We start from the raw sequence: 55745 nt of genomic DNA, 5'->3' as shown, positions 1-55745 counted from the left end.
CTCCGGCCTCGCGAACCTGGCTGAACACGTCCTTGTGGCTCAGGCGGAAGACATTGCCGTTACCGGTGCAGCCATGTTCCTGTGGTGTCACCCCGGTGTGGATCGAGGCATAGCAACTGGCCGAGGTTGATGGCAGCACCGAGCGCAGCTTCCACACGCGCGCCTCGCCGCTGTCGACCCAGCCTTCAAGGTTGCCGAACAGACGGCGGAAATTGCGCCAGGGAACACCGTCGAGGATGATGAGAAGAAGTTTGCGGTCCATGGTTCGGCCTTTTCATGGGATCTTTCGGCGACCCTACGAGATTCGCAGGGCAGGGGCAGCTTGTTCACGCCCCAAATAGCAAAATCCCGACACCTGTTTATGACAAGCGTCGGGATTTTTTGATTGTTTTGCGTGGGATCAGTTCCCGGCGCTTTCCATCTTGCGGTGGGCGACCACCTCTTCCAGCCAGCCAAGATGCATTTCGGGCACCGAGCTGAGCAGAAGGTCGGTGTAGTCGTCGAACGGTGGGCTCAGCACTTGTGATTTCGGGCCGTAGCGGACCACGCGACCCTGATACATCACCGCGATACTGTCGCTGATCGCACGGACTGTCGCCAGATCGTGGGTAATGAACAGATAGGCCACGTCCTCGATCTTTTGCAGGTCCAGAAGCAGTTTCAGGATGCCGTCCGCCACCAGCGGGTCCAGTGCCGAGGTGACCTCGTCGCAGATGATCATCTTGGGCTTGGCCGCCAGTGACCGCGCGATGCAGACACGCTGTTTCTGCCCACCAGACAGTTCTGCCGGATAGCGGTCGATGAACTTCTCGCCCAGCTCGATTTCATCAAGCAGTTCCACGATCCGCTTGCGTTTTTCCGCACCGCGCATATTGAAGTAGAACTCCAGCGGCCGGCCGATGATGGTGCCCACGGTTTGACGCGGGTTCATCGCAACGTCGGCCATCTGGTAGATCATCTGCAACTCGCGCAGGTCCTCGCGGGTACGTCCCTTGAGGTCGGGCGACAACTTACGCCCGTTGAACGTGATCTCACCTTCACGAGGAGGCAGCAAGCCAGTAATCACCCGCGCCAACGTGGACTTGCCCGAGCCGGATTCGCCCACAACTGCCAGTGTCTGCCCAGGATGGAGGTCAACATTGACGTTGTGCAGCACGTCGAAATTCAGCCCCTTGTAGCGCGCAGTGATGCCGGCAATGCTCAGCACCGGTTCCGCTGTGGGCTGTTTCTCCTCATGCTCGATGGACCGGACCGAGACAAGCGCCTTGGTATAGTCTTCCTGCGGGTTGTTGATGATCTGGTCGGTATTGCCGTATTCGACCGTGTTGCCCATGCGCAAAACCATGATGTCATCGCTCACCTGCGCAACGACGGCAAGGTCATGGGTGATATAGAGCGCGGCAACGCCGGTATCCGCGATGGCTTCCTTGATGGCCATCAGAACGTCGATCTGCGTGGTCACATCCAGCGCCGTGGTGGGTTCGTCGAACACCACCAGATCAGGCTCGGGGCACAGGGCCAGTGCCGTCATGCAACGCTGCAACTGCCCGCCCGAGACCTGGTGCGGGTAGCGGTTACCAATATTGTCCGGGTCCGGCAGACCCAACTTGGCGAACAGCTCTCGCGCGCGGGCTTCGGCCTCTTTCCGGCTGAACTTTTTCTGCTCAACTGCGGCTTCAACCACCTGATCCATGATCTTCTTGGCTGGGTTGAAGGACGCCGCGGCGGATTGGGACACATATGTGACCTCGCCCCCGCGCAACTTGCGGATATCGCCGTGCGACGACTTGAGGATATCACGCCCGTTAACCCAGACCTCGCCCCCGGTGATCTTCACACCGCCCCGGCCATAGGCCATAGAGGCCAGACCGATGGTAGACTTGCCGGCCCCGGATTCACCGATCAACCCCAGCACCTTGCCGCGTTCGAGGTCAAAATCGACTCCGTGCACGATTTCGATGTCATGGGGCTTTTCGCCTGGCGGATATACCGTCGCGCCAATCTTGAGGCCACGGACTTTGAGAAGCGGTTCACTCATCCCCGGCCTCCTTTCAGTGATGTGGTGCGGTTCAAGATCCAGTCAGCCACAAGGTTGACCGAGATCGCCAACGTAGCGATGGCCACAGCCGGATACAGTGCCGCGCCGATGCCGTAGACGATGCCGTCCTTGTTTTCCTTCACGATCCCGCCCCAGTCGGCCAGCGGCGGCTGAACGCCAAGGCCCAGGAAAGAAAGGGTCGAGATGAACAGAACCATGAAGATGAACCGTAGCCCGAACTCGGCCACCAATGGCGACAGGGCGTTGGGCAGGATCTCGCGGAAGATGACCCAAGAGCGGCCTTCTCCGCGCAGCTTGGCGGCCTCGACATAGTCCATGACGTTGATGTCCACCGCGACCGAGCGCGACAGGCGGTAGGGGCGCGTTGCATCCAGCAGGCCCATCACCAGGATCAGGATCGGAACGGTTACGGGCACGATGGCCAGAATGACCAAGGCCAGGATCAGCGTCGGGATCGACATAATCAGGTCAACCGTCCGGCTGAGAACCTGATCCGCCCAGCCACCAAGAACCGCAGCCAGCAGGCCCAGGGAGGTGCCGGTGAGAAAGCTGAGGATCGTAGCGGCCGCGGCGATAAAGATCGTCGTGCGCCCACCATAGATCATGCGGGTCAGCAGGTCGCGACCGATGTTGTCGGTACCCAGCAGATGCGCGGAGCTTGAAGGCTCCCACACATCGCCGACGACCTCGGCCATGCCATAGGGGGCGATCAGCGGGGCGGCGAAGGCGACGAAGAAATACAGGCCCGTAAAAAACAGACCGATCATCGCCGAAATAGGGATATTCTTCATCATTTCGGGTGCCTCAGTCTTGGGTTGGCAAGGATCGAGACGATGTCAGCCACCATATTCAGCCCGATATAGACGGCGGCAAAGACAACGCCGCAGGCCAGAACAACAGGCACGTCACGTTTTGTCACCGAGTCGACCAGATACTGGCCCATGCCGGGATAAACGAACACCACCTCAACCACGACGACGCCCACGACCAGATAGGCCAGGTTCAGCATCACGACGTTGACGATCGGCGAAATTGCATTGGGAAACGCATGCCGCGCGATGACCTGAAAGTTCGACAGGCCCTTCAACTCGGCCGTTTCGATATAGGCCGATTGCATCAGGTTTAGGATCGCGGCGCGGGTCATGCGCATCATCTGCGCCAGAACCACCAGTGTCAGCACGAAGGCCGGCAGGGCGATGGCGTTCAGTTTTTGACCGAATGACATCGACTCGTTAATCATCGCCAGCGATGAGAACCATCCCAGTTTCACCGAGACAAAGTAGATCACCACGTAGCCGATCAGGAATTCCGGTATCGAAACCGTGGTCAGGGTGATCGCAGAAATCAGTTTATCCGGCCAGCGATTGCGGAACCGGACGGCCAGAAGACCCAAAAAGATCGCAAGCGGAACCGACACGACTGCGGCGGCACAGGCCAAAAACAGGGTATTGCCCAAACGTTTGCCGATGCTTTCAGCGATATCCAGCTTGTTGGTCAGTGATTGTCCCAGATCGCCCTGTAAAATACCCCCCAGCCACTCGAAATAGCGGGTCAGGGCAGGGCGGTTGAGGCCCATTTCCTCGCGCAGGTTTGCCAGAGATTCAGGGGTTGCGGACTGCCCCAGGACGGCTTGCGCGGCGTCTCCGGGAAGGGCTTCGGTCAGGCCAAAAATCAGGGCCGAAGCGCCGAGCAGCAAGAGGAGTCCCAGCGCAATGCGCTGGGAAACCAATTTGACAATAGGATGCATGATCCGTGGTCCCTATCAGGCGAACCACATCTTGCGGGACATGTTGCCATTCATCATCTCTTGGGTGGGATCGCTTTCCCAGCCGGCCAGCTGATTGCTGACACCTTCGATGAAGTCATTGAACATCGGGCAGATCAGGCCGCCTTCGTCGCGGATCATTTGGCCCATCTGGCTGTAGATGTTCTTACGCTTGTCGTTGTCCAGTTCGGCACGTGCCTGGAATAGCATCTCATCAAAGGCCGGAACCTTGAAGCGCGTGTCGTTCCAGTCTGCAGTTGACAGATACGCGGTCGAGTACATCTGATCCTGTACCGGGCGGCCGCCCCAGTAGGACGCGCAGAAGGGCTGCACATTCCAGACCTCGGACCAGTAGCCATCATTGGGTTCACGCTTGATTTCCAGCGGGATACCAGCTTGCGCAGCAGTTTGCTGGAACAGCGCAGCAGCATCCACAGCCCCCGGGAAGGCACCGTCAGCCACACGAAGGATGATGGGCGAACCATCGTGGCCGGATTTCTTGTAGTGTTCAGCTGCCTTTTCAAGGCTGAACTCCCTCTGAGGGATAGAGCCATCGAACAACGGATAAGCTGCGTTGATGGGCATGTCGTTGCCAATGGTGCCATAGCCGCGAAGAACCTTGTCGACCAGCTCCTGACGGTTGATCGCATGCTTAAGTGCCAGACGCAGTTCGTTCTGGTCGAATGGTGCGGTGTCGCAATGCATGATGAACACGTAGTGTCCGCGACCGGCAGTCGAATGCACGGTCAGGTTGGGAGCGCGGCCCAACAGATCTGCAACCTTCGGTTCGACACGGTTGATCGCGTGGACCTGACCTGATTGCAGCGCAGCAGTACGGGCAGTTGCGTCGTTGATTACGATCACCTCGACGCTGTCGAAATTACCGAAATCCGGGTTCCAGTGGTTTTCAAACTTCGTGTAGAGGTGACGTACGCCCGGCTCGTCGACTTCGACTTTGTAGGGCCCGGTACCGATGCCTGCGCCAGGGTTGTCCATGCCTCCGTCCGGCTGAATGATCAGGTGATAATCAGCCATCAGATACGGCAGGTCGGCGTTGCCCTCACTCAGGGTGACCTGGAAATTGTCGCCATCGGCCTTCATCGATTCGATGCCCTTCATGATGCCAAGGGCACCAGATTTCGAATCTTCATTGGAGTGACGTTGCATGGTTTTCAGCACGTCATCGCTGGTCATGGTCTTGCCATTGTGGAACTCAACACCTTGACGCAGCTTGAAGGTCCAGACCTTGGCGTCTGCGCTACCTTCGACGCTTTCGGCCAGGCGAGGTTCGATCGAGCCATCTGGTGCAACTTCGACCAGTTGGTCGCCAAATTGCTTGCCGTTTTGGAACGGAACCGAGCTGGCATAGGTGGCCGGGTCTAGCGAGTTAGTGGATTCGCCGCCTTGCAGGCCAAACTTCAGATCGCCGCCCTTTTTCGGGCCCGCCGCGCGCGCCGCGTCGGCAAAAATGGTGCTGGCCATGGCTGCCGAAACACCCAGAGCCGCCGCTTTCCCCATGAATTCGCGGCGGGTCAGTTTGCCCGAAGTGACCTGTTTGGTCATGTGAGTGAGTTGTTCGTTCATTATGGTCTCCCGGTTGATTGGATTCTGCCCTTGAGGGCTTTTTATTGACGCATGAGTCAAAATAGGCGGAATTCGTCCTGACGGGCAAGGGTTAATCTTGGCCCCGGCAGGTGCCGCGTCACATGTGATTGCGCGGAATTTCATCCTCCAGCTCTTTCGAAAAGATCAGGTCTTGCCCTTCGTAGGCCTTTAGCTCGGCACTGAGGTAGAAGTTTTCCGCGTCCGACCACATCGTACAGGATGTCTCTGTCCGCAGGAGGATGTCATCACGCTGCATTTCTTGCGTCCAAAGGCAATGGCCGCGTGCTGACAGCGGGTCGTCGGGATGGATCGACCACCGTTCTGTGGCCGTGCTACCATGGGTCAGGTCGTGATGGTTGTCGGTGATCAGGCCGAAATCATCTTCGATGATCAGATGGGTTTCGCCGGTGTTCATGTCCACCTCGACCCGTCGCGCATTTTTGTCGGGACGTAAAGTGGTGACATCGCGCGGAGTTTCGGATTCGGGCGGTTGAAACACCCATTCGTCAACGGTTGAGGGGCGGACGGGGATGTCAATCGTACCTTGAGTCAAATGCAACTCGGCGGCTTCGGGCGTGGGCCAAATCAAGGGCCAATAGGCGCTGGAGATCGCAACCCGCAACCGGTGCCCCTTGGGCACGCGGTACGCAATGTGATCCAAATCCAGCTTGACCTCATAGGTTTCACCGGAGGTCAACGGCGACGGCGTTGCGTGGCTATCTCGATGGGACAGGTTCAGCACCCCATAGGTGATGCGCGTCGAGGCACCGTCGGGGTGGATATGGTTCAGTCGCACAGCCAACTGGGCGTGTGGCCGGTCTGCGCTTATCCGTAGCCGCAGGTGGGGGGCACCCACAACATCCATATCGTCGGCCAGCGGGGCACTGTCAAAACAGGCGGACAGCGCGTCGTCCGCGCGTTGATCGCCGGACATGTCGGGGCCCAGCCAGATCGCGCAGTATTCGCCGCTTTCCATCCCGCAAGTTTGTGGAGACCGGATGCGTGCGTCCAGAGGGCCAGGTACGCCAAGACCGTGATCACTCAAGTCCAGCGTTTGAACCGGCAGATGCGTGGTTGCGCCTTTGTCTTCGGTTATCCAGCGGCCGGGGCGCTCGGTGTACCAACGTTGCGGTCGCACCCCATCCATCAGATAGGCGCGATAGTCGGGGTCCTGATCCACGCCGGTATCCGCACCTTTCAGCCAGTGGTCCCACCACCGCAGCGCCTCTTGCAGGAACCCGATCCGGGGTTCGGGCACCGCGAAATGGGGGTATTTATGCACCCAGGGGCCGACGATGCCTTTGACCGGGGCGGCAAGCTGTTCGACCAGCAGAGGTACCGTATTTTTGTAGGCATCCCCCCAGCCACCGACGGCTAAGGTTGCCGCACGGATGGCGCTGAAATCTTCGCAAACCGATCCGTGCTGCCAATAGCTATCCCGCGTCTGATGGCGCAGCCAAACCGAGGGCAAGAAGGGTTCATTCTCAAGCCGTTCAAGCCATAGCTCGCGCCAGTTCGAGCGCAGCGCCGGGTCGGGCGCGCGCGAGGAATAGGACCACATGGTGGCCCCCCAGCCCAAGTTTTCATTCAGCAGGCAACCGCCCTTATAGTGAATGTCATCCGCATATCGGTCGGCAGTCGAGCAGAGGGTTATGATCGCCTTCAGCGCCTCGGGCTGCATGGCGGCCACTTGCAACGAATTGAAACCGCCCCAGCTGATCCCCATCATTCCCACATGGCCGGTGCACCAAGGTTGTTCGGTCAGCCATTGGATGGTCGAAACCGCGTCGTCCAGCTCTTGCTGGGTGTATTCGTCCTCCATCAACCCTTCGCTGTCGCCATTGCCGCGCATGTCCACGCGGATGCAGGCATAGCCGCGCTTGGCAAACCACGGATGGGTCAGCGCATCGCGCGTCGCGGTGCTGTCGCGTTTGCGGTAGGGAAGGAATTCCAGAATGGCCGGGACCGGTGCATCATGGGCATCCACCGGACACCAGACCCGCGCCGAGAGGCGGCAGCCATCAGGCATTTGAATGCCAACATCGGAAAGGTCTTCGATCTCGCGCAGCGTGTTTGAAGGGCTGGTCATGGTCTGAGTGTCAGGGCCTTGGGTTTTGGGTGTGTCATGAAAATCGTCAATTCAATCGCGGATTGCGACAAGCAGGTCCATAACATTCGTCCCGGTCGGACCTGTCACCAACAGCGCGCTGGCCTTTTCCAGAAAGCTGCCGCTGTCGGCATCGCGCAGCGCCTGTTCCGCGTCATCGCCCCATGTGGTTCCGTCGACGATGCCCCCAGCGGCCTGTGTCGGGCCATCGGTGCCATCGGTACCGCCGACGATTACCGTCAGCCCCTTGGCCCCCGCGATCTCCTTGGCCAAAGCCAGCGCAAGCGCCTGATTGCGCCCACCGCGCCCGGGGGTTTCGGGCAGGACGACGGTCGGTTCGCCCCCTAACACCATCACGCCTGTCGGCATATCGCGCAGGCGAGGGCCAAGAGCTGTCGCAACCGCCTGATAGTCGTCATGCAGCGCTTCTTCATTGGCGATGACACGCGCGCCCTCGGCCTCGGCCTGCCTGGCCGCCGCCGCGCGGGCATGGGCGTTGGAGGCCACGATCTGCGCCGTTGCTTCAAAATCGCGGGTCACGGGCAAGACGCCGATCCCCGAGCCGATCACATTCAGATCGTCGCCGGGCACGTCCGAAATCGCCAATACAGTCGCCTTGCGACCCGTGAAATGGGACAACAACTCGCCGCCCTTGATCCGCGAAAGCTTGCGGCGCTGGGCGTTCATCGCGGTGATGTCTAGCCCCTGCGACAGCAGTTGTTTGTTGAGCTGAGCCAGATCGTCCAGCGTTTTGCCCGACACCAGATCCTCAGCCAATGAGGACGCACCGCCCGAGACCAGCAGCAGCAGATGCGCATCAGTCGACAGACCCTCGACCGATTCGCGTAGCGCACGCCCGCCTTCCAGACTGCGCGCGTCGGGCACTGGGTGCGAGGCTTCGATGACCCGCACGTGGTCGGGCAGGTCGCCTGCATGGTCATCCTTGGTTACGACCAGCGTCGGGACTGTGCCAAAATGCTCCAGCGCAGCAAGCGCCATCGACGCCGCAGGTTTGCCCACGGCTAGTATCTGATCAGGCTTTTCGATATCGCCCAGAACCGCCTTCGTCGCGGCATAGCCACCCACGGCCTCCACTCCGGCGTTCCAGATCCGCAGGGCTTTTTCTGTTCGCTCCATCAGTTTTCCATCCAAATCGTGACCGGCCCGTCATTGACCAGCTCAACGGCCATATCCGCGCCGAACTGACCGGATTCAACGGGGATGCCGTGATCGCTCAGTTGTTGCGCGAAGGTTTCATACAGGTGCTTTCCAAGCTCGGGCGGGGCAGCCTCGGAAAAGCCGGGCCGGTTCCCGCGCGACGTATCAGCGGCCAGCGTGAACTGGCTGATCACAAGGGCCGAGCCACCGATATCCAACAACGACCGGTTCATTTTACCCGCGTCATCCTTGAATATCCGCAGTTTCGAGATTTTGGCGGCAAGCTGGCCGGCCCTCGCCTCGTCATCGCCCTGCATGGCGCAAACCAGTATCATCATCCCTTGACCGCACTGCCCGATGACAGTGCCATCGACTGAAACGCTGGCATGGCTGACCCGTTGTAGAACTGCGCGCAAAATTTTTCTCCGTAGGTATTAGTATCGCGATTACCCGACCCAGTTCACAAATGCCTCGGGGGCGGCGCGGGTGGTTCGGAAGCAATTTGCGGGGTGATCGGTGTCGGCATAGCCAAACGAGATCGCACACAGGATCAAGCGGTCGTCGGCAATATCGAAATAACGGTGCAGGAACGGGCTATAGCTGGCCAGTGCCGCCTGTGGAATGGTCGCCACCCCCAAGGCCTGCGCCGCAAGGGTGAATGCGGTAACGAACCCGCCACAATCCAGCGCGCCGTAAGATCCAAGTTCGAGCGGGCTTGAAATGATCGCGCAATGCGGCGCACCAAACAGCGCGAAATTCTGCATCATCTGTTCGGCAGATGCGGCGCGGTCGCCGCGCTGTACCCCGACTGCCTCGTACAGCGCCCAGCCACATTCGCGTCGGCGGTCCCGATAGACGCCGGAATAAGTGGTCGGGAACGGCAGGTCGGGTTCGTGTGAGGCAGTTTGAACCTCGTCTTGCAACGCCTTGCGGAAGGCGTCGGTTTCAGCCCCGCTGGTGACAGTGACCTGCCAGGGTTGCGCATTGCACCAGCTGGGCACGCGGGCTGCGCTGGTCAGGATCTGTTCGATCTGCTCTTTCGGAACGGGATCGGAGCGAAACGCACGGCAGGAATGGCGCTGGTCCAGCAATCTGTTCAGATCGGATAGCGTCACACTGACCTCCCCTTCGGTGTTGACGACGCGCAAGATGACGCCTGCGCTTGGGATGTTCAAGCGATTAAAACACCGACCCGGTTGTTTGCTATTGCTGGCCCGTTGCCACCAGGTAACCGACCCCGGCCGCAACCAGCAGGCCCAGTGTAACAGCAATCGTGACCTTGATCGCAGACCAGGGGCGTTCGCCTTGAACGCGCCCCGTGCGGCCGTTCACGACAAACCGATAGGTCTTGCCCCGGAACTTATACGCGGCCATCCAGACCGGCAGCAGGATATGTTTGAAGGTGACATCGCGCACATCGGTGTCGACCGCATGGATGCGCTGACGGTCGCCGCCGATATCAAACCGCACGTCGCGTTCGATCACGCGGGCCATATGCGCGCGGGCCTGCCCATAGCCTTCACGCAGCTCGACCGTGTAGGCCTCTGCCCGAAATCCAGCCAGATACTCAGGCTGGTAAGGTTCAAGCGCGGGCAGATCCCATGGTTCCAACGCGTCGGTATAAGATTTGGGCAAAGAGTGCGACGCCAGCACCAGCACATCGTCAAAAAACCGCGCCACCCGGCCTGATTTCGGCGACCACCGCACCTTGGCCACCCGCTGCTGCACGCGCTTGCCGTCGCGCATGACCGTTCGGGTTTCATAATAAACCGTGCCCCGCTCGCCGCGATAAGAGGATTTAGTGTCCGCGTCAAAGGTCCAGTAGGGTACATAAATTCCCTGCATCTTACGCCCCTTGCGCGCGTAGTCCTTCAACCCGTTGGGCGCAAACCACAGCCGACCCAACCATTCGGTCATGGCAGCGTGGGCGGCGCGTTCCTCCAGTGCAAAGGGCAGAACGCCGCGCGGCTTGATATGCCGGTTCACGCCGGTATCCGTCACTACCGGCGTCGCACAGAACGGGCATTCCGCCGCGTGGGTGTCGGGATCAAACTCGACCTGAGCGGCGCAGTTCGGGCAGGACAGAACGCGGGTTTCCTCGATCTCGCTGTCAGGCAAGCGGTCGGCGATGGCGGCGTCGAAATCCAGTTCTTTCAGACTGGCCCCGCCCCATGGTCCTGCGCCGATGGCCTCGGAATGGCCGCAATGGTCGCAGGTCAGGGATCCGTCGGTCGGGTTGAAACGGTAATCCGCGCCGCATTGGTCACAGGGGAAACGGTGTTCTTCTGTCATTTAACAGCCCTACGAAAAATTCACGCCCCCGGGGGCGGTGGCGGCAGGATCGTGAACAGCTGCGCCAGCTCCTGCACGTCACCGGCCTTTTTCCAGCCATCCTGACCGGCGGTCCAGACGTAGGTGTCGCGCGTTAGCTCTCCGTCAGCGGCCATGCGACCCATCTTGGCTTTGGAAAACGGTCCGCTGGTTTGACCATCCACGGCGATATGCCAGACATGCTCGACCGGCGGCGGAGGCGGGGGTGTCACATGCGCCGAGGGTTGCGGGGCAGCGGGGGCGGAACTGCCCCACGGGCTGCCCGGCTGACCCGCTGCCATGTTTGACATCTGCTGCGCCATGGCCATTCCCATTCCCATGCCAAGACCCGCGCCCATGCCGCCGCCCTGACTAGGGTTGTTGGCAGCTGCCGTCATCGCTTCGGCTGCGGAATACTGGGTGAACTTGCCCAGATCGCCCGCCAACCCCATTGAGGTTCGCTTGTCCAGCGCCGCCTCGACCGCCGGCGGCAATGAGATGTTCTCGATGTAAAACTCAGGCATCTCCAGCCCATAGCCATCCAGCACGGGCGAGACTTCCGCGGCGATCAGTTTTCCCAGATCGGCGGTGTTGGCGGCCATGTCCAGAACCGGAATGCCCGAGCCCGCAATCACGCGGCTGAATTCCTGCACGATGATGTTGCGGATCTGAAAGCTGATCTCATCCATGGTGAATTCGCCATCAGTGCCGACGATCTCAACCATGAACTTTGCGGGGTCCTTGACCCGAACCGTATAGGTGCCGAAAGCCCGAATGCGCGTGGGTCCGAACTCGGGGTCGCGCAGCATGATCGGGTTCTTGGTGCCCCATTTCAGGTCGTTGAACCGAGTCGTGTTGACGAAATAGACCTCGGACTTGAACGGAGATTGAAAGCCGTGATCCCAATGCTGCAAGGTCGTCAGGATCGGCATGTTGTTGGTCTCAAGCATATAAAGACCCGGGGTGAACACATCTGCCAGCTGCCCCTCATGCACGAAAACGGCGGCCTGACCTTCGCGCACTGTCAGCTTGGCGCCGTATTTGATCTCGTGGCCTTCACGCTCGAACCGCCAGACCATGGTGTCGCGGGTGTCGTCGACCCAGTGAATGACGTCAATGAATTCTCCGGTCAGAAAATCGAAAATGCCCATTGGGGTCTCCTTTTCTTGGGCCTAAAGCGGCTGGCCCATCAATTCACGCGCAATGATCCGCACCACGGGGCGCGCGTCTTCGGCGGACACGCCGGGTTTCAGGCGCGGATCATAAAGCATGGTCAAAAGTTTCTCGTCATGGCTGGTCAACAGCGCGAATTCGTCGTCGTCGTTGAAAATCGACGGTCGCGCCGCCGGGCTGTCATTAGACAGACCCAAACCTTGCGCGATCTCTTCATGAATGCAGCTAAGCCGGGTCAGATCCGGCAGCTCGGCCCGGATCAGCGTGACCGCGCGCACGAATTTGAAAGGCGCACTCGGGGTTTGCGAGGCAAAAACCAGACAGTCGATATTCGAACGCGGATTGGCCACCAGATCCAGCAGCGGCGCGCTGATCCCCGGCACCAGCTCTTTCAGGCGTTTGACCACATAGGCACTGTCATCCTTACCCGCAAAGAAGACATGAAAGTTAGGTTTGCGCGTCACGACCGAAATTGGATGCCCCGTCACCCGCGCCAGCCGTGTGGCAAAGGCATCGACCAGTGCCGCATCGGCCACGCGAGTGTCTGGGGCCACCGAAGGGGCAAATTCAGACTGTATGCGCACCGGGCCTGCCCAACGGCTGAGACGCCCGTCCGTTTGCGGGCTGCGGATCGTCACCGTGTGGTCGGGATATTCGCTGTAAAAGGCAATAGCCTCGAAATTGCGCGCCAGATCGTCCGCGTCATAGGGCGTATCGGGCCCGCCGCCGTCAATGCGCAGCATCCCTCGGGTCAGCAGATCGCCCTCGACCCGCTGATAGAACCGGGCCAGATCCTGACTGGCCGCTGAGGGCGGCACATAGGCATTGGCCGCAGGGAGCGCCGGTGCCGCAGGGGCTTGCGGTGCCACAGTCGTGGTTAGGGCCTCGTCACAATTGGCCAGGGCCAGCAACGCAGCCAGCCCAAGAGCAGGTTTGACCAGGGCGCGTAGGGTCACGCGAATCAGCCCGGTACGGCGGTACCGGCATTGTCGCCGATCCCATCCTTGCGGGCCTTAGCGGCGGCCAGCGTGTCGCGCAACTCGGTCTCCATCTTCTGCAATTCCTGCTCGGCGGCAGCGCGTTTCGCCTTGCCCTCATCCGCGATGGCGAGGCTTTCGTTGATGGTGCCGATGAGATCGGCATTGGCCTGTTTCACAGCTTCGATGTCGAACACGCCGCGTTCCATCTCTTCGCGGATCATCTTGTTTGACTGGCGCAGATTGGCCGCGTTCGAAGTAAGCAATTCATTGGTCAGGTCGTTGGCCTCACGCACGGCCGAGGCCGCCTCGGCGCTGCGTTGGATTGTGACAGCTTGCGCCAACTGCGTTTCCCACAGCGGTACGGTGTTCACCAAGGTCGAATTGATCTTAGTCACCAGGGACTTGTCGTTTTCTTGCACCAACCGGATCGAAGGCAGGGACTGCATCGTTACCTGCCGGGTCAGTTTCAGGTCATGCACGCGGCGTTCCAGATCATCCCGTGCGGCGCGCAGGTCGCGCAGTTCTTGCGCGCGCATGACCTGTTCGTCTTCCGGCGCGTCCTGGACGGCGGCCTCTTTTTCGGGGATGTCATGGCTGTCCAGCTCGGTCAACTTTTCCTCGCCTGCCGCAATGTAAAGCGCCAGCTCGTCGTAAAAGCCCAGTGTCTTTTCATAGAGTAGATCGAGGGATTTGATGTCTTTCAGCAGCGTATGTTCGTGCGCCAAAAGGTCATCGGTGATCCGGTCGATCTGCCCCTGAACCTCTTCATACTGGGCGGTGAACTTGGCGAAAGGCGCTGCCTTGCCCATCAGCTTTTCCCACCAGCTGCGTTCGCGGCGCACGTCCAACTCGCTGACGGAAAAACCTCGGATCGTGGTAACGATGTTGCGCAAACTGTCACCAGCGGGGCCCACATCCTTGTTGCGCACGTCGGCCAGCATCGCCTGGCTGATCTCTTGCAATTCCGCCTGCGCCGACGATCCGAAGGACACGATCGAGTTCGTGTTGTCCATATCGATCTCATCCATGCGGGTGCGGATTTCGGCCTTGACCGGATCGTCCGCTTCTTCCAGCGGGACAACTTCGGACTGGGGTTCGGGCAAGGTCACAGCGGTGACCTCTTGTACCAGTGTTTCGGCTTCAACCGCCTTGTTCTTAATGTCGTCGGACATGGGAAATCCTTTCTCAAAAAATCCGGCTGATCATTTCAACCGGACGCCTTCGCGCTGCAACCGTTCGCGCAGCACGTCAATTTCAACCGTCAGATCGCTGCGGTCATCCAAAAGCATCTTGCGGGTTCGGGCCGCGAAATTCTGCTCCAGATCGTCCAGCAGGGCCGTGAAATCGGCCAGCGCCTGCGCATCCCGCGTGCGGGCATAGACATCGGCAAATTTGACGGTCGCATCCCGTGCGCCTTGTAAATAGACGGTCAGATATTTGCGCGCGCCCGACAGGTCACGCGGGTCATCCTCGACCGTACGAAACAGATCGCGGGCGGTGTCCTGAAATTGCTCGACCCGCGCCTCGATCCGGCGGTCGCCTGCGCGCTTGATGGCGTCGGTCATCTCGGTCAGGTGCTTTTCAGCATCTTCCACAACCCGCGCCACGCGATCTTGCTGGAAGGTATCGACCCCCTCCATCCCCTTGTCTTTCAGCGGGTCAAGTCCAAAGGACACCGCGTGCAGTGCTGTCGCGGCTGCTCCAAAAAGAACGGGGGCGAGTAAGCTCGCCTGAGCCGCTGCATCCACCAGTTCCGAGCGGTAGGCGGCCAGCGCTGTGCCAAGCCCAGTCAGGACGCTGGCAAAGATCTTTCGCGGAATCGCCGGACGCCGCGCTGTGCGGCGCGCGTTATAGGCGGCCTCGGCCCGCAGCCCTTCGCGCAGTAAGAAGGCAGCTCCGGTCAGGGTTGCGGCGGCGATCAACCCGACGGTCATGCCGATGGCACCATCGTTCAGGGACAAAAACACCAATGGGATGGCGGGTAGAAACAACAGATTGGCGCGCGCACCGGCAGGTTCGACCCGTGCGCCGTAGAACTGCCCGCGCGACTCGCTCTCCGACGTGGATGCGTCACCTGACGGGCTGTATTTTCCGCCAAATCTTTTGGCCATGGTCTACAGCCCCCCTAGAAGGCCGGTGCAAACACCAAATAACAGCGCCAAAAGGGCGGCATAGGCCAGTTTCTGTACTCCGGTGCCGGACATGAGAGCCCCCAATGACAATGCTCACGGAAAATTTAGGGCATGAGGGGCCTTGGCGCTAGGGGGAAGGTTGCCTAACCCGCGTCACTTGCGTGATTTCTTGCCGACCGGTGGCCTGTTTCGCTGAGGTCTGGTCGGGCGTTTGACCGGGGCTTCGGGTGCGGGATCCAGTCCAAGCTGGTCACGCATGACGCGGCGGCGAATTTCCTCGACCTCGCCCGGCTTTAGATTGCCCAGCTGAAACGGGCCGTAAGACACACGCAGCAAGCGGTTCACGGCATAGCCGATATCTTCCATCGCGCGGCGGATTTCGCGGTTCTTGCCTTCGCGCAGCCCGATGGTGAGCCAGGCATTGGCGCCCTGCTGGCGGTCCAGCGAGACATCCATGGGCAGGAAGCGCTCACCGTCGATCACCAAGCCCTTGCGCAAAGGGGCAAAATCTTCGTCCTTGGGGCGACCGTTCACCCGCACGCGGTATTTGCGCAGCCAGCCAGTTGAGGGCAGTTCCAGCTTGCGCTTGATGCCGCCATCATTGGTCAGCAGCAGCAAGCCTTCGGAATTCAAGTCCAGCCGCCCGACACTCATGACGCGGGGCATGTCCTCGGGCAAGTTGTCGAAGATCGTCGCGCGACCCTTTTCATCGCGCGTTGTCGTCACCAATCCGGAGGGCTTGTGATACAGCCACAGGCGCGAGGGTTCCGGTTCGGACACCGGCTTGCCATCCACAGTGATCCGGTCCTTGCTGGTGACATTCAAGGCGGGGCTGGTGATGGCCTTGCCATTCACGGTCACACGACCGGCTTCGATCATGCGTTCAGCTTCACGGCGCGAGGCGACGCCCGCACGGGCAAGCACTTTGGCGATCCGGTCGCCGGGAGGAGGGGTTTTGGTCATCCGCAGCCCATAGCGCATCCCGCCGACTTGCGAAAGACAGGTTTCTGATGCAGTCAGAGGCATGACTTTCAAGTCCTTTATGAACATCGCGCTGGAACAGGCCCGCGCAGCTGCCGATCGTGGAGAGGTTCCGGTGGGCGCTGTCATCGTGCAGGGCGACCAAGTGGTGGCTGCGGCGGGCAACCGCACGCGCGAACTAAACGACCCAACGGCGCATGCCGAGATTCTGGTTCTGCGTGCGGCTTGTGCTGAGGTGGGGTCCGAGAGGCTACCCGATCATGACCTCTATGTGACGCTGGAGCCTTGCGCGATGTGCGCTGCCGCTTTGTCTGCGGCGCGTATCCGGCGCATTTACTATGGTGCGGCCGATCCGAAATCGGGCGGGGTGGCGCATGGGGCGCGTGTGTTCACGCATCCTCAGGCGCATCACGCGCCCGAGGTTTACGATGGTATCGCAGGGCAAGAGGCCGCCGACTTGCTGAAGACCTTCTTTGCCACGCGACGTGATCCTAAAGCGTGATAGGTTTCATCACCTCGGGTTCAATTACATCGACACCGGGCAGTCCTTCGATCAGCGTCTGGGCGGATTGTTCCAGGATCGGGAAGGTCTTGTAGTGGCAGGGAATCACGGTTTTGAAGTTGAAATACCGCTGCGCGGCATAAGCAGCGCCTTTCATATCCATAGTGAAATGCCCACCCGCTGACAGGATCCCAATATCGGGTTTGTAATAATCGCCCATCCAGTCCATATCGGCCATGATGTCCGTGTCCCCCGACACATAGAGCATGTGACCATCGCCCGCGATCATGAACCCAACTTCGCTGCCACCGGTACGCAGGCCGTCGGGCGTGGAAAAGGTCGAGCTGTGTGAGGCCGGAACCATCGACACCATCACGCCGTTCAGGTTTACCGTGCCACCTTTGTTGAAGCCAACGGTCTCGATCTCTTCAGCTTCGCTCCAATACCCCATCAGATCGTATTGGCCGACCACCGGAATCTTGAGGCGCTTTGCCAGCGAGACAACATCAACCACATGGTCGAAATGCGTATGCGTCAGCAGGATATGTGTCGCACCATCCAGCGCCGCGTCGTGCTGGTCTTCGGGCAGAACCGGATTTCCGGTCAGCCACGGGTCGAGCAGCAGCACTTGTCCTCCAGTTTCGATGCGGAAACTGCCGTGGCCCAGCCAAATGATATTCATGAATAATTCCTCCCGATCAGACTGTTGGCTTTACCCTAGCATCGGCTATGTAAAATTCTATGGACTGGTTTCAGGAAATTGACGGCTATTGCGAGCGCTTGTCGCCCGCCTATTGGGCCGAGCCCATAAACGCCGTGACCAACGCAGCCTTTCTGATTGCCGCTTTCATCATGTGGCGTCGGGTGCGTAGGCAGGGGATGGCGCTGGCAATGGTGCTGGTGGCGATTTTGGCGGCGATCGGCGTGGGTAGCTATCTGTTTCACACTCATGCGCAGGTCTGGGCCGCCATGGCGGACGTGCTGCCGATCGTGCTGTATATCCTGGTCTATATCTTTGCCATCAACCGTGATGTCTGGCAGATGCGACCTGCTTATGCCGGAGCCGTAACCGCGCTCTTTATTCCCTACGCTGCCGCGACGGTGCCACTGTTTCAACTGGTGCCGGGACTGGGCGCGTCATCAGCCTACGCACCGGTACCTTTACTGATTCTGATCTATGCTTATCTGCTGCGCGATCGCGCACCGGGTGCGGCCCGAGGGTTAGCGATTGGGGCGGTGATCCTGATCGCCTCGATCACGTTCCGCGCGCTGGATGAACCAATCTGCGGCCACCTGCCGTTGGGCACGCATTTCATGTGGCATATCCTGAACGCCACCATGCTGGGCTGGATGATCGAGGTCTACCGCAGGCACATGACCCGCACGGCTTAACCCCGAAAGGCGTCGGCAAGGTCAGCGGGCAGGTCGAATTCGTCCAATACCCGCGCGCGACCTTCAGCCGACATCTTGCGGGCAGTCTTTTCGACGATGCTAAGGATTTTCTCGGTAGAGTGCTTTGCGGCAAATGGTGCGAAATACCACTTGAGGAAGACGAAACAGATCACATCTTCCAGTGCTTGAACCTCGGCATCGCGCTTGATGCCTTGTTTGCGCAGCATCCGCCGGGCCGCGTCGATGTCGTCTGCACCATATTCGCTAAGCTCCATGAGACCGGCCACCACCTCGGCATGATGTTCGGCTTGCGCCTTGCGCCAGGTCAGATAACCCGTGCGCCCTTCGGGGTATTCGCTGCGCGCCAGTTTCCACCGCTCGACATGCTGTCCACGCGCGGCGATCTGCAACGGGTCTGATGCGTCAGGGAACAGCCGGTCCAGCTCGGCGCTCATCCGCTGGCCATAAAGCAATGCGGCCGGCTGACCGTCTTCGAGGGTGGGGTCTTGGGTATTGGCCGCGTCGATTGCGTCCAGAACGGCTTGCTTGCGGGTGGTCATCGGGGGCTCCGTCGGATGAGACATCTTTCGAGCATCGTAACGCGTCATTACGCTAAGCGCAGCACATGATTGTAAAAACCCGGGTCGGGAGGAGGAGTTCCCGACCCGGACGAAGGGGTCATATCACTTACCAACCTTCGTTTTGTCTTGCGAGACAGGCTCTGCGACCGTTTCGGGGAAGTTCAGGTCGCGAGTCAGGCTGTCCATGGTCGGCCCGAATGCCTGTGCTTGGGCGGCCAGAACGGTCGAGGCCAGTACAAGGGCGGTCATGAACGTTTTCATCGTCTTTCTCCGATATTGCGTTTCCGTGTAAATGAAATGAACAGTACAGTTTAGTTTTTCAAGAGTAAAAATGAACTAATTGGTTTACTTTTATGCATGACAGCTATGCGGAATTGATGGCGCAAGGGCGCCGTCTGGGCCGGCACAGGGGAAAACAGGCTTCTGCCGCTCTTGCGACCGGGGCATCAGACGGGTAAATGCCCCCTAACGCACAAGAGGTTTTCCGATGTCGATTGACCAAAGCACCGCCGCCAAGGTGGCCAAACTGGCCCGGATCAAGGTCGAGGATGACGCGCTGCCCGCGCTGGCGTCCGAGTTCAACACCATCCTTGGGTTCATCGAGCAACTGAACGAAGTGGATGTCGAAGGCGTCGAGCCCATGGTCTCGGTCGAGCCGATGCGCCTGAAACGGCGCGAAGATGTGGTCACCGACGGAAACCAGCAGGACAAGGTTCTGGCAAACGCCCCCGACGCGCGCGAGGGCTTTTTCGCAGTCCCCAAAGTGGTGGAGTAAGATATGAGCGATCTGAACAAACTGGGTCTGACCGAGGCCCGCGACGCGCTGCGCAAGGGTGATGTGACCTCGGTCGAGCTGACCGAATCCTGCCTGAAGGCCATTGATGACGCCGACGCGCTGAACGCTTTCGTCCACAAAACGCCCGAGATCGCGCTGGAGCGCGCCAAGGCCGCGGACGCACGCATCAGGGAAGGCGACGCGCCTTCCATGTGTGGTCTGCCGATCGGCATCAAGGATCTGTTCTGCACCAAGGGCGTGCCCTCGCAGGCGGCCTCGAAGATTCTGGAAGGCTTCAAGCCGGAATACGAATCCACTGTGTCTCAGCAACTGGCCGATGCCGGTGCCGTGATGCTGGGCAAGCTGAACATGGACGAATTCGCCATGGGCTCGTCCAACGAAACCTCGGTCTACGGAAACGCGGTCAGCCCGTGGCGGCGCGGCAATGACGACGCGCAACTGACACCTGGCGGCTCGTCAGGAGGTTCGGCGTCTGCTGTGGCTGCCGACCTTTGTCTGGCGGCAACCGGCACCGATACCGGCGGCTCGATCCGTCAGCCCGCCGCTTTTGTTGGCATCACCGGCATCAAACCCACATATGGCCGCTGCTCGCGCTGGGGCATCGTGGCCTTTGCCTCCTCGCTGGATCAGGCCGGTCCGATGACCAAGAACGTGCGCGATGCGGCGATCATGCTGGAAACCATGTGTGGCCATGACCCCAAGGATTCAACCAGCGCCGAGCTGGCCGTACCCAACTTCGAAGAAATGCTGACCGGCGATATCAAAGGTAAAAAGATCGGCATTCCGAAAGAATACCGCATGGACGGAATGCCCGCCGAGATCGAAAAGCTTTGGGCCGATGGCGCCGAGATGCTCAAGGCCGCGGGGGCCGAGATCGTTGACATCTCGCTGCCGCACACGAAATACGCGCTGCCAGCCTATTACGTGATTGCTCCGGCCGAGGCGTCCTCGAACCTCGCCCGTTATGACGGTGTCCGCTATGGCCGCCGCGCGCATCTGGCGCAAGGCGATGGCATCACCGAGATGTACGAGAAAACCCGCGCCGAGGGTTTTGGCCACGAGGTACAGCGCCGCGTGATGATCGGCACTTATGTGCTGTCGGCTGGTTTCTACGACGCCTATTACAACCGCGCACGTCGTGTTCGCACCCTGATCAAGAAAGACTTTGAAGACGTCTTCGCCGCAGGTGTCGATGCGATCTTGACCCCAGCCACCCCTTCGGCCTCGTTTGGTCTTGGCGAGATGACCGAGGCCGATCCGGTCCAGATGTATCTGAACGACGTCTTCACCGTCACCGTGAATCTCGCCGGTCTTCCGGGTGTTTCAGTCCCCGCCGGACTGGATGCGCAAGGGTTGCCGCTGGGTCTGCAACTGATCGGTCGCCCTTGGGAAGAGGGTGATCTGCTTAATACGGCCTACGCGCTGGAAAACGCGGCAGGCTTTGTGGCCAAACCGGGCAAATGGTGGTAGGTCTGGGCCAAGGCAAGACATCGCAACACGGAGCAGCAGGATGCGCATCACGCTTCTGATCCCCGCACTCGGGCTTGTAACCGCCTGCAATACGGTGGCCCCCATTCAGGGCGCCGGGTTCAACACACCCTCCTATCAAGCACAGCGCGAGGCCGCGCTGACGGGGCAGGGATATACGGGCAACCCGCTGACCAGTCCCGTAGATGTGTCTGAACAGGCTCTGGGAGCACCGGGCTCCGCGCTGCCCCCGATAGGTGAAAATGCCGACTTGGCCTCGGCCACGGCGGCAGCCTTGGCCAGTACGTCCAATGCGCAGCCAGTGGGCGGCTTTGATCCGGCCACGACGGCCCCGGTTCAAACCGCGATCCCAAGCAATAACACCATCTCTGACGAACAGGATTTCGCCGCTGTATCCGACCGACGCACGATCGAATCGGACGCGGCCCGGATCGAGCAAAACCGCCAGACCTACGAAGTGGTCGCCCCTACCGCGGTCCCGCAGCGTGGCACCGACGGACAGCCTAATATCGTCCAATATGCGCTGAATACATCCAACCCGGTCGGAACACAGCTCTACAGCCGGGCGGGGTTCAACCTGCAAGCCAAAGCGGAGCGCAACTGCGCCAAGTTCCCCTCGGCGGATCAAGCGCAGATCGAGTTCTTGGCCAACGGCGGCCCGCAACGCGACCGCAAGGGTCTGGACCCGGATGGGGATGGCTATGCATGCAGCTGGGACCCAAGCCCGTTCCGCAGTGCCGTCGCAAACTGAGCTGAGCCCGATCTGGCATCCGTCGCCCAACTTTGGTCCGCGACGGGATAGCCTGAAACCCAGCCTGATCGTCCTGCACTATACAGCGATGAGCAGCGCGCAAGCCGCGCTGACCCGCCTGTCCGATCCGCAATACGAGGTCTCGGCCCACTACCTGATCGGCGCAGACGGAACGCTCTGGCACATGGTGCAGGAAACAGACCGTGCGTGGCATGCGGGCGCGGGGGAGTGGATGGGGCAAAGCGACATAAACTCGCGCTCCATTGGGATCGAATTGGATAATCGCGGCGATCACCCCTTTTCCGATCCGCTGATGACCTCGCTTGAGGCCCTGTTACCTGCCATCATGACCCGCTGGAATATCCCCGAAACCGGCATTATTGGTCATTCCGACATGGCTCCGGGCCGCAAAATCGACCCCGGCCCTCGGTTCGACTGGCTAAGGTTGGAACGCCAGGCGCTTGCCGCCAGCCGCGGCAACAGCGCACCCCCGCAAGACACCTCGCCGGCGTCCTTTCGCGCCTGCGCGCAAGCGGCCGGATACACCGCCGACGCGGATGACAAAACTATCCTGTCAACAATCCGCCTCAGATATCGCCCCTGGGCGACCGGACCCCTGACTGCCGAAGACTTCATTCCGTTGATGCCGCCTGCCGCTAGCGCATGATCCGCCCTTCATCTGGCCAAAAATATCCCGGGGTTGAATTGGCCGCAGGCCAAGAAGGGGCTGGCCCCTTCTACCTACCGATCAACTCTTGACGCCGCTGGGCCCAACGCCTAACCCATCCCATGCGCGGAGGGCCGGATGGCCGCTGGGGCCCAAGGGCCCGAGAGGAAAGTCCGGACTCCACAAGACAGCGGTGCCGGGTAACGCCCGGGCGGGGCAACCCGACGGAAAGCGCCACAGAAATCAGACCGCCACATGCGTGTGGTAAGGGTGAAACGGTGGGGTAAGAGCCCACCGCGCCGCTGGCAACAGGGGCGGCACGGCAAGCCCCACCGGGAGCAATGCCAAATAGGGTCCCCGCGCGGGCCGGTCGGCGTCCGCCGATACCGCCGCTAAGCCTGTCTTGGCCCAGAGGGACCGGGTTGGCAGCTTGAGCCGCGCAGCAATGCACGGCCTAGAGGAATGGTCATCGAAGGGGGCAACCCCGGAACAAGATCCGGCTTACAGGCCCTCCGCGCATATTTCTCTCTAAGCAAGCGGCAAGACCCCACGCCCGATCACCCAGATACCGGCGACGATCAGCGCAACCCCGGTTGCCGGAACCAACCACCGCGCCTGCGGCAGTAGCTTCTCCAAGCCCACATAAAGCGCGATACCGGCGATCCAATAGAGGTTCATCACGCCGCCCACGAACAGCAGCAGCATCAACGCCCAGCAACACCCCAGACAGTAAAGCCCATGCAACACGCCGACCCGAAACGCGCCATAGGGGCCTGGGCGGTTGTGGTCGGCCAGAAACCGCGCCGGACTGCGGCAATGGCGCAGACAGGCCGTCTTGAGGCTGGAAAGCTGATAGAGACCAGCGGCCAGCAAAACAGTACCTGCAAAGACCTCGGACCGGATCGTCATCATCGGCCCGTCCGACAGGCCGATCTGCTCCAACCCCCATTGGCTGCCGGTTGCGAGCATACTGAAGGCGGCCCATGCGACGAGATACCCACTTAGAAACAAAAGGCTCAGCCGGGTTGAGCGCGCCTGCTCAGATCCCATTCGTTTGATCGCCGTATACAGCAGCACCGTTGGTGCCGCGCTGGGTGTCATCATGGCAACCATCATGACCCACCACATCAGGAAGATCAGAATGCCATAGCTTAGGGACCAATGAACCTCGCCGCCCATTTGCATCGGAGTGCCGATCGGTCCGGCCATCGCGGTCATATCAACCGCTGTCATGTTCATGCCGATGCCCGCAACCGTATACCAACAGGCAAACAGCACGATCATCAGAACGCAGAACAGCACGATACTGCCGTCACGACGCAGCACTTGCTCGACCACCCCAGGCGTGGGTGCAGATGGATTGGGTTTCATCTAAGCGCCCAGAACGCCATGGCCCGAGATATTCAGATGCGCCAGATGGGCATGGGTCGCATCAAAGCTCAGGCTGATCTCACCCCCATGGGTGGTGGTCGTGCCCGAGGCTGATTCTGCGTGTCGGTATTCGAACCCGTTGGGCAGCTGGATCGCCGCACGGTGCGGTTGACCTGAAACGATATGGGGGATCGGCCTGACATTCAGGTCGAAAATACCTTTCACCTTAGCATAGCCTGTGCGGTCCTCACGCGACCAGTCCAGTTCGATGGGCAGATACAGCGTCTCATGTTTGGTCGGTGCCATGGCGCTGTAAACATACCAGAAGGTCGCCATTTCGTCCGTGTCTTGACCGGTCATGATGGCTTGTAAAGCCGCACGTTGCGCGTCGCTGGCGCTTTCGTCGATGATCAACTGCATCTGACCGTTTCCTTCGTGAATCGGGCCGGGCCAGTAGTACACGCCAGCGGCGCGGACCCCGGCAAGGTCAGTGTCGCCGTAATGGCCGGACTCAATGTCATAGACGACAACAGCTTCACAGTTGCCATGGGTGGGAAGAACGCTGAACTGGCACGGGCAGCCGAAATTGCAGTTGCAATTGGCCAGCTCTTCAGCCTGAATTGTCCATTCTGTCATGATTGCCCCCAAGTAAATTTGCACAAAAAAGAACTACTCGGTCAGGGGTTGCCGTCAGATCTGTGCCTCAACTGTCGCGTCGATTTCCGACGTCTTGGTTTGACAAACTGGATGCACACTATCACGGAACCGTGATCTCGCCAAACGAGGGCAGGCTTGTTGTCGGAAACTCGATTGGAAAACTGCGCAATTCGGCCCGATTCCGGTTGACTCGGCTGCGCGACCGGGTAAAAGCGCACGCTCATAGGAATTCAACCGAAAGGCCCCTGCCTTTCCGGACGCAGGAGATAACCATGGCGAAGCCGACGACAATCAAGATCCGTCTGAACTCGACCGCGGGCACGGGCCACTTCTACGTGACCAAAAAGAACGCGCGCACCATGACCGAAAAAATGACCATTCGTAAATACGATCCGGTCGCTCGGAAGCATGTCGAGTACAAGGAAGGCAAGATCAAGTAATCTGCCGATCCGCTTGGACAGTTTAAAAGGGTTGCGCCACGGCGCAGCCCTTTTTCATGTTCGATCGGCATCCAGTTGCGCTGAGGTCAGCACCAGTCCGTTGCAGCGGCGCATCAGCCACCTGCGCATTCGAATGAGGTGCGGGTTGCTTTTTGGGACACCTTGCCCATACGCTTCAGCTAACCGTTCCAAAATGTTGGCCGTCATGAAAAAAATCTTGTTATCCACAATCACCGTTCTGGCCCTTGCGGGCTGCGAAGATCTCTATAACCGTCAGGGCGTCGGCTTTGCTGGCCTTAGCGGAGAGCCCCGGACATCCTCGGACGTGCCGGGCACTGTCGCATTTGTTCCCGAGTCGCGGAACATCCCAGCTGATCTGGCGGAATTGACGCCGGTCTCGGTGTCGACAGGCGAGACTGAAGCCCAGAAAGTCGCGCGCGTCGCAATCGACAATGGCGGGCGCGGAGATAGCAACGCGGTTGTTCTGAATGGCTCGGGTACCAACTTGTTCCTAAGCACGGTCAATGTGAATGGCACGCCCTATGGCGTGCTGCGTACAGCTAACAACAGCACTCGCGTGGACAACGAAATCGGTGCCGCCTTTGGCCGGAACGCCGAACAGTTCACCGGATGCCTACCCGCCGGAGACGTATTCCGCAAAGGTTCGTCCTCGCGCAGCTCGGGCTTCGCGGTTGCGTTGAACTGTAGCTGATCCCGGTCTGAGAGAACTCCAAAGCCCTCGCCCATCTGGGTGGGGGCTTTTTCTTTTGCCCGATAGGCCTTGGATCTTCAGGCGCAAATGAAAAAGGGCGGGTCAATAACCCGCCCTTTGTTTGATGTGTATCGGTTGCTTATTCGCGGTTGCCGAACAGTTGCAGCAGGAACATGAACATATTGATGAAGTCCAGATACAGGCTCAGCGCGCCCATGATTGCGGCCTTGCCCAACCATTCCTGATCGCCCGAATGGGCCATTTGCAGGTAGGTTGTCTTGATGTTCTGCGTGTCATACGCGGTCAGGCCTGCGAAGATCAGGACACCCAGAACGGAAACTGCGAACGCGATGGCCGACGAGGCGATGAAGATGTTCACAACGGACGCAACGATCAGGCCGATCACGCCCATGATCAGGAATGTGCCCATGGCCGACAGGTCTTTTTTGGTCGTATAGCCATACAGCGAAAGGCCGGCAAAGGCGATCGAGGTGATTAGGAAGACTTGGATGATCGACTGACCGGTGAAGACCAGGAAAATCCAGCTGATCGAAATACCCATCACTGCGGCGAAGGTGTAGAACACCAGCTGAGCCGCTGCTGCCGACAGACGGTTGATTGCTGCGCCAAAGCCGAACACAAAAGCCAGCGGGGCAAACATGATCACCCATTTCAGGGGCGATGTGAACAAGGTCGCGCCGAATTGGGTCAGATACGTGTTCGCGCTGATCTGGTATTCGGTCGGAACGCTGGATACAGCCATGCCGGCAATCGCCCATGCAGCAGCAAAAGTAATCAGCATGCCCACGGACATGGTGCCGTAGACTTTGTTCATATGGGCGCGCAGGCCCTCGTCAATCTGGGCAGCGCGCGCGCCGGCCGCCGTCCGGATCGTGTCAAATTGTGCCATAAAAGGGTCTCCCTTCGTTAATTCTTTGGTGCGTCTGCAAGCGAGACGCCTTCCCCGCAAATATCGGCAAGTGGGGGCTGTGTTTCAAGAGTTTAACGCTGGAAACTGGCTAAAACACGCAACAAAAATGGCGACCTGCTGACGCGGGTCGCCATTGATGAGAAAAAGATACATTCAGAAATTACTTTTGCCAGAAATCCGGCGCATCCCAAATGGGGCGAGCAGCCTCGGCTTCGGCTTGTTCGCGGGTGATACCGATGTCTTTCAATGCGCGGTCGTCCAATCGGGCCAGCTTGTGGCGCTGGCGAAGCAGGGATAAGGCGTCCAACAGAGTCAAAACGGAAAACCGGCGATGCGGTTTGCAGCGGGATGTCAGCGCAATCTGGGTCATAGGTATTGTCCTTTCTTTCATTTCCGATGATTTTTAGAATTTCCATCAACTTCCTTGATCTATATGTCCCGATATGACACATTTTAAAAATGAATATTTTTGACGGAATGCATAAGGGATCGTGAAGATGAGAAATCTGGACATCACCACTCTGCGCTCATTCGTGGCCGTTGCCGATCAAGGCGGCGTAACGCGGGCAGCCGGTTTTTTGCACCTGACGCAATCTGCGGTTTCGATGCAGTTGAAACGGCTGGAGGAACTGCTGGGGCTTGAGTTGCTGGACCGCAGCGGACGCACGATTGCGCTGACGGCATCGGGGGAGCAACTGCTGGCTTATGCACGCCGCATGATTGCGTTGAATGACGAGGTGATCTCGAAGCTCACCGATCAGGCGTTCGAGGGCGAGGTCGTTCTGGGTGTGCCGCATGACATCGTTTACCCCGCGATTCCAAGGGTTCTGAAGCGATTCAACGCCGATTTCCCACGCGTGAAGGTGCAGTTGTTCTCGTCGTTTTCGATGCAGCTGAAAGAGATGTATAGGAAAGGCGAATGCGATCTGATCCTGACGACGGAATCAAACGCCGCGGAAGGGGCGGAAACGATTGCCGAATTGCCTCTGCGCTGGGTTGGCGCGCCGGGTGGGTCGGCATGGCGCAAGCGACCGATCCCCTTGGCTGAGGGGCGACGCTGTCTGTTTCGGCCCAAGGTCATCAGCGCACTGGACGGAGCCGATATTCCTTGGGAACTGGCCGTTGATTCCGAAGATGACCGCACCATCGAGGCCACGGTCAGCGCCGATCTGGCTGTCTCGGCCATGCTGGAAGGCACTGAGGCCGCCCATCTTGAGCTGATCGAATCGGGCGGTGCTCTTCCTGATCTACCGGTTCAAATGATCAACCTTTACGGCGGCGACTCGGGTCGCGGGGAAATCATCGAAGCCCTGGCGGCGCTGGTACGACAGAATTTCCGCATCATGGCGGGGACACCGTTGAAGGCTGTCGCGGGCTAGGGTGTGATGACGACCTTGCCTGTGGCCGCACGGTCCCTCAGCAGTTGCAGGCCTTGCGCGGCCTCGGTCAGGGGCAGGGTATGGCTGATATGGGGTTTGATTTTCCCCTCCGAATGCCAGCGAAATAGGGTGGCGAAGCTGTCCTGCACGATCTGAGGGCGGAATCTCAGATAGCCGCCGATGTAAAAGCCGATGACAGTCAAGTTCTTGACCAGAAGGTGATTGGCGGGGATTTGTGGCACGTCGCCGCCCGCGAACCCGATGGGCAGCAGACGGCCCTCGGGATTAGTGGCACGAAAGGCGGCCTGGAACACGTCGCCGCCGATGGCGTCATAGACCACATCGGCGCCACCCAATTCCTTCACGCGCGACCGAAGATCTTCGGAGGCGTCAATCAGGTGATCGGCTCCTGCGGTGCGCGCGACCTCCAGCTTTTCCGCCCCGCGCGCCTGCGCAATCACCGTGGCCCCCATCAACTTGCCGATTTCGACAGCCGTCAATCCGACGCCACCAGCAGCCCCTGTGACCAGCAAGGTTTCACCCGGCTGCAATCGGGCGCGGTGATCCAGCGCAATGTGACTGGTTCCATATGCAATTTGGATGGCGGCGGCGTCCTCAAAGCTCGTCGAAGCGGGTAGGGGGATCGCACGATCTGCGTCGAACACCCCAAATTCCGCCAAACCGCCCTGACCTGAATAGACAGCCACACGATCCCCTACGGACAAGGTTGTCACATCCGGGCCAAGCTGATCGACAACACCAGAAATTTCCATCCCTTGCGTGAAGGGGGCTGAGGGGGTGTCCTGATAGGTGCCCTTCTGCATCAGCAGATCCGCGAAGTTCAGACCGCAGGCCTTGATGGCGACGCGAATCTGCCCTGGACCAGGGTCAGGGAGCGCGATATCGCACAGCTGAGCGTCCGCGCCTTTCGATGAGATTCTGTAGGCCAGCATAAAGGTGCTCCGTGATTTTGGGCGGAGTAGATTCGTTTTCTGGTTGAATTGTCAATCAGTGACCTTGCGCGCAAAAAACTGGCACGAACGCTAATATATACATAATGCAATAAACATAGAGGTATTATGTGTGCGCATCGCACAACCACAAATCCTTACCCTTGAAATCTTACTCAACCTTCTTGAAAAAAAACGCAAATAGGGCAATAGTGCGCTATGGTGCTGATTTGGGGGCATGTTCCAACTTAGTGAGCGGTTAAGAACTGCTCGTTAGTTATGCGATGATGAAATATATCGCACGTCCCCGGTAGTTGTGTAGTAGAGGAGAATACCAATGACCCATCACGTCGATGTCCATGTGGGCAAGCGCGTCCGGCATCGCCGCTGGCTGATTGGAATGACCCAGCAGCAACTGGCGCAGCAAGTTGGTATCAAGTTCCAGCAGATTCAGAAATACGAAACGGGTGCGAACCGCATCAGTGCGTCGCGTTTGTGGGACATCGCCGAAGCGCTGGATGTTCCGGTCAGCTTTTTCTTCGAAGGTTTGGAAGAGGCTGAGAAGGAAACCTCAAGCAAGAAATCGGTGCCTGCTGATCTGATGGGAGACAAAGAGGCGTTGGATCTGGTTCGGTCCTACTATGCGATCCCGGAAAACCAGCGCCGTCGACTGTTCGAACTGGCGCGTGTTCTCAGCGACGTTGCCTGATTAAGCGGGTTGACTTTGATGCGTGTGCCCTGCACGGGTAGCGCATGACACAGCCTATTCTGACCGATCTGGACGTAGCAGAAGAAATGGCCGACGCAGCGCGCGCGGCCATTCTTCCGTTTTTCCGCCAAGCAAATCTGGAAACCTCGAACAAGCTGTCACAGGGGTTCGATCCGGTGACGATCGCCGATCGTGAGGCCGAGCGTGTAATGCGCGACATTCTGGCCAAACATCGCCCTGATGACGGGATTTTGGGGGAAGAATTCGGTCAGGTGCCGGGCAGCAGCGGCCGAACCTGGGTCTTGGACCCGATTGACGGCACGCGCGGGTTCATCAGCGGGACGCCCACATGGGGTGTTCTGATTGCGCTCAGCAGCGCTGACGGGCCGATCATGGGGGTCATTGATCAGCCATATATTGGTGAACGGTTCGTGGGCTCGGTCGATATTGCGCAGGTCAGCGGACCCACGGGAACCCGGCCTTTGGACACGCGGGCGACAACCTCGCTGGCTCAGGCCATCGTGTTTACCACTTTCCCCGAGGTCGGCACCCCGGAAGAACGCGCCGGGTTCGAGGCCGTGGCGCGGCACGCGCGCCTCACGCGATATGGCATGGATTGCTACGCCTATGCCTTGCTGGCCGCCGGGCAGGTGGATCTGGTGATCGAGGCCGGTTTGCAAGCCTATGACATCCAGGCACCCATAGCCGTGATCGAGGCGGCTGGCGGCATCGTCACCGACTGGCAGGGTGGTCGCGCCCACAACGGCGGTCGCGCTCTGGCAGCGGCCAATGCCGATCTGCACGCCGCTGCGCTGGATATCTTGCGCCAATACTGAATCCGGTTGCCCGGACCGGCCCGGTCGGTTATTTTCTGACCGGTTGGTTCTTACGCCCGTTTTCCGCCAGCCCGCATTCTCCAAGCATGAGACGGGTTGATGCGACGGAGGGGCGAGATGACCGAAATCCTTATCAAACACGCAGATACCATCCTCACAATGGATGACACGCGACGCGAATTGCGTGGGGCCGATATTCTGATCCAAAACAGCCAGATTGCGCAGATCGGGCAGGGCCTGACCACGACCGGAGAAATCCATGACGCGACAGGATGCGTGGTGACACCTGGTTTGGTGAACACACATCACCATCTTTACCAAACCCTAACCCGCGCCGTACCCGGTGGGCAGGATGCGCTGCTCTTTGGTTGGCTGAAAACGCTCTACCCCATCTGGGCACGGTTCGGACCGGATGAAATGTTCACCTCAGCTCAGATTGGGCTGGCCGAATTGGCGCTGTCGGGCTGTACGCTTAGTTCGGACCACTTGTACCTCTACCCCAACGGCGCACGGCTGGACGACACCATCGCCGCCGCTGCCGAGGTCGGCCTGCGTTTCCACCCGACCCGTGGCGCGATGAGCATCGGTGAAAGCGATGGTGGCCTGCCCCCGGATGCGCTGGTTGAAACCGAGGATGCAATCCTCAACGATATGATCCGCGTCGTCGACGCCTTTCATGACGCGTCCGAGGGCGCAATGTGCCGGGTCGGCCTGGCTCCATGCTCTCCGTTTTCGGTTAGCCGTGACCTGATGCGCGACACAGCCGTACTGGCGCGAGACAAGGGCGTGATGCTGCACACTCATCTTGCCGAAAACGATGAGGATATCGCCTATTCCCAGGCGCAATTCGGCTGCCGCCCCGGTCAATACGCCGAAGATCTGGGCTGGACCGGCCCCGATGTGTGGCAGGCCCATTGCGTCAAGCTGGATGGGGCCGAGATCGACCTATTCGCCCGCACACAGACCGGCGTTGCCCATTGCCCCTGTTCAAACTGTCGGCTGGGCTCAGGGATCGCGCCGGTTCGGAAAATGCGCGATTGCGGCGTGCCAGTTGGGCTGGGCGCGGATGGCTCGGCCAGCAATGACAATGGCAGCCTGGTGCTCGAGGCGCGACAGGCCATGCTCCTCCAACGGGTCGCCAATGGCGCGGATGCGATGTCCTCCCGCGAGGCGCTTGAACTCGCAACCCGAGGCGGTGCTGATGTCCTCAACCGCCCCGATTGCGGCCGGTTAGCGCCGGGCAAGCGCGCAGATATTGCCATCTGGGACATAGGCGGTATCGAAAGCGCAGGCAGTTGGGACCCGGCGGCGCTGTTGCTATCCGGGCCGATGAAGGTGAAACATTTGTTCGTCGAAGGTCGCCAAATCGTGCGCGGCGGGGCTATCACCACTCTGGACCTGCCACGTGTGATCGAACGGCAGAACGCGCTGGCGCGAGCCCTGCAAAGCTGAAACTCTTCTTCTGTTCAAAAATACCTCCGCCGGAGGCATGCGCCGCAAGGCGCATTCCCTCACGCGACAGCGGCCCCACCGATCCAAACCTCGGCAATGGCGCGATCATCCCCCATCATGATGGTCGGGAAGATCGCCTCCCATATATCATCCGCACAAGCCTCGCGCTGCGCGATGGCCGGGGTCGAGGCCAGATCAAGCACGACCAGATCCGCCTCCATCCCCAGTGCGATATTGCCAATCCGATCGTCCAACCGCAGCGACCGCGCCGATCCGACCGTGCCCAACCACAACAGTTGCGCCGCATGCAGAGGCGCGCCGCGCAGTTGTCCGATCTCATAGGCCGAGGCCATTGTATGCAGCATCGAGAAACTCGACCCGCCGCCCGTATCCGTGGCCAACCCGACCCGATGCCCGTCATGCATCAATCCGGTCATATCGAACAGGCCCGAGCCAATGAAGGTGTTCGAGGTCGGGCAATGGATCAGCGCCGCGTCCACCTCGCGCAGGCGGTCGCGCTCGCGCGCCTCCAGATGGATGACGTGACCATAGACCCCATGCGAACCCAGAAGACCGAATTTCTCGTAAGTATCCAGATAGTCGCGCGCCTCGGGAAACAACTCGCGGACCCAGGCGATTTCATCCGTTTGTTCACTCAGATGGGTCTGCATTAGACAATGAGGGTGCTCGGCCCACAGCGCGCCCATCGCCTCAAGCTGTTCAGGCGTGGATGTCGGTGAAAACCGCGGTGTGATAGCATAGGTTAAACGGTCAACACGATGCCATTTCTCTAGCAATACCTCCGATTGGTCATAGGCCGTTTTCGCAGTGTCCCGCAGCCCCTCGGGCGCGTTGCGGTCCATGCAGGTCTTGCCTGCCACCACACGCTGGTTGCGCGCTTGTGCAGCCGCAAAGAACGCATCGACGCTTTCGGGGTGAATGGTGCAAAAGCTGCACATTGTCGTGGTGCCATGGGCCGCTGTTAGGTCCAGATAGCGGTTTGCAATTTCGGCGGCATAGGTCGGGTCGCCGAACTTCATCTCTTCGGGGAAGGTATAGGTGTTCAACCAGTCGATCAGACGTTTGCCCCAGCTGGCAATCATCGCGGTCTGTGGATAGTGCACATGCGCGTCCACAAATCCGGCCATGATCACGTGCTGGCCGTGATCGACCACCTGCGCGTCGGGATGCGCAGAGCGCAGCGTATCGGCATGACCCACCGCGGCGATATGGCCACCCTCGACCACCACTGCTTCGCTGAACTCAACGGCGTCGGTTGGCTCGCCCTCGAACGGGGAACCGGTAAAGCTGAGCACACGCCCTTTCAGCAGCGTTTTCTGCGCCATTTTCATTCATCTCCGCCTGTATGGGACCGTCAAATAGCATAGGCGCGGGAAACTTCTGGGTAAATCGGCGCATTGTCATTGTTTTCCGGTAGCTGCTTCTTCTATTTAAAGGGCAATGACCGAAGGATAGCGGGGGCAGACATGACCACAGGCATTGACGAACCCCAAGTCGAGTCGACCAGTGACGACGACGTTTATGCGCTGGACCCGAAGGCTATCACGGCAATTCTTTATGCTGTCGATGTGGATGACCGCGACAAGCTGGTTGAGCTTATGGAGCCGCTGCACGCCGCTGACATCGCCGACCTTCTGGAACAGATCAACCCGTACGACCGCGCCCAGTTGATCCGGCTGTATGACAAAGAGTTTGACGGCGACATCTTGTCCGAACTTGACGAGGCCGTGCGGGAAGAGATCATCGGCATTCTCAAGCCCGACGTTCTCGCCGACGCCGTGCGCGAGATGGAAAGCGACGATGTTGTCGACCTGCTGGAGGACCTCGAAGAGCCGCAGCAAGAGGCCATTCTGGACGCGCTGGAGGATTCCGAGCGGATCGCGGCAGAGCAGGCGCTGTCTTACCCCGAGAACTCGGCCGGTCGCCTCATGCAGCGCGAAGTGGTCATGTCGCCCGAACATTGGACGGTGGGTCAGGCCATCGATTTCATGCGCGCCAATGACGATCTGCCCGAGCAATTCTACTATGTCGTCATGGTCGATCCGCGCCTGAAACCTGTGGCGCAGGTGACACTGGGCAAGCTTATGGCGGCGCGCCGCGAAGTGCGGCTGGCCGATCTGGCCGATGAAGAGCTGCACATTATTCCGGTCGATCAGGATGAAGAGGACGTGGCCTATGCGTTCAACCAGTACCACCTGATCTCGGCCCCGGTGGTGGATGCTGATGGGCGGTTGGTTGGTGTCATTACCATCGACGACGCCATGGTGGTTCTGGATGAAGAGCACGAGGAAGATATCCTGCGTTTGGCTGGGGTTAGCGACGAAAGCTCAATCTCGGACAGTGTGGCGAATACCAGCAAGCGACGGCTGCCGTGGTTGGCGGTGAATCTGTGCACGGCGATCTGTGCCTCGCTGGTGATTTCGCAATTCGAGGCAGCAATTGATCAGCTGGTGGCGCTGGCGATCCTGATGCCGATCGTGGCTTCGATGGGGGGCAATGCAGGTACGCAGTCGCTTACAGTCGCGGTGCGAGCGCTGGCGACGCGCGACCTGACCAACGCCAACGTGATGAGGGTGATCCGGCGGGAATTGCTGGTGGGACTTCTGAACGGGCTGTGTTTTGCCATAGTGCTGGGCACGGTTGGGATGATGTGGTTTGATTCTCCGATGCTGGGTGTCGTGATCGGGTCGGCCTTGGTCGTGAACATGGTGATCGCGGGGTTTGCGGGTACGGTAGTACCGGTGGTGCTGGATCGTCTGGGCGTTGACCCGGCGCTGGCGTCGGGGACCTTTGTGACGACGACAACGGATGTCATGGGGTTCTTCATCTTTCTGGGACTTGCCAGCGTGGTGCTACTGTGACCGATCTGACCGAAATCAAAGCCGCCGCGCGCAAGGCGGCCTTTGCGCGTCGAAAGGCTGCCTTTGACGCGCGACTTCCCGGTGCGGCAGGGCGTTTGTCCGAAGTGTTGGCCGGGCACCGGGGCGTGCCGATCTCGGGCTACATGCCCATCCGCACCGAGATTGATCCGCTGCCCGCCATGGCCGAGGCTTCGGCCTATGGTCCGGTCGGCGTGCCCGTGATCCAAGCTGCCGCGCAGCCGCTGAAGTTTTCGCACTGGACCCCCGAAGGCGCTCTAAAAGACGGCCCTTTTGGGGCCAAGGTGCCGGAGGTCGACGATTATTTTGACCCGGAAATCCTGATCGTGCCGCTGGTGGCCTTTGATGCGCAGGGTGGACGGCTGGGCTATGGCGGTGGTTTCTATGACCGCACGCTGGAGGGACTGCGCGCCAAACGCCCGACACTGGCCATTGGTTTCGCCTTTGACGCACAAGAGGCCGAGGGCCTGCCGCTGGAGCCGACCGATCAGCCCTTGGACATGGTGATCACGGAAAGCCGGGTTCTGACTTTTTAACGCCGCTCACCCCGCATGGTTTTCGCGGAAATACTCCCACGCATCCAGATCGCGCCCATCGGGTAGGGTACACCGCCCTGTTTGGCCGTCGGCCCCGTCGACAATGCGATAATCGCCGCCGCTTTCGACACAGAACGTCGCCGCAGGGTTGGCGAGTTGTGCCGAGTTATCAGACGCAGGTTCGCATGCAGCGAGGGGGATCAGCAGAAGGGCAGGCAGGTATAGGCGGGTCATGAAACGCTCCGATGAATGGTATTGGCAGTTTATGACCTGAGTTTAACCACTTGTGCTTGGTCATTGCCACACTTAGGACGGTTCGTATGAGGATACTTTTTCTGGGTGACGTTATGGGCCGCGCCGGGCGTGCGGCGATCCAACAATATCTGCCACGTCTGCGCGACGAATGGCGGCTGGATTTTGTTGTGGTCAATGGCGAGAACGCCTCGAACGGGATGGGGCTGACCGGCGATCACGCCAAGCTGCTGCTGGATGCCGGCGCCGATTGCCTGACGCTGGGCGATCACGCGTTCGACCAGAAAGATATGCTTCAATTCATCGAGAAAGAGTCCCGCATCGTGCGGCCGGTAAATTTCGCCAAAGGCGCGCCGGGGCGGGGGCATCGCCTGTATACCGCGCCGGGCGGGCGCAAGGTTCTGGTGGTGCAGGTGCTGGGGCAGGTCTTCATGAAACGGCCCTTTGATGATCCGTTCTCGGCCATCGAGCCGATCCTGAAATCCCACCCGCGCGGTGGTCAGGCGCAAGCAATCATTGTCGATATGCATTGTGAGGCCACATCCGAGAAGATGGCCATGGGTCATTATTGCGATAAACGCGCCAGCCTTGTGGTCGGCACGCATACCCATGTGCCAACGGCAGATGCGCAGATTCTGCCCAATGGAACCGCCTATCTGACCGATGCGGGGATGTGTGGCGATTACGACTCGGTCATCGGCATGGACAAGGTTGAACCGATGCGCCGCTTTATCACCGGGATGCCCAAAGCCCGATTTACCCCCGCCAATGGCGAGGCCACGCTGAGCGGCGTGTTTGTCGAGACTGACGACCGCACCGGAGAGGCAAAATCTGCGCAAATGGTGCGCGTTGGCGGGCGTTTGCAGCAAGCAGGGCCGCAGTAAGGCTTGCTCTGCCCCTTCCAATGCGTGAAACTGCCTGACGAGCGCGCAGCTCGGGTCAGGGTTCGGACATAAACCAAGAATGCAACTCCTCCAGCTTTCAGAAACAGGCAGCGCGATACTGGCGCTCTTGGTTGTCGCGGGCATGTTCATCATGTTCCTGCGTGAGGTTTACCCGACCGAGGTAGTCGCCATCGGCGGCGTGGCCGTGATGCTGGTAACGGGCATTCTGCCCTATCAAAGCGCGCTGGCCGTGCTGTCCAACCCCGCACCTTGGACCATTGCCGCGATGTTCATCATCATGGGGGCTTTGGTGCGCACGGGTGCGCTGGATGCGTTCACCTCAACCGCGCAGAAACAGGCGCAGGTCAACCCAAGGATTGCCATTGGTCTGTTGATGGGGTTTGTGGTGCTGGCCTCGGCCGTGGTGTCGAACACGCCGGTTGTGGTTGTGATGATCCCGGTCTTTGTCCAGATCGCCCGCACGCTGGACGTGCCTGCGTCGAAATTGCTGATTCCGCTCAGCTATGCGGCGATTCTGGGTGGCACGCTGACGCTGATCGGTACGTCGACCAACCTGCTGGTGGACGGTGTAGCCCGGTCGCAGGGTATGGCTCCCTTCACCATTTTCGAGGTCACTCCGCTGGGTGTTGCGCTGGTGATCTATGGCATGGTCTACCTGCGGTTCATCGCGCCACGTCTGCTGCCGGATCGTGACAGCATGGCGACGCTTCTGTCCGACCGCTCAAAGATGAAATTCTTTACCGAGGCCGTCATCCCTCCCGAAAGCAACCTGATCGGGCGCGAAGTAACGGGCGTACAGCTCTTCAAACGCCCCGGCGTCCGACTGATCGACGTGATCCGAGGCGACGAGTCATTGCGCCGCAACCTTAAAGGCGTCGAGCTGAAACTGGGCGACCGCGTGGTTCTGCGCACCGAAATGACGGAACTGCTGAGTCTGCAAAGCAACAAGGAACTCAAGCGCGTCGACCAGGTTTCGGCGGTCGAGACCAAGACAGTCGAGGTTCTGATCACCCCCGGCTGCCGCATGGTTGGCCGGACACTGGGCGCAATGCGTCTGCGGCGGCGTTATGGTGTCTATGTGCTGGCGGTGCATCGCCGGAACCAGAATATCGGGCGCCAACTGGATGATCTGGTGGTGCGCGTAGGCGATACGCTGCTGCTGGAGGGCGCACCCGAAGACATCCAGAGGCTAGCCGCTGATATGGATATGGTCGACGTCTCACAGCCCTCGGCCCGCGCGTTCCGACGCAGTCATGCGCCGATTGCCATCGGTGCGCTGGTCGGGATCGTGGCTCTGGCCGCGCTGGGCGTTGCACCGATCCTTCTGCTTTCCATTCTGGCGGTCGCGGTGGTGCTGCTGACTCGCTGTATCGACGCGGATGAGGCGTTTTCCTTTGTCGAAGGTCGCCTGCTGGCGCTGATCTTCTCGATGCTGGCGATTGGCGCAGCGTTAGACAAATCCGGCGCAGTGTCGCTGATTGTCGAAGCGGTCGCACCGGGCCTCAGCGCCCTGCCGCCTTTCCTGATCATCTGGGCCGTGTATCTGTTGACCTCGGTGCTGACCGAGCTGGTCTCGAACAACGCGGTGGCCGTGGTGGTGACCCCGATTGCCATCGGGCTGGCGCAAGCGGTGGGCATCGACCCGCGTCCGTTGGTGGTGGCAGTGATGGTGGCGGCCTCGGCCTCATTTGCGACGCCCATCGGATACCAGACCAACATGATGGTTTATGGCCCCGGTGGGTACCGTTTCACCGATTTCCTTAAGGTCGGGGTGCCATTGAACCTGACAGTGGGCTTGCTGGCATCGCTGCTGATTCCGTTGATCTGGCCGCTTTAAAGACGGCGCGATTTTGCCGACAAGGGTTTGCGCCACTTGTAAATACAGTTACCGTAACAATCTTTTCATCAAATGCGAATGTGAAAGGATTGGATCATGCCTTTTCCAAAACTCGGCCAAGCCATCGTCGTAGGCGCAGTGGCGCTAACCATTTTAGGTAGTCAGAGCCATGCAGGTACCATCACAGGAACTGCAACCTACCGCGAGCGGATCGCGGTGGCACCGGATGCGACGCTATATGTTGAGTTGCAAGATATTTCCCTCGCGGATGCCCCCGCTATCACGCTGGCGTCGCAGCGCTATGCCTTGACAGGTGTACCGGCTGAATACGCGCTGAACTATGATGATGCGCTGATCCAGAACGGCAGGACTTATGCGGTCCGAGGTTCTATCTATCACGGCAACAAATTGCTGTTCACGACGGATACGGTGAACCCCGTGCTGACACGGGGTGGTGGAGATACCGCTGATCTTGTGCTGGTGAAGGCTTCTCCGCAGGCAACCGTCAGTTTGAACAACACCAACTGGACGGCAATCGGCATCAACGGTGATGTGGTCGAAGCGCAACGCCCGCCGCAAATCACCTTCGAACAAGACGGTGCATTCGGCGGTACAGGCGGGTGCAACAGATTTTCGGGTCAGGCTGAAATCAGCGGTGACAGCCTGAGCTTTCCCGACAACATGGCCGCCACCCTGATGGCATGCCCGCCCGAGCTTGAAGAAGTCGAAGATCAATTCTTGGCCGCTCTTCAGACCGTAACCCGCTATGCGGTCGCAGGGGACAGCCTGGTGATGCTGGATGCAGGCGGTGAGCCCGTTTTGAAATTCGTCCGGGCCGAGTAATCAGGCCACAGCGCGCGACCGTCCGGCATTGCGGCCCGAGAAGATGCAGCCGCCTAGAAACGTGCCTTCAAGCGCGTTGTAGCCGTGATAGCCGCCACCGCCAAAACCTGCGACTTCTCCGGCCGCGAACAGGCCGGGAACGACCTGACCATCTGCCCCGATCATCTGGCTGTCGAGGTTGGTCTGCAACCCACCTAACGTCTTGCGCGTCAGAACGTGGAGCTTGACCGCGATTAAAGGACCGTTGTTCGGGTCAAGGAACTTGTGCGGCTTGGCTGTGCGGATCAGCCGGTCGCCACGATAGTTACGCGCGGCCAGAATGGCGGCCATCTGGGCATCTTTGGTGAAGGGGTTATCAACCTGTGAATCCCGCGCCTCTATCTGGGCGCGCAGATGAGCCTCATCGATCGGGGCGTCGCCCATCTGGTTCATACCGCTGACCAGTTCGGTCAGGGTGTTGGCGACGATGAAGTCTTCACCATGCTGTTTGAACGCCTCGACCGGGGCGGTGGCTTTTGATCCGGTCAGTATCCGCTGCAACAGCACTTCGCGCCAACCGCCTTCGGTCATGTCGGGGTTCTGTTCGGACCCAGATAGTGCGAATTCCTTCTTAATCACCTTCTGGGTCAGCACGAACCAGCTGTATTCATAGCCGGTTTTCAGGATTTCCTTTAGCGTACCCAGCGTGTCAAACCCCGGTAAACAGGGCGGCTTCATCCGGTTGCCGGTCGCGTCAAACCACATCGAACTAGGGCCGGGCAGGATGCGAATGCCGTGCGAAGGCCAGATCGGATTCCAGTTCCGCACGCCTTCGGTGTAATGCCACATCCGGTCGCCATTGATCACATGACCGCCCGCCTTCTCGCTGATGGCAATCATACGGCCATCGACGTGAAAGGGGACACCTGCGACCATATCCTTGGGCGGCTCCCCCAGCCGATCACGTGGCCAGTTCTTGCGCACCACCTCGAAATTGCCACCAATGCCGCCAGAGCTGACAATGACCGAAGGCGCGTAGACCTCAAACTCACCCACTTCGTCGCGGTTGGTCTTGGCCCCGTGCTGGGCGGTGTCGTCGGCCAGAACCTCGCCTGAGACCCCCTTGGCGCAGCCGTTCTGCATGATGATATGGCTGACCTGATGGCGGAATTTTAGCTCGACCAGTCCACTATCTACATGTTCGCGTACGCGGCGGATGAAATGTTCCAGCACGCCCGGCCCGGTGCCCCATGTGATGTGGAACCGAGGGACCGAGTTGCCGTGACCATCCGCATAGGACCCGCCGCGTTCAGCCCAGCCGACCACCGGAAACCAGCGCAGGCCCATGTCATGCAGCCAAGGACGCATCTCGCCAGCGGCGAATTCCACATAGGCCTCGGCCCATTTGCGCGGCCATGCGTCCTCATCCCGGTGGAACTGCGCACTGCCCATCCAGTCCCGCAAGGCCAGATCATGACTGTCGCGAATGCCCATGCGGCGCTGTTCTGGAGTGTCGATCATGAACAAGCCACCAAGGCTCCAAAATGCTTGCCCGCCCAAAAAATGCGCGGGTTCCTGATCGACGATAATTACCTTTTTGCCCCGGTCGCCCAACTCTGCAGCGGCAGCCAGCCCCGCCAGACCGGCCCCAACGACGATGGCATCTGCTGTGTTCTTGGTCATGTAGCGTCCTTTCAGCGGCGGCGGAACCAGAGGATGAAGGGCAGGGCCACCGCATACATGGTGATCCCGTAGACGGCGGAAGGCAGGGCCAATGGGCTGAACCCGCTTTCCGTCCCGGTGATCAGCGCAGCCAGCGTGATGCCCAGAGTCGAGTTCTGAATGCCAGTTTCGATTGAGACAGTCTTAGCCTCATTCCAAGACAGGTTCGCGACCCGCGCCAGCCCCAGCCCGATGAGCAGCAGGCCAAGGTTCAGAGTGATCAGCCCAGCCCCCATGATCCCAAGGTTATCGACAAAGAGTTGCCAATTCCCTGCCAGCGCCGCGAGCACGACCAGAACAAACAGCGTGGTCGCCAGCTTGGACAATCCGGGTTCGATCCGATTGGCAAATTCGATTGCAAAATGGCGGATGCTGACGCCGATGGCGACGGGAAGGGTGGTGATCAGGAACATGGCGATGGCCAGCCCGGTGATCGAGACCTCGGGCGCGTCGTCGCCCATGAAGTAGTTGATCGACCATGCCGCTAGAAAGGGTACGGTCAGCATCGACAATAGGCTGATCACCGCCGTCAGGCTGACCGACAGCGCCACGTCGCCCTTGGCCAGTTTGGAGAGAATGTTGCTGGTCACTCCGCCGGGGCAGAAGCTGAGGATCATGAACCCCACGGCAATCTCGGGCGGCAGCGCGAACAGCGCAACGGTCGCAAAAGCCGCGACCGGCAGTAACACGACCTGACACAGCGCGCCGATGGCAAAGGGGTAGCCGCGTGTCAGGACGCGGCGGAAATCTGCGATCTCAAGCCCGATGCCCAAAGACAACATGATGATGGCCAGCGACAGGGGCAAGCCGACAGATATGAGTAGATCCAAGAACAACTCCTCCCAAAGCCGTTCCGGTCAGCCTATGCGAGCGGTCCGCAATTGCGCAACCGCGCCGTTGGGTCAGCCATAGCGTTCCGCAAAACGGCGCAGGATCAGTGCCGGCTGGGTGACGTCGGCCGCGTGGCAGATGTCGATCAGGCGCTGGGCGTCTTCGGGCGGGAAATAGCCGTGATGCTTGTAGATGTTGATACGTTCCTCGAAGTCTTTTGCCTCGGCCTCGGGGTGGAACTGCGTGGCATAGACGTTGTGGCCAAAGCGGATCATCTGAAACGGGCAGGGGTCCGAGGCTAGCAGTTGCACGCAGCCATCGGGCAAGGCCTGCACAGCCTCTTTATGGCCGACAAAGGCGTCGAACGTATCGGCCAACCCGTTGGTGAGCGGGTCCTGGGCGCCATCCTCAGTCATGTGACAGGTCGAGGGGCCAACAGGTTCGCCGTATTGCGCCTTGCTGACCGAACCGCCCAGATGCGCGGCCAGTATTCCCAGACCATAACAGCAGCCCATGAACGGATGGTCCTGTGCGGTAATCTGCGGCATCAGTCCCATGATCGCTGCTTCGACCCGCGCATCGACCGCCGATTTTGTTGCCGGATCATCGCTGACACATCCGGGACCACCGCCGACGATCACACCGGCATAGTCGGTCACGTCCAGCCCCTCGGGCAGGTTCTCGCAATCCAGCCGGATGCGGTGCGTTCGCTCGGGCGTCAATCCGGTTTTGTCCAGGATCGAGGCATATTCGGCATCCGAGGCATCGGTTTCGGGACGCAGTTGCAGGATCAGAAATCGTTTCATACGCAGCCTTTACCCGTCACAACGGCCAGAACACAAGGATCGAGGGGATCGAGACCGCGATGATCAAAATCTCAAGCGGCAGCCCCATGCGCCAGTAGTCGCCGAAATGATAGCCGCCGGGGCCCAGAACCAGCGTGTTGTTCTTGTGGCCAATCGGCGTCAGAAACGCAGCCGAGGCCGCAACCGCGACCGTCATCAGAAACGGATCGGGCGAGACCTCCAGCGTGCGGGCCATCTGGATGCCAACTGGGGCGGCGACAATGGCTGTGGCGGTGTTGTTCAGCACATCCGACAGGGTCATGGTGACGACCATCAACACAGTCAGGATCGCCCAGGCGGGCAGGCCATCGGTCAGTTGGATCAGCGCATTTGCGATCAATTCAGTCCCGCCAGAAGTCTCCAATGCACTGCCGAGCGGGATCATCGACCCCAGCAGTACCACGACGGGCCATTCGATATGGTTGTAGATCTCGCTAATAGGCATGATCTTGGTCAGCACATAGGCCACCACGACCAGACCCAGCGCAATCGGCAGGTAGATCAGCCCGATACTGGCCGCCAGCACGGCCGCCCCGAACAGACCAATCGCCAGCCAAGACTTGTCATTGGCGGTCACGTTCAGGCCGCGCTCGGCCAGCGGCAGACAGCCCAGCCACTCGGTCACGTCCACGCTGCGGTCACGCGGACAGAGCAGCAACAGGATATCGCCCGCCTCAACCTCGGTCTTGCGGACTTGCTGTGTGATCTGGCGGCCTTGGCGCGAGATGCCCATAAGCACTGTGCTTTGTCGCCATGCCAGCCCCAACCCTTGGGCGGTGCGCCCGGTGATACGGGCGTTTTCGGTGGCGACGACCTCGATCACCTCTAACCCGTCACCCTCGGCAGTCAGCAATTCCTGCCGTCGCGTGTCCGAGAAATCAAGGTTCAGCGCCGAGCGGAATTCGTCCAGCGCCTCGGGTCTGGCCTCCAGCACCAGCGCATCGCCCGCGTGCAGGGTGGCATGGGCTGAACGCCCATAGCGACGCTTGCCGTCGCGGATCAGGCCGATGATGGCGACGTCGGATTTCTCGGCCACCTCGTACAACTCGCTGACGCGCTTGCCGATTTGGGGCGACGCGGGCGGGATGGTCAGTTCAGCGATATATTCGGCCAGTTCCTCAGAACTTTCGGTCTGCGGGCCTCGATTTGGGATCAACCGCCAACCTATCAGAGCGACAAAGGCCAGACCGGCAATGGCCGCAATCCCGCCTACGGGGGCGAAATCGAACATTTGGAACGGCTCACCCAGCGTCTCTGCTCGGATCGAGGCGATGATGATGTTGGGCGGTGTGCCGATCAGTGTAACCATGCCACCCAGAATGGTAGCGAAACTCAGCGGCATCAGTGACAGGCCAACAGACCGTCCGGCCTTGCGCGCCGTCTGGATATCGACCGGCATCAAAAGCGCAAGTGCCGCCACGTTGTTCATGAAGGCCGACAGGACCGCGCCGATCCCGCCCATCAGCGCGATGTGGGCGCCAAGCCCGCGCGAGGCATCGACGAGCGAGCGAGTGATCAGAAACACCGCGCCCGAGCGCACCAGCCCGGCAGACACGACCAGAACCAATGCAACGATAATGGTTGCGGGATGGCCGAACCCGGCGAATGCGTTGTCCACGGGCACGACGCCCAGCACAACACTAATCATCAGCGCCGAAAAGGCAACCAGATCATATCGGAACCGCCCCCATAGAAGCATTCCGAAAACCGTGGCGAAAAGTGCAAAAAGAATAATTTGATCACTTGTCATGTCGCCACCATACCTGCGACGGGATATGGGGCAAGCCGCTCTCTTGATCCTGCCCCCCGCAAACGTCTATATGAGCGCCGAACACGCAAACATGATGACGAGGACGCACTATGGCAGGCCACTCCAAATGGGCCAACATCCAGCACCGCAAGGGACGTCAGGACGCCGCGCGGTCCAAACTGTTTTCCAAACTGTCGAAAGAGATCACCGTTGCCGCCAAAATGGGCGACCCCGATCCCGACAAGAACCCGCGCCTGCGTCTGGCCGTGAAAGAGGCCAAGTCGAACTCGGTTCCCAAGGACGTGATCGACCGCGCGATCAAGAAATCGGTGGCTGGTGAAGGCGACGAATACGAAGAAATCCGGTACGAGGGCTATGGCCCCAACGGCGTGGCGGTGATCGTCGAGACGATGACCGACAACCGCAACCGGACTGCCTCGACCGTGCGGTCCACCTTCTCGAAGAATGGCGGCAATCTTGGCGAGACCGGCTCGGTCGGGTTCATGTTCGACCGAAAGGGAGAGGTTGTCTATCAGGCGGACGCGGGCGACGCGGACACGATCTTTGAAGCCGCAATCGAGGCGGGTGCCGAAGATGTCGAAAGCTCGGAAGACGGTCACATCATCTGGTGCGCCGATACCGATCTGAACGACGTATCCAACGCGCTGGAAGAGGCCTTGGGCGAGTCCGAATCCACTAAGCTGGTGTGGAAACCCACGACCACGACCGAGCTGGGTCTGGAAGATATGCAAAAGTTGATGAAGCTGGTCGATGCGCTGGAAGATGATGACGATGTGCAGCGCGTAACGACCAATTTCGAAGCGACGGATGAGGTCATGGCTCAGCTGTGATCCTGTCGTTAATCGATCAGGAAAACCCGACCTCTGGTCGGGTTTTTTTATGCGCCTTTTCAGTGTGCTTGGCGGATTGCGTTAAACTCGGTAAGCTGTTCGTAAAACAGCAATGAGAGCATGACGGACAGTCCCCCGATCCCTGCAAAACGAAACCTGCCTGTGTTGACCGGGCAAAGCATCCTGTCGCAAATCGCCTGGACGCTAGGCAGCCCCTCCATCGTGCTGCCGTTTCTTGCTGTTTCGCTGGAATTGCCGATGTTCATAGCAGGCGCGCTGGTCTCGGTTCGCATGGTGGGCAGCGTGATTGCGGATGTGTTCCTGGCGCGTTCGATTTCGGCCCACGACCGCAAGAAACGTGGCATTGCGCTGACCGAGGTCGCGGTTGGCCTCTGCCTTCTGATCGCATTGGGGGTTGCGACGACGGGTTATGTGCCACTGATCGCGGCTGCGTTTGTCCTTGTTTTCTTCATCATCGGGTTGGTCGATGAGATGCAGATGCTGATGTATACGGATTTATTGGGCGATCACGTTCAATCCAAATCCCGCATGATCATGCGTTATCTGCAACTAGGGGTCGGAGGGCTTGGCGCCATCGGTCTGGCGCTTTTGGTGCATGAGATCGTCAAAGAAAACCCGCCTTTCTCGCGCCATTCAGCAATCATCTTCGTGTCCGTGGGCTTTTTTATTCTGTCGGGCCTGGCCATTCTGGCGATGTTCGAAGGCGCGCGCAGTGGTGAAAGCACCCGCGATACCGCGCCTGAGGCGAAACGCAAGTTCATCACCTATTTCACCGACATCATCGCGATGTTCAACGAGGCGTGGTTCCGGCGTTACATGATCATGCGCTTGCCTCTGGTCGCGGCCACGCTTTCAGTGCCCTTTTTCGCCCTGATCGCGGCTGAGGCGCACCATGCCTCGGCCAAGGGTCTGACGGCCATGATCGTTTCCTCGGCGTCTGGCTATCTGGTTTCCGCGCCGTTGTGGCAGGTGGTGAACATGAAATCCCACCGGGCAGTCATGGTGACGGGGAACCTGATGGTCGCCATCACCGGGTCGGTGCTTTTGGTCTTTCATTTCTTCGACTTGGATCATGATGTTCATCTACACGCCATCGCGCTGTTCATCGTGACGGTGGCCGTGACAGGCATCAGCAGCGCACGAAAACTGTATTATCTGGACGTGGCCCCCAAGGATCAGCGCGTCAAGGGCGCGGCAGCGATCAAAAGCGTCAGCCGCCTAGTCGCAGTCATCCTTTCCGCCGCGCTGGCCGCGGTGGCGCATATGCACGAGGTCGCCTGGGCCATTGCCTTTATCGTTGTGGTGGCCGTTTTTGCGGCCTTTGCCTGCTATCGTCTTGTTTTGCCGATGCCGGAAAGCTCGGCTTCAGCCTGACCTATAGCGGCCGCAACGTGCGGCTTGCACTGCGTTTCACGGCTTGGGTCAACGGTTGCAGGGCCGGGGCCAGAATGCGCCCGACCTGCCATGTCAGTGGCACGTCAAACGGGGCATCGGGTTTTAGTACAGTCAGTCGGCCATCCTCCAGCGCTGATTTCGCCAGATTTTCCGGGTTCATACCCCATCCCAATCCGGCAATGGCCGCATCGACAAAGCCATGCGACGACGCGAGAAAATGCGACGGCGGTGAGATGCGTCGCCCGAATTCCTGAGCGATCCAAGCCTTTTGCAAGCCGTCCTTGCGGTTAAAGGTCAGGCAAGGCGCACGGCCAAGACTGACGGTATCGACGCTGTTTGAGAACCACTTTTGCATAAAGGCAGGGCTGGCCGTCGCGAGATAGCGAAACGACCCCAAAGCAAAGGCATCGCATCCCGCTACAGGTTGCCCGCCAATGGTGACAGCGGCGCTGACCTCGCCCCGGCGCAACCAGTCGGCGGAATGGTCTTGATCGTCCAGTACAAGGTCGAACAACAACCCATCCACCTGCGCCATGGCTTGAATGAACCATGTCGCCAGAACATCGGCGGGTACAGCGATGCGCACGCGGGTCAAGGGGGCCTCTCGGTCCAGCGTCAGTTCACGCGCCAGTTGGGCTTCAAGCAGTCCAATATCCTCGGCATGTTGCGCAATGCGCAGCCCGGCGGGGGTGGCCGTGCACGGGGTGCCGCGCAGGATCAAGGCTGCGCCGACCCGATCCTCCAGCGCTTTGATCCGCTGGGAAATGGCCGAAGGCGTGACGGACAACTCGGACGCGGCGGCCTCGAAACTGCCGTGGCGCAGAATGGCTGACAAAGCCGACAGGTGGTTGGGATCGAGCAGCATTAGCTTAGCTTAATCAAGATCAACATCTTTAATTTGATAGGGCGGCAGGATCGTCGTAGTCAACGGGGCATCGCGTAAGGAGGTCCCATGTCCACATCCCTGATCGCCGGTTTTGCGCTTGGCTTCAGCCTGATCCTTGCCATCGGGGCCCAGAATGCCTTTGTCCTGCGACAGGGGCTGCGGCGCGAGCATGTGTTTCCCCTGTGTCTGACCTGCGCCGTCTCGGACGCGATTCTGATTGCGGCGGGCGTGGCCGGGTTCGGAACGCTGGCGCAGGCGGTCCCGTGGTTTGAGACCGCGATGCGCTATGGTGGTGCGATTTTCCTGACATGGTACGGGTTACGCAGCCTGCGATCCGCGTGGCGCGGCGGCGCGGTGATGCATGTCACGGGCGGCCAGCGTGCCAGCCTGCGCTCGGTCCTGCTGACGGTGCTGGCTTTCACCTGGCTGAATCCGCATGTCTATCTGGATACCGTGGTTCTGATCGGATCAATCTCGGCGCAATATGAGGATCGGCTGGCATTTGCCGCCGGCGCAATGATTTCCAGCTTTGTCTTCTTTTTTTCGCTGGGCTACGGGGCAGGGGTCTTGTCCCCGATCTTCGCGCGCCCCAGGGCATGGCAGGTGCTGGACGCGATTATCGGTGTGGTGATGCTGTCGATTGCGGTCAAGCTTGTCTCACTCTGAGGGTCTTGCTCTTGGGCGGTATTCGGTGTTGAACCGTTAACATGACAACCCTCACCGCGCCCTCCCGGCCTGTCGCCGGCATGTTCTGGATGTTCTCGGCCGGGATATCGTTCGTGGCCATGACGGCGCTGGTAAAGTCGCTGGGATCCAGTATGGACCCGATACAGGCCGCGTTTTTCCGGTTTGTGTTCGGGTTGGTCTTTCTGCTGCCTGCTTTGCGACTAATCGTGTCCACGCCGCTGACGCGCAAGCATCTGACCCTGTTCGGGATACGCGGGATAGTGCATGCGGTGTCGGTGATGTTCTGGTTCTATGCAATGACCCAGATCCCCTTGGCCGAGGTTACGGCGATGAACTACATGACCCCGGTCTATGTCACGCTTGGTGCGGCGCTGTTTCTGGGCGAGCCGCTGGCGTTTCGGCGTATCGCGGCCATTGGCGTGGCCCTGATCGGGGTTGCCATTATCCTCAGACCGGGGTTTCGAGAGGTTTCGCCCGGTCATATCGCCATGCTGATGACCTCGCTGACATTAGGGGCGTCTTATCTACTGGCCAAGCGGCTGGTGCAGGACTTGCCGCCCTCGGTCGTGGTGGCGCATATGTCGATCTGGGTAACCATCGCGCTGATCCCGTTTGTGATTGCGGTCTGGACGCCGCCCAGTTGGTACGATCTGGGCATCCTGTTCCTGATCGCCAGCTTCGCCACGCTGGGGCACTATTTGATGACGCTGGCCTTGCAGGCAGCCCCTGTGGCCGTCACACAACCGGTGACCTTCCTGCAGCTGATCTGGGCGACGCTTATGGGGGCGTTGGTCTTTCATGAAAGCGTCGACTTTTGGGTTGTCGCCGGTGGCACACTGATTCTGGCCGCCGTCAGTTTCATCGCCTGGCGCGAGGCGGTTTTGAACCGCAGCAGCCTGACCACGCCCAGCATTGCCCCCAAGCTCTAGTCGATTTCCAGGTGGCAGAGGTGTTATTGATTGACGAGTCAATAAAAACACCCTAGCGTTTTTCCATCCTGCGCAGTGAAAGGGGGAGAGATGCCAAAACTCGGAATGGAGCCGATCCGTCGGGATGCGATCGTCAAGGCGACGATTGCCGAGCTTGGTGCAAAGAAATCCCTCGACGTCACTGTGAGTCAGATTGCCAAGCGAGCCGGTATGTCCAGCGCACTGGCGCATCATTATTTCGGGGGCAAGGATCAGATTTTCCTGGCGGCCATGCGCCGTATCCTGTCCGACTTCGGGGCTGAGGCCCGACAAGAGCTGAGCTCCGCCGCACCTGATGAACGCCCGCAGGCGATTATCCGGTCCTGCTTTGCGCCCTCGTGCTTTACGCCCGATGTGATCGCTGCATGGATGACCTTTTATGTGCTGGCACAAACCAACGAGGAGGCCCTGCGCCTTTGGAAAATATACCAGGCGCGCATCCGTTCTAATCTGATCCACGCGCTGCGCCCATTACTGTCGGACCCTGTCGAGGTCGCGGATGACATGGTGGCGCTGATTGACGGCCTTTATATCCACGCCGCCCTGAACGCCCCGGAGGAACCGGAACTGGCAGTTAACCACGCAATGCGCGTGCTCGACACGTTTCTTGAGGCTGAAAAATGATACAACCCAACATTCTGATCCTGATGGTGGATCAGTTGAACGGGACCCTTTTTCCGGATGGTCCCGCAGATTGGCTGCATGCACCGAACCTGAAAAAACTGGCCGCCCGGTCCACGCGGTTTGCCAATGCCTACACAGCCTCACCTTTGTGTGCGCCTGGCCGGGCCAGTTTCATGTCCGGGCAGTTGCCTTCGCGCACCGGCGTCTATGACAACGCGGCCGAGTTCCGCAGCGACATCCCTACCTATGCGCACCACTTGCGCGGGGCTGGGTACTATACCTGCTTGTCAGGCAAGATGCATTTCGTCGGCCCCGATCAATTGCACGGGTTCGAGGACCGCTTGACCACTGACATCTACCCCGCAGATTTCGGCTGGACGCCCGATTATCGCAAACCGGGCGAGCGGATCGACTGGTGGTATCACAACATGGGTTCGGTGACGGGTGCTGGCGTGGCCGAGATTTCCAACCAGATGGAATATGACGACGAGGTCGCATATAACGCCAAGGCCAAGCTCTATGATCTGGCGCGCGGCAAGGACGATCGCCCATGGTGCGTGACCGTCAGCTTTACCCACCCGCATGATCCCTACGTGGCGCGTCGGAAATATTGGGATCTGTACGAGGATTGCGAGCATCTGCTGCCCGAAGTTTCGGACCTTGGCTATGACAATCAGGACGCGCATTCCAAACGGATTTTCGACGCGAATGACTGGCGTAGCTTTGACATCTCTGAGGACGATATCCGCAAGTCCCGCCGGGCCTATTTCGCCAATATCTCGTATCTGGACGATAAGATCGGCGAAATCCTCGAAGTGTTGGAAACCACGCGGCAAGAGGCAACGATCCTGTTTGTCTCGGACCACGGCGACATGCTGGGTGAGCGGGGCCTGTGGTTCAAGATGACCTTCTTCGAGGGCTCGTCGCGGGTGCCGCTGATGATCTCTTCGCCCGATTTACCAGCAGGTCGGATTGAGGCACCGGTCTCGACCATCGACGTCACGCCGACGCTTGGCGCGCTTGCAGGTGTCGACATGGCCGAAATCGCACCATGGACCGATGGCGAAGACCTCGTGCCGCTGGCTAAAGGCGCCGAGCGGACTGCGCCCGTGGCGATGGAATATGCGGCCGAGGCGTCATACGCGCCGCTGGTTTCGCTGCGGTATGGCAAGTGGAAATACAACCGCTGCGCGTTGGACCCCGACCAGTTGTTCGACCTTGAGGCCGATCCGCATGAGTTGGAAAATCTCGCCGAAAAACCTGAACATGCAGGCACCTTGCAAACCCTGCGTGCCAAGTCCGAGGCGCGTTGGGATCTAAACCGGTTCGACGAAGATGTACGTGCCAGTCAAGCCCGCAGATGGGTGGTGTATGAGGCGCTGCGGCAGGGGGGGTACTACCCTTGGGATTATCAGCCCCTGCAAAAGGCATCCGAGCGTTACATGCGCAACCACATGGACCTGAATGTCGTCGAGGAAAGCCAACGCTTTCCCCGCGGAGAATAACAGACTGATTTAGTAATACCCCCTTCGGTTCCGCCAAGGTTTTTCGATGGAAAATCTTGGTGCACCGGTGGGAAACGGAGACCCGAAAATGGAAGCAGATTTCGTCATCGTCGGCGCAGGTTCCGCAGGCTGCGCGATGGCATACCGGCTAAGCGAGGCGGGGGCCTCGGTTCTGGTGATCGAGCATGGCGGAACGGATGCTGGACCGTTCATCCAGATGCCGGCTGCACTGAGCTATCCGATGAATATGTCGCGCTACGACTGGGGCTATCAGTCCGAGCCCGAGCCGCATCTGAACAACCGTCGTTTGGCCTGTCCACGCGGCAAGGTGATCGGAGGGTCTTCCTCGATCAACGGCATGGTCTATGTGCGCGGCCATGCGCGGGACTTTGATACCTGGGCCGAGATGGGGGCGGATGGGTGGTCCTATTCTGATGTGCTGCCTTATTACAAACGCATGGAGACCTGGCACGACGGTGGGCACGGGGGCGACACGGCGTGGCGCGGCACCGATGGTCCGCTGCATGTGTCGCGTGGGCCGCGCGAGAATCCGCTGTTCAAAGCGTTCGTCGATGCGGGCCAACAGGCAGGGTACGAGGTCACGGGCGACTATAACGGCGAAAAGCAGGAAGGCTTTGGCCCAATGGAGCAAACCGTCTGGAAGGGGCGGCGCTGGTCTGCGGCGAATGCGTATCTGAAGCCTGCGCTCAAGCGTGACAATTGCGATATTGTGCGGGGTCTGGCGTCGAAGGTCCTAATCGAGAATGGCCGTGCGACCGGAGTTGAACTTGTGCGCGGTGGCACGACTGAGGTCATTCGCGCCCGGCGCGAGGTGGTGCTGGCGGCGTCGTCCATCAACTCGCCCAAACTGTTGATGTTGTCAGGGATTGGCCCGTCGGCGCATCTGGCCGAGCATGGGATTGAGGTTGTTGCGGATCGCCCCGGTGTGGGCGCAAACCTGCAGGATCATCTGGAGCTTTATATCCAGCAGGCGTCGCTTCAGCCGATCACGCTGTATAAACACTGGAACCTGATCAGCAAGGGCTTGATCGGCGCGCAGTGGCTGTTCACGAAAACCGGGCTTGGCGCATCGAACCAGTTTGAAAGCGCGGCGTTCATTCGCTCGCAGCCGGGTGTCGAATATCCTGACATTCAGTACCACTTCCTGCCGATTGCCGTACGCTATGACGGGCAGGCGGCGGCCGAGGGGCATGGGTTCCAGGCGCATGTTGGGCCGATGCGGTCGCCGTCGCGGGGTGCTGTGACATTGCGATCCAAAAGGGCCGAGGATGCCCCTGTGATCCAGTTCAACTACATGAGTCATGAGACGGATTGGGAAGACTTCCGCACCTGTATCCGCCTGACCCGCGAGATTTTCGGGCAGCAGGCGTTCAAACCTTATGCCGGCAAGGAAATTCAGCCCGGTGCTGACGTTCAAACAGATGATGAATTGAACGCTTTCATCGCCGAACATGCCGAAAGCGCCTATCACCCGTGTGGTACCTGCCGGATGGGGCGGGCGGAAGACAAACATGCTGTCGTGGACCCTGAAGGGCGCGTGATTGGTGTGGGCGGGTTGCGCGTCGCCGACAGCTCGATCTTTCCGCAGATTACCAATGGCAACCTCAATGCACCTTCGATCATGGTGGGCGAGAAGATGTCGGACCATCTGCTGGGGAAAGACGCCTTGCCCAAGGCCAATGATCGCCCGTGGATACATCCGCAATGGGCTACCGCGCAACGGTGATTTGATCCGCGTCAAAGCGGGTTTTGGAAGACATCTATAGACTTGACTCGCAACGATATATTTTAGGAGCGAACAGGAATGTCCCACACCCCGCATGAGCTGGCCGAAGAATTTCCGGACAAAGTTGAATTGATGAGCCAGCTCAAGCAATCAGACGCGCATTTTGCGCGGTTGGCGGATGAGTATCATGAAATCAACCGTGTCGTTCATCGCGCTGAAACCAATGTCGAGCCGATGGAAGATCTGGCTGAGGGCGAGCTGCGCAAGAAGCGTGCGGCGCTGAAGGACGAGATCTGGTCGATCTTATCCAAGGGTTGAACATCAGGGGCGGGGGCTCTGCCCCCGTCGCCTTCGGCGACTCCCCCGAGGTATTCTGAACAGAAGAAGGTCAGGTCACTTCGTAGGGGAGGGTGCCGCGTGTGTGCGCGTCAATCGTGAGGCGTCTTTCCAGAGGCGGGACTGAGCGTTGGTGGCAGTTTTGCCGCTCGCAGATTCGGCACGAGATGCCGATAGGCTCGTAAGCGCTGGCATTGTTGATATCGAGATTGTCGGCGTAGACCAACGCTTCAGCGTGACGGATTTCGCAACCCAGAGCGATGGCATAACGACGTACGGGGGCCCCGAATGAGCCGCCGGACTTCGAGACATCCCGCGCCAGCGAGATATATTGAACCCCGTCTGGTGTCTCCGCCAGTTGGCGCAGGAAATGGCCCGGTGTTTCGAACGCGCGGTGGACGTTCCACAGGGGGCAGGCGCCTCCGAACCGGGCAAATTGCAGCCGCGTTGCAGAATGGCGCTTGGTGATGGTGCCCGCTTGATCGACGCGGACAAAGAAGAAAGGGATACCTTTGGCGCCGGGCCGCTGCATGGTAGACAATCGGTGCGCTACCTGTTCAATCGACGCCCCAAACCGGTTGCTGAGCAGTTCGAGATCGTGACGACAGTCCTGCGCCGCCTCCAAAAATGTGCCATAGGGCATTAGCGACGCACCCGCGAAATAGTTCGCCAGACCGATTTTCGCGATCGCGCGGGCCTCTTCCGTCTGGAACTTGGCAAAGTCCAATGTGGCCTCGAGCAGCTTGTTTTGCTGAATCAGCGCTACTTGCAGCAAGAGTTGGAAAACCTGCGTTTGCGGCGCAATGCGGGAGGACAGCAGAAGCGTTTTGCTGTCAGCGTCATATTTGCGCGTTTCTTCGATATCGGAAAACTGAACGCGTATGTCACGCTCGGCCAAGCTGTTGATCGCGGCGGCACGCACGCCGCCAGTGTCTTGTGCGCGGGTTGCGAATCGTTCGGCCGCGCGGTCGACAGCGTCGATATAGTTGTCGCAATAATGGAAGAAATCCCGAACCTCCTCCCAGGGGCTGGCTTGAATCTGCGCGTCTTCGCGCCCCAGCGCTTCGTCCAGTGAGGCCAGCCGTTCATGCGTTTGGCGGTAGGTTTGATGCAGTGCGATGAAGGCGCGGGCCAATGCCGGTGCGTTTGAGGCCGCCAGCCGCAGATCGGCAAGAGGTGGCGTGGCATCATCAAAGACGGGGTCGGCCAGGGCCTCGCGCATATCCGACACCAACCGTTCGCTGTCACCAGTGCTAAGCTCGGTCACGTCCATGCCGAATTCCTGCGCCAAGGCCAGAACCACGGTGGTGGAAATCGGACGGTTGTTGTTCTCCATCTGGTTCAAATAGGGCAGGGAAACCCCAAGTTTGGCAGCGAATTCTTTTTGCGTCAGGGTCAGGCGCGTGCGCATTTCGCGCAGTTTCGCACCGGCATAGAGTTTCTGGGTCGCCATAGCGGGCCTTTGCAACTTTTCTGTTGCGGCAAGCTAACTTTGCAAAAATGACTGTGCAAGTACCGCTATAGACCAAGCTGCCTTTCCCGCCGAATAACAGAGACTATCGCGCCTACGGCAAGCAGAGCGGTTATCAGCATCAGCCAAAGCAACGGCATCGCTCCTGTTTCATGGGTTAGCAGAAACCCGGCCAGTGCACTCAGACCAGCTCCGCCTGCCAGCATGATGGCACCACTTAGACCCGCCGCCGTTGCCGCCAGATGCGGGCGCACCGACAGGGCACCGGATGTGGCATTGGGAATTGTCATGCCATTTCCGATACCCACAATCGTCATCAAGCCGAAAAAGCTGAGCGGTGTCCCAAGTCCAATCAGGAACAACAGTGCGGAAATCAGCACGCCGCACGCGTTCAGAATGCAGCCGCGCAGGACCATCCGGTTCACACCGAATTTGACGGAAAACCGCCCGCTGATGAAGTTCCCGGCAAAATAGCCCAGAGCGGGTGCACCGAAATAAACGCCGACCTCGGCTGCGGACATGCCGAAGATCTCGGTTCCGATGAAAGGTGCGCCGCCGAGATAGGCAAAAAACGCGCCGGATGACAGGGCGGACGACATCGAATAACCCCAGAAGCGGGGCGAGGTGAGGAGTTCGGGGTATTCGCGGAACTGTTGCAGCAGCGTCTTGCCGCTTTTGGCCGAGGTTTCACCGAAATCCTTGAAACACAGGATCAGTGTCAGAGTACCCAACACGAAAGGCAGCCAGAAATTTGCCTTCCAGCCGAAGGATTCCTCCAACAGCCCTCCGATTGCCGGGGCGATCATCGGAACGACGGCCATGCCCATGGTCACATAGCCGATCATCGACGCCGCCTGATCCTGATCATACAGGTCTCTCACAGCTGCCCGGCTGAGGACCATACCTACGACAATAATCGCCTGCGACATGCGAAAAGCCAGAAAGACCTCGGCATTAGGCGCGTAGATGC

Annotated in this window: 56 protein-coding genes, 1 other RNA gene and 1 pseudogene (2 of these 58 cut by a window edge); 26 read left to right on the top strand and 32 right to left on the bottom strand. The window is 59.6% G+C overall.

Going from position 1 to position 55745, the window contains the following annotated elements:
- From ACR0C5_RS06865 to ACR0C5_RS06795, 15 genes and pseudogenes are all read right to left on the bottom strand, one after another.
- Positions 1 to 262 carry the beginning of an alkaline phosphatase family protein gene (locus tag ACR0C5_RS06865; protein WP_170788226.1) on the bottom strand. It extends 575 nt beyond the left edge of the window, so 262 of the gene's 837 nt are visible here — the first part of the coding sequence; its start codon is at positions 260 to 262; its stop codon lies beyond the left edge, outside the window.
- 138 nt (positions 263 to 400) lie between these two features.
- The gene (locus tag ACR0C5_RS06860) at positions 401 to 2038 is read right to left on the bottom strand and encodes an ABC transporter ATP-binding protein (RefSeq protein ID WP_170783936.1); all 1638 of its coding nucleotides are present in this window, start codon (positions 2036 to 2038) and stop codon (positions 401 to 403) included.
- Positions 2035 to 2850, bottom strand: coding sequence for an ABC transporter permease (locus ACR0C5_RS06855; protein ID WP_480503367.1), 816 nt, complete (start codon positions 2848 to 2850; stop codon positions 2035 to 2037). The genes ACR0C5_RS06860 and ACR0C5_RS06855 overlap by 4 nt, the downstream gene beginning before the upstream one ends.
- Positions 2850 to 3806: an ABC transporter permease gene (locus ACR0C5_RS06850; RefSeq protein WP_480875503.1), complete on the bottom strand. Its 957-nt coding sequence runs from the start codon at positions 3804 to 3806 to the stop codon at positions 2850 to 2852. Before ACR0C5_RS06850 ends, ACR0C5_RS06855 begins: the two co-directional genes overlap by 1 nt.
- A 15-nt stretch (positions 3807 to 3821) precedes the next feature.
- Positions 3822 to 5408 carry an ABC transporter substrate-binding protein gene (locus ACR0C5_RS06845; RefSeq protein ID WP_170788228.1) on the bottom strand — a complete coding sequence of 529 codons (1587 nt, stop codon included), beginning with the start codon at positions 5406 to 5408 and terminating at the stop codon, positions 3822 to 3824.
- 118 nt (positions 5409 to 5526) lie between these two features.
- Positions 5527 to 7518: a CocE/NonD family hydrolase gene (locus tag ACR0C5_RS06840; protein WP_480875500.1), complete on the bottom strand. Its 1992-nt coding sequence runs from the start codon at positions 7516 to 7518 to the stop codon at positions 5527 to 5529.
- 51 nt (positions 7519 to 7569) lie between these two features.
- On the bottom strand, positions 7570 to 8673 hold the full coding sequence (locus ACR0C5_RS06835; RefSeq protein WP_170769102.1) for a glycerate kinase type-2 family protein: 1104 nt from the start codon (positions 8671 to 8673) through the stop codon (positions 7570 to 7572).
- Entirely contained in the window at positions 8673 to 9110 is a 438-nt protein-coding gene (gene dtd, locus ACR0C5_RS06830; protein WP_170769103.1) for a D-aminoacyl-tRNA deacylase, read from the bottom strand. Before dtd ends, ACR0C5_RS06835 begins: the two co-directional genes overlap by 1 nt.
- A gap of 30 nt (positions 9111 to 9140) precedes the next feature.
- The gene (locus tag ACR0C5_RS06825; RefSeq protein ID WP_170769104.1) at positions 9141 to 9809 is read right to left on the bottom strand and encodes a nitroreductase; all 669 of its coding nucleotides are present in this window, start codon (positions 9807 to 9809) and stop codon (positions 9141 to 9143) included.
- An 88-nt stretch (positions 9810 to 9897) separates the two neighbouring features.
- Positions 9898 to 10986 carry a TFIIB-type zinc finger domain-containing protein gene (locus ACR0C5_RS06820; protein WP_480875495.1) on the bottom strand — a complete coding sequence of 363 codons (1089 nt, stop codon included), beginning with the start codon at positions 10984 to 10986 and terminating at the stop codon, positions 9898 to 9900.
- A 20-nt stretch (positions 10987 to 11006) separates the two neighbouring features.
- Positions 11007 to 12155: an SPFH domain-containing protein gene (locus tag ACR0C5_RS06815; protein WP_480875493.1), complete on the bottom strand. Its 1149-nt coding sequence runs from the start codon at positions 12153 to 12155 to the stop codon at positions 11007 to 11009.
- Between the two features lie 21 nt (positions 12156 to 12176).
- Complete coding sequence (locus ACR0C5_RS06810) at positions 12177 to 13139, bottom strand: DUF2927 domain-containing protein (protein WP_480875705.1); 963 nt, start codon at positions 13137 to 13139, stop codon at positions 12177 to 12179.
- Entirely contained in the window at positions 13139 to 14329 is a 1191-nt protein-coding gene (locus ACR0C5_RS06805; RefSeq protein ID WP_170788235.1) for a toxic anion resistance protein, read from the bottom strand. Before ACR0C5_RS06805 ends, ACR0C5_RS06810 begins: the two co-directional genes overlap by 1 nt.
- Positions 14330 to 14359: 30 nt before the next feature.
- A complete protein-coding gene (locus ACR0C5_RS06800) occupies positions 14360 to 15268 on the bottom strand; it encodes a 5-bromo-4-chloroindolyl phosphate hydrolysis family protein (RefSeq protein ID WP_480875489.1) in 909 nt (302 codons plus the stop codon).
- A gap of 177 nt (positions 15269 to 15445) precedes the next feature.
- Positions 15446 to 16252 (bottom strand): annotated as a pseudogene (locus ACR0C5_RS06795) (pseudouridine synthase); the annotation flags it as partial.
- A gap of 61 nt (positions 16253 to 16313) precedes the next feature.
- Between ACR0C5_RS06795 and ACR0C5_RS06790 the strand changes: the two are divergent.
- Complete coding sequence (locus ACR0C5_RS06790) at positions 16314 to 16772, top strand: nucleoside deaminase (RefSeq protein WP_480875487.1); 459 nt, start codon at positions 16314 to 16316, stop codon at positions 16770 to 16772.
- On the opposite strand, the gene ACR0C5_RS06785 is transcribed toward ACR0C5_RS06790, so the two are convergent.
- The gene (locus ACR0C5_RS06785) at positions 16762 to 17454 is read right to left on the bottom strand and encodes a metal-dependent hydrolase (protein WP_480875486.1); all 693 of its coding nucleotides are present in this window, start codon (positions 17452 to 17454) and stop codon (positions 16762 to 16764) included. The two genes, ACR0C5_RS06790 and ACR0C5_RS06785, sit on opposite strands and share 11 nt — an antisense overlap.
- Positions 17455 to 17513: 59 nt before the next feature.
- Between ACR0C5_RS06785 and ACR0C5_RS06780 the strand changes: the two genes are divergently transcribed.
- Positions 17514 to 18164 carry a ceramidase domain-containing protein gene (locus ACR0C5_RS06780; protein ID WP_480875483.1) on the top strand — a complete coding sequence of 217 codons (651 nt, stop codon included), beginning with the start codon at positions 17514 to 17516 and terminating at the stop codon, positions 18162 to 18164.
- Here the strand turns inward: ACR0C5_RS06780 and ACR0C5_RS06775 are convergent.
- Positions 18161 to 18724 carry a DUF4202 domain-containing protein gene (locus ACR0C5_RS06775; RefSeq protein WP_480875480.1) on the bottom strand — a complete coding sequence of 188 codons (564 nt, stop codon included), beginning with the start codon at positions 18722 to 18724 and terminating at the stop codon, positions 18161 to 18163. The genes ACR0C5_RS06780 and ACR0C5_RS06775 overlap by 4 nt on opposite strands.
- Positions 18725 to 18847: 123 nt before the next feature.
- Positions 18848 to 19006 carry a hypothetical protein gene (locus ACR0C5_RS06770; protein WP_170769114.1) on the bottom strand — a complete coding sequence of 53 codons (159 nt, stop codon included), beginning with the start codon at positions 19004 to 19006 and terminating at the stop codon, positions 18848 to 18850.
- 226 nt (positions 19007 to 19232) lie between these two features.
- On the opposite strand from ACR0C5_RS06770, the gene gatC reads away from it, so the two are divergent.
- From gatC to rnpB, 5 genes are all read left to right on the top strand, one after another.
- Entirely contained in the window at positions 19233 to 19520 is a 288-nt protein-coding gene (gene gatC / locus ACR0C5_RS06765) for an Asp-tRNA(Asn)/Glu-tRNA(Gln) amidotransferase subunit GatC (protein ID WP_170325838.1), read from the top strand.
- A gap of 3 nt (positions 19521 to 19523) precedes the next feature.
- Complete coding sequence (gatA, locus tag ACR0C5_RS06760) at positions 19524 to 21011, top strand: Asp-tRNA(Asn)/Glu-tRNA(Gln) amidotransferase subunit GatA (protein ID WP_480875476.1); 1488 nt, start codon at positions 19524 to 19526, stop codon at positions 21009 to 21011.
- Between the two features lie 40 nt (positions 21012 to 21051).
- Entirely contained in the window at positions 21052 to 21780 is a 729-nt protein-coding gene (locus ACR0C5_RS06755; RefSeq protein ID WP_480875474.1) for a hypothetical protein, read from the top strand.
- Positions 21731 to 22447, top strand: coding sequence for an N-acetylmuramoyl-L-alanine amidase (locus tag ACR0C5_RS06750; protein WP_480875472.1), 717 nt, complete (start codon positions 21731 to 21733; stop codon positions 22445 to 22447). The genes ACR0C5_RS06755 and ACR0C5_RS06750 overlap by 50 nt, the downstream gene beginning before the upstream one ends.
- 126 nt (positions 22448 to 22573) lie before the next feature.
- Positions 22574 to 22967: RNase P RNA component class A (gene rnpB / locus ACR0C5_RS06745), an RNA gene on the top strand.
- 8 nt (positions 22968 to 22975) lie between these two features.
- Here the strand turns inward: rnpB and ACR0C5_RS06740 are convergent.
- Both ACR0C5_RS06740 and ACR0C5_RS06735 read right to left on the bottom strand, forming a co-directional pair.
- Complete coding sequence (locus tag ACR0C5_RS06740; RefSeq protein WP_170769118.1) at positions 22976 to 23818, bottom strand: DUF2182 domain-containing protein; 843 nt, start codon at positions 23816 to 23818, stop codon at positions 22976 to 22978.
- Positions 23819 to 24454, bottom strand: a complete 636-nt coding sequence (locus ACR0C5_RS06735; protein WP_170769119.1) for a DUF1326 domain-containing protein — start codon at positions 24452 to 24454, stop codon at positions 23819 to 23821. It abuts the gene before it with no gap.
- Positions 24455 to 24747: 293 nt separating this feature from the next.
- Here ACR0C5_RS06735 and rpmG point away from each other — a divergent pair, with 293 nt between their 5' ends.
- A complete protein-coding gene (gene rpmG, locus ACR0C5_RS06730) occupies positions 24748 to 24915 on the top strand; it encodes a 50S ribosomal protein L33 (RefSeq protein WP_010441901.1) in 168 nt (55 codons plus the stop codon).
- A 205-nt stretch (positions 24916 to 25120) separates the two neighbouring features.
- A complete protein-coding gene (locus ACR0C5_RS06725) occupies positions 25121 to 25627 on the top strand; it encodes a hypothetical protein (protein ID WP_170769120.1) in 507 nt (168 codons plus the stop codon).
- A gap of 139 nt (positions 25628 to 25766) precedes the next feature.
- Here the strand turns inward: ACR0C5_RS06725 and ACR0C5_RS06720 are convergent, their stop codons facing one another.
- Positions 25767 to 26537, bottom strand: a complete 771-nt coding sequence (locus ACR0C5_RS06720) for a Bax inhibitor-1/YccA family protein (RefSeq protein WP_170769121.1) — start codon at positions 26535 to 26537, stop codon at positions 25767 to 25769.
- Positions 26538 to 26718: 181 nt separating this feature from the next.
- Positions 26719 to 26928, bottom strand: coding sequence for a DUF1127 domain-containing protein (locus ACR0C5_RS06715; protein ID WP_170769122.1), 210 nt, complete (start codon positions 26926 to 26928; stop codon positions 26719 to 26721).
- Between the two features lie 127 nt (positions 26929 to 27055).
- Between ACR0C5_RS06715 and ACR0C5_RS06710 the strand changes: the two genes are divergently transcribed.
- Positions 27056 to 27937, top strand: coding sequence for a LysR family transcriptional regulator (locus ACR0C5_RS06710; protein WP_170769123.1), 882 nt, complete (start codon positions 27056 to 27058; stop codon positions 27935 to 27937).
- Here the strand turns inward: ACR0C5_RS06710 and ACR0C5_RS06705 are convergent.
- Positions 27934 to 28890, bottom strand: coding sequence for an NADPH:quinone oxidoreductase family protein (locus tag ACR0C5_RS06705; RefSeq protein ID WP_170783976.1), 957 nt, complete (start codon positions 28888 to 28890; stop codon positions 27934 to 27936). The two genes, ACR0C5_RS06710 and ACR0C5_RS06705, sit on opposite strands and share 4 nt — an antisense overlap.
- A 334-nt stretch (positions 28891 to 29224) precedes the next feature.
- Between ACR0C5_RS06705 and ACR0C5_RS06700 the strand changes: the two genes are divergently transcribed.
- The 3 genes from ACR0C5_RS06700 (at position 29225) to ACR0C5_RS06690 (ending at position 31884) form a co-directional block, all read left to right on the top strand.
- Positions 29225 to 29596 carry a helix-turn-helix domain-containing protein gene (locus ACR0C5_RS06700; RefSeq protein WP_170769125.1) on the top strand — a complete coding sequence of 124 codons (372 nt, stop codon included), beginning with the start codon at positions 29225 to 29227 and terminating at the stop codon, positions 29594 to 29596.
- 44 nt (positions 29597 to 29640) lie between these two features.
- Positions 29641 to 30432, top strand: a complete 792-nt coding sequence (hisN, locus tag ACR0C5_RS06695) for a histidinol-phosphatase (RefSeq protein WP_480875461.1) — start codon at positions 29641 to 29643, stop codon at positions 30430 to 30432.
- A 117-nt stretch (positions 30433 to 30549) separates the two neighbouring features.
- Positions 30550 to 31884, top strand: a complete 1335-nt coding sequence (locus tag ACR0C5_RS06690) for an 8-oxoguanine deaminase (RefSeq protein WP_480875459.1) — start codon at positions 30550 to 30552, stop codon at positions 31882 to 31884.
- A 59-nt stretch (positions 31885 to 31943) separates the two neighbouring features.
- Here the strand turns inward: ACR0C5_RS06690 and guaD are convergent, their stop codons facing one another.
- A complete protein-coding gene (gene guaD, locus ACR0C5_RS06685; protein ID WP_480875458.1) occupies positions 31944 to 33230 on the bottom strand; it encodes a guanine deaminase in 1287 nt (428 codons plus the stop codon).
- A gap of 141 nt (positions 33231 to 33371) precedes the next feature.
- Here guaD and mgtE point away from each other — a divergent pair, with 141 nt between their 5' ends.
- Both mgtE and ACR0C5_RS06675 read left to right on the top strand, forming a co-directional pair.
- Positions 33372 to 34766: a magnesium transporter gene (mgtE, locus tag ACR0C5_RS06680; protein WP_170769128.1), complete on the top strand. Its 1395-nt coding sequence runs from the start codon at positions 33372 to 33374 to the stop codon at positions 34764 to 34766.
- On the top strand, positions 34763 to 35320 hold the full coding sequence (locus ACR0C5_RS06675) for a 5-formyltetrahydrofolate cyclo-ligase (RefSeq protein ID WP_170783987.1): 558 nt from the start codon (positions 34763 to 34765) through the stop codon (positions 35318 to 35320). The genes mgtE and ACR0C5_RS06675 overlap by 4 nt, the downstream gene beginning before the upstream one ends.
- Before the next feature lie 6 nt (positions 35321 to 35326).
- Here ACR0C5_RS06675 and ACR0C5_RS06670 read toward each other — a convergent pair whose 3' ends face one another.
- Entirely contained in the window at positions 35327 to 35554 is a 228-nt protein-coding gene (locus tag ACR0C5_RS06670) for a putative hemolysin (RefSeq protein ID WP_170788257.1), read from the bottom strand.
- 86 nt (positions 35555 to 35640) lie between these two features.
- Here ACR0C5_RS06670 and ACR0C5_RS06665 point away from each other — a divergent pair, with 86 nt between their 5' ends.
- From ACR0C5_RS06665 to ACR0C5_RS06655, 3 genes are all read left to right on the top strand, one after another.
- A complete protein-coding gene (locus ACR0C5_RS06665) occupies positions 35641 to 36456 on the top strand; it encodes a TIGR00282 family metallophosphoesterase (RefSeq protein WP_480875453.1) in 816 nt (271 codons plus the stop codon).
- Positions 36457 to 36535: 79 nt separating this feature from the next.
- Complete coding sequence (locus tag ACR0C5_RS06660; protein ID WP_480875450.1) at positions 36536 to 38314, top strand: SLC13 family permease; 1779 nt, start codon at positions 36536 to 36538, stop codon at positions 38312 to 38314.
- A gap of 96 nt (positions 38315 to 38410) precedes the next feature.
- On the top strand, positions 38411 to 39157 hold the full coding sequence (locus ACR0C5_RS06655) for a YbaY family lipoprotein (RefSeq protein WP_480875446.1): 747 nt from the start codon (positions 38411 to 38413) through the stop codon (positions 39155 to 39157).
- Here ACR0C5_RS06655 and ACR0C5_RS06650 read toward each other — a convergent pair whose 3' ends face one another.
- The 4 genes from ACR0C5_RS06650 to ACR0C5_RS06635 all read right to left on the bottom strand — a co-directional run bounded on the left by ACR0C5_RS06650 (position 39158) and on the right by ACR0C5_RS06635 (position 44284).
- Positions 39158 to 40819 (bottom strand): FAD-binding dehydrogenase, encoded by a 1662-nt coding sequence (locus tag ACR0C5_RS06650; protein WP_480875443.1) that lies wholly within the window; start codon positions 40817 to 40819, stop codon positions 39158 to 39160. It lies immediately after the preceding gene.
- Positions 40820 to 40830: 11 nt separating this feature from the next.
- Positions 40831 to 41688 carry a bile acid:sodium symporter family protein gene (locus ACR0C5_RS06645; RefSeq protein ID WP_170769135.1) on the bottom strand — a complete coding sequence of 286 codons (858 nt, stop codon included), beginning with the start codon at positions 41686 to 41688 and terminating at the stop codon, positions 40831 to 40833.
- A gap of 72 nt (positions 41689 to 41760) precedes the next feature.
- Positions 41761 to 42495 (bottom strand): glutamine amidotransferase, encoded by a 735-nt coding sequence (locus ACR0C5_RS06640; protein ID WP_170769136.1) that lies wholly within the window; start codon positions 42493 to 42495, stop codon positions 41761 to 41763.
- A gap of 16 nt (positions 42496 to 42511) precedes the next feature.
- Positions 42512 to 44284 carry an SLC13 family permease gene (locus ACR0C5_RS06635; protein ID WP_480875435.1) on the bottom strand — a complete coding sequence of 591 codons (1773 nt, stop codon included), beginning with the start codon at positions 44282 to 44284 and terminating at the stop codon, positions 42512 to 42514.
- A 110-nt stretch (positions 44285 to 44394) separates the two neighbouring features.
- Here ACR0C5_RS06635 and ACR0C5_RS06630 point away from each other — a divergent pair, with 110 nt between their 5' ends.
- A complete protein-coding gene (locus ACR0C5_RS06630) occupies positions 44395 to 45135 on the top strand; it encodes a YebC/PmpR family DNA-binding transcriptional regulator (protein ID WP_170352472.1) in 741 nt (246 codons plus the stop codon).
- A gap of 120 nt (positions 45136 to 45255) precedes the next feature.
- Positions 45256 to 46530 carry an MFS transporter gene (locus ACR0C5_RS06625; RefSeq protein ID WP_480875432.1) on the top strand — a complete coding sequence of 425 codons (1275 nt, stop codon included), beginning with the start codon at positions 45256 to 45258 and terminating at the stop codon, positions 46528 to 46530.
- 1 nt (position 46531) lies between these two features.
- Here the strand turns inward: ACR0C5_RS06625 and ACR0C5_RS06620 are convergent, their stop codons facing one another.
- Entirely contained in the window at positions 46532 to 47416 is an 885-nt protein-coding gene (locus tag ACR0C5_RS06620; protein WP_170769140.1) for a LysR family transcriptional regulator ArgP, read from the bottom strand.
- Positions 47417 to 47503: 87 nt separating this feature from the next.
- Here ACR0C5_RS06620 and ACR0C5_RS06615 point away from each other — a divergent pair, with 87 nt between their 5' ends.
- From ACR0C5_RS06615 to ACR0C5_RS06590, 6 genes are all read left to right on the top strand, one after another.
- Positions 47504 to 48103: a LysE/ArgO family amino acid transporter gene (locus tag ACR0C5_RS06615; protein WP_170784007.1), complete on the top strand. Its 600-nt coding sequence runs from the start codon at positions 47504 to 47506 to the stop codon at positions 48101 to 48103.
- A 41-nt stretch (positions 48104 to 48144) separates the two neighbouring features.
- Positions 48145 to 49053 (top strand): DMT family transporter, encoded by a 909-nt coding sequence (locus ACR0C5_RS06610; RefSeq protein WP_480875426.1) that lies wholly within the window; start codon positions 48145 to 48147, stop codon positions 49051 to 49053.
- Positions 49054 to 49143: 90 nt separating this feature from the next.
- A complete protein-coding gene (gene betI / locus ACR0C5_RS06605; RefSeq protein ID WP_170769143.1) occupies positions 49144 to 49716 on the top strand; it encodes a choline-binding transcriptional repressor BetI in 573 nt (190 codons plus the stop codon).
- Complete coding sequence (gene betC / locus ACR0C5_RS06600) at positions 49713 to 51221, top strand: choline-sulfatase (RefSeq protein ID WP_480875423.1); 1509 nt, start codon at positions 49713 to 49715, stop codon at positions 51219 to 51221. The genes betI and betC overlap by 4 nt, the downstream gene beginning before the upstream one ends.
- 88 nt (positions 51222 to 51309) lie before the next feature.
- The gene (betA, locus tag ACR0C5_RS06595; protein WP_480875420.1) at positions 51310 to 52968 is read left to right on the top strand and encodes a choline dehydrogenase; all 1659 of its coding nucleotides are present in this window, start codon (positions 51310 to 51312) and stop codon (positions 52966 to 52968) included.
- Positions 52969 to 53046: 78 nt separating this feature from the next.
- The gene (locus ACR0C5_RS06590) at positions 53047 to 53286 is read left to right on the top strand and encodes an HP1242/YdcH family protein (RefSeq protein ID WP_170769146.1); all 240 of its coding nucleotides are present in this window, start codon (positions 53047 to 53049) and stop codon (positions 53284 to 53286) included.
- Between the two features lie 70 nt (positions 53287 to 53356).
- Here ACR0C5_RS06590 and ACR0C5_RS06585 read toward each other — a convergent pair whose 3' ends face one another.
- Complete coding sequence (locus ACR0C5_RS06585) at positions 53357 to 54757, bottom strand: helix-turn-helix domain-containing protein (protein ID WP_170769147.1); 1401 nt, start codon at positions 54755 to 54757, stop codon at positions 53357 to 53359.
- Positions 54758 to 54822: 65 nt separating this feature from the next.
- Positions 54823 to 55745: the 3' portion of a multidrug effflux MFS transporter gene (locus ACR0C5_RS06580; RefSeq protein ID WP_480875415.1), read on the bottom strand. 283 nt of this gene lie beyond the right edge of the window; 923 of the gene's 1206 nt are visible here — the last part of the coding sequence; its start codon lies beyond the right edge, outside the window; it ends in the stop codon at positions 54823 to 54825.

The organism is Ruegeria sp. N8 (genome assembly GCF_056531325.1).
This window is presented reverse-complemented; position numbering and strand designations above follow the sequence as displayed.

What these genes read in the sequence shown, in the direction of transcription:
- ACR0C5_RS06860 (WP_170783936.1), bottom strand. Translation starts at nt 2,038, where the DNA reads ATGAGTGAACCGCTTCTCAAAGTCCGTGGCCTCAAGATTGGCGCGACG.
- ACR0C5_RS06855 (WP_480503367.1), bottom strand. Translation starts at nt 2,850, where the DNA reads ATGAAGAATATCCCTATTTCGGCGATGATCGGTCTGTTTTTTACGGGC.
- ACR0C5_RS06850 (WP_480875503.1), bottom strand. Translation starts at nt 3,806, where the DNA reads ATGCATCCTATTGTCAAATTGGTTTCCCAGCGCATTGCGCTGGGACTC.
- ACR0C5_RS06845 (WP_170788228.1), bottom strand. Translation starts at nt 5,408, where the DNA reads ATGAACGAACAACTCACTCACATGACCAAACAGGTCACTTCGGGCAAA.
- ACR0C5_RS06840 (WP_480875500.1), bottom strand. Translation starts at nt 7,518, where the DNA reads ATGACCAGCCCTTCAAACACGCTGCGCGAGATCGAAGACCTTTCCGAT.
- ACR0C5_RS06835 (WP_170769102.1), bottom strand. Translation starts at nt 8,673, where the DNA reads ATGGAGCGAACAGAAAAAGCCCTGCGGATCTGGAACGCCGGAGTGGAG.
- ACR0C5_RS06820 (WP_480875495.1), bottom strand. Translation starts at nt 10,986, where the DNA reads ATGACAGAAGAACACCGTTTCCCCTGTGACCAATGCGGCGCGGATTAC.
- ACR0C5_RS06815 (WP_480875493.1), bottom strand. Translation starts at nt 12,155, where the DNA reads ATGGGCATTTTCGATTTTCTGACCGGAGAATTCATTGACGTCATTCAC.
- ACR0C5_RS06805 (WP_170788235.1), bottom strand. Translation starts at nt 14,329, where the DNA reads ATGTCCGACGACATTAAGAACAAGGCGGTTGAAGCCGAAACACTGGTA.
- ACR0C5_RS06800 (WP_480875489.1), bottom strand. Translation starts at nt 15,268, where the DNA reads ATGGCCAAAAGATTTGGCGGAAAATACAGCCCGTCAGGTGACGCATCC.
- ACR0C5_RS06790 (WP_480875487.1), top strand. Translation starts at nt 16,314, where the DNA reads ATGACTTTCAAGTCCTTTATGAACATCGCGCTGGAACAGGCCCGCGCA.
- ACR0C5_RS06785 (WP_480875486.1), bottom strand. Translation starts at nt 17,454, where the DNA reads ATGAATATCATTTGGCTGGGCCACGGCAGTTTCCGCATCGAAACTGGA.
- ACR0C5_RS06780 (WP_480875483.1), top strand. Translation starts at nt 17,514, where the DNA reads ATGGACTGGTTTCAGGAAATTGACGGCTATTGCGAGCGCTTGTCGCCC.
- ACR0C5_RS06775 (WP_480875480.1), bottom strand. Translation starts at nt 18,724, where the DNA reads ATGACCACCCGCAAGCAAGCCGTTCTGGACGCAATCGACGCGGCCAAT.
- ACR0C5_RS06770 (WP_170769114.1), bottom strand. Translation starts at nt 19,006, where the DNA reads ATGAAAACGTTCATGACCGCCCTTGTACTGGCCTCGACCGTTCTGGCC.
- gatC (WP_170325838.1), top strand. Translation starts at nt 19,233, where the DNA reads ATGTCGATTGACCAAAGCACCGCCGCCAAGGTGGCCAAACTGGCCCGG.
- gatA (WP_480875476.1), top strand. Translation starts at nt 19,524, where the DNA reads ATGAGCGATCTGAACAAACTGGGTCTGACCGAGGCCCGCGACGCGCTG.
- ACR0C5_RS06755 (WP_480875474.1), top strand. Translation starts at nt 21,052, where the DNA reads ATGCGCATCACGCTTCTGATCCCCGCACTCGGGCTTGTAACCGCCTGC.
- ACR0C5_RS06750 (WP_480875472.1), top strand. Translation starts at nt 21,731, where the DNA reads ATGCATGCAGCTGGGACCCAAGCCCGTTCCGCAGTGCCGTCGCAAACT.
- ACR0C5_RS06740 (WP_170769118.1), bottom strand. Translation starts at nt 23,818, where the DNA reads ATGAAACCCAATCCATCTGCACCCACGCCTGGGGTGGTCGAGCAAGTG.
- ACR0C5_RS06735 (WP_170769119.1), bottom strand. Translation starts at nt 24,454, where the DNA reads ATGACAGAATGGACAATTCAGGCTGAAGAGCTGGCCAATTGCAACTGC.
- rpmG (WP_010441901.1), top strand. Translation starts at nt 24,748, where the DNA reads ATGGCGAAGCCGACGACAATCAAGATCCGTCTGAACTCGACCGCGGGC.
- ACR0C5_RS06725 (WP_170769120.1), top strand. Translation starts at nt 25,121, where the DNA reads ATGAAAAAAATCTTGTTATCCACAATCACCGTTCTGGCCCTTGCGGGC.
- ACR0C5_RS06720 (WP_170769121.1), bottom strand. Translation starts at nt 26,537, where the DNA reads ATGGCACAATTTGACACGATCCGGACGGCGGCCGGCGCGCGCGCTGCC.
- ACR0C5_RS06715 (WP_170769122.1), bottom strand. Translation starts at nt 26,928, where the DNA reads ATGACCCAGATTGCGCTGACATCCCGCTGCAAACCGCATCGCCGGTTT.
- ACR0C5_RS06710 (WP_170769123.1), top strand. Translation starts at nt 27,056, where the DNA reads ATGAGAAATCTGGACATCACCACTCTGCGCTCATTCGTGGCCGTTGCC.
- ACR0C5_RS06705 (WP_170783976.1), bottom strand. Translation starts at nt 28,890, where the DNA reads ATGCTGGCCTACAGAATCTCATCGAAAGGCGCGGACGCTCAGCTGTGC.
- ACR0C5_RS06700 (WP_170769125.1), top strand. Translation starts at nt 29,225, where the DNA reads ATGACCCATCACGTCGATGTCCATGTGGGCAAGCGCGTCCGGCATCGC.
- hisN (WP_480875461.1), top strand. Translation starts at nt 29,641, where the DNA reads ATGACACAGCCTATTCTGACCGATCTGGACGTAGCAGAAGAAATGGCC.
- ACR0C5_RS06690 (WP_480875459.1), top strand. Translation starts at nt 30,550, where the DNA reads ATGACCGAAATCCTTATCAAACACGCAGATACCATCCTCACAATGGAT.
- guaD (WP_480875458.1), bottom strand. Translation starts at nt 33,230, where the DNA reads ATGGCGCAGAAAACGCTGCTGAAAGGGCGTGTGCTCAGCTTTACCGGT.
- mgtE (WP_170769128.1), top strand. Translation starts at nt 33,372, where the DNA reads ATGACCACAGGCATTGACGAACCCCAAGTCGAGTCGACCAGTGACGAC.
- ACR0C5_RS06670 (WP_170788257.1), bottom strand. Translation starts at nt 35,554, where the DNA reads ATGACCCGCCTATACCTGCCTGCCCTTCTGCTGATCCCCCTCGCTGCA.
- ACR0C5_RS06665 (WP_480875453.1), top strand. Translation starts at nt 35,641, where the DNA reads ATGAGGATACTTTTTCTGGGTGACGTTATGGGCCGCGCCGGGCGTGCG.
- ACR0C5_RS06660 (WP_480875450.1), top strand. Translation starts at nt 36,536, where the DNA reads ATGCAACTCCTCCAGCTTTCAGAAACAGGCAGCGCGATACTGGCGCTC.
- ACR0C5_RS06655 (WP_480875446.1), top strand. Translation starts at nt 38,411, where the DNA reads ATGCCTTTTCCAAAACTCGGCCAAGCCATCGTCGTAGGCGCAGTGGCG.
- ACR0C5_RS06650 (WP_480875443.1), bottom strand. Translation starts at nt 40,819, where the DNA reads ATGACCAAGAACACAGCAGATGCCATCGTCGTTGGGGCCGGTCTGGCG.
- ACR0C5_RS06640 (WP_170769136.1), bottom strand. Translation starts at nt 42,495, where the DNA reads ATGAAACGATTTCTGATCCTGCAACTGCGTCCCGAAACCGATGCCTCG.
- ACR0C5_RS06635 (WP_480875435.1), bottom strand. Translation starts at nt 44,284, where the DNA reads ATGACAAGTGATCAAATTATTCTTTTTGCACTTTTCGCCACGGTTTTC.
- ACR0C5_RS06630 (WP_170352472.1), top strand. Translation starts at nt 44,395, where the DNA reads ATGGCAGGCCACTCCAAATGGGCCAACATCCAGCACCGCAAGGGACGT.
- ACR0C5_RS06625 (WP_480875432.1), top strand. Translation starts at nt 45,256, where the DNA reads ATGACGGACAGTCCCCCGATCCCTGCAAAACGAAACCTGCCTGTGTTG.
- ACR0C5_RS06620 (WP_170769140.1), bottom strand. Translation starts at nt 47,416, where the DNA reads ATGCTGCTCGATCCCAACCACCTGTCGGCTTTGTCAGCCATTCTGCGC.
- ACR0C5_RS06615 (WP_170784007.1), top strand. Translation starts at nt 47,504, where the DNA reads ATGTCCACATCCCTGATCGCCGGTTTTGCGCTTGGCTTCAGCCTGATC.
- ACR0C5_RS06610 (WP_480875426.1), top strand. Translation starts at nt 48,145, where the DNA reads ATGACAACCCTCACCGCGCCCTCCCGGCCTGTCGCCGGCATGTTCTGG.
- betI (WP_170769143.1), top strand. Translation starts at nt 49,144, where the DNA reads ATGCCAAAACTCGGAATGGAGCCGATCCGTCGGGATGCGATCGTCAAG.
- betC (WP_480875423.1), top strand. Translation starts at nt 49,713, where the DNA reads ATGATACAACCCAACATTCTGATCCTGATGGTGGATCAGTTGAACGGG.
- betA (WP_480875420.1), top strand. Translation starts at nt 51,310, where the DNA reads ATGGAAGCAGATTTCGTCATCGTCGGCGCAGGTTCCGCAGGCTGCGCG.
- ACR0C5_RS06590 (WP_170769146.1), top strand. Translation starts at nt 53,047, where the DNA reads ATGTCCCACACCCCGCATGAGCTGGCCGAAGAATTTCCGGACAAAGTT.
- ACR0C5_RS06585 (WP_170769147.1), bottom strand. Translation starts at nt 54,757, where the DNA reads ATGGCGACCCAGAAACTCTATGCCGGTGCGAAACTGCGCGAAATGCGC.